The 57671-nt window shown below is 49.8% G+C and carries 55 protein-coding genes (1 of these 55 only partly in view); 35 read left to right on the top strand and 20 right to left on the bottom strand.

Annotated elements, in window-relative coordinates:
- The first annotated feature begins 221 nt into the window (after positions 1-221).
- The 9 genes from thrC (at position 222) to uvrC (ending at position 9936) form a co-directional block, all read left to right on the top strand.
- Positions 222-1712, top strand: a complete 1491-nt coding sequence (thrC, locus tag CHK_RS04405; RefSeq protein WP_046442803.1) for a threonine synthase — start codon at positions 222-224, stop codon at positions 1710-1712.
- A 3-nt stretch (positions 1713-1715) separates the two neighbouring features.
- Positions 1716-2714 carry a tryptophan--tRNA ligase gene (gene trpS / locus CHK_RS04400; protein ID WP_046442802.1) on the top strand — a complete coding sequence of 333 codons (999 nt, stop codon included), beginning with the start codon at positions 1716-1718 and terminating at the stop codon, positions 2712-2714.
- A gap of 102 nt (positions 2715-2816) precedes the next feature.
- The gene (locus CHK_RS04395; protein ID WP_046442801.1) at positions 2817-3656 is read left to right on the top strand and encodes a DUF5685 family protein; all 840 of its coding nucleotides are present in this window, start codon (positions 2817-2819) and stop codon (positions 3654-3656) included.
- A gap of 27 nt (positions 3657-3683) precedes the next feature.
- On the top strand, positions 3684-4265 hold the full coding sequence (locus CHK_RS04390) for a J domain-containing protein (RefSeq protein ID WP_052740314.1): 582 nt from the start codon (positions 3684-3686) through the stop codon (positions 4263-4265).
- 13 nt (positions 4266-4278) lie between these two features.
- On the top strand, positions 4279-4833 hold the full coding sequence (locus CHK_RS04385; RefSeq protein ID WP_046442800.1) for a hypothetical protein: 555 nt from the start codon (positions 4279-4281) through the stop codon (positions 4831-4833).
- Between the two features lie 61 nt (positions 4834-4894).
- Entirely contained in the window at positions 4895-5353 is a 459-nt protein-coding gene (locus CHK_RS04380) for an FHA domain-containing protein (protein WP_046442799.1), read from the top strand.
- On the top strand, positions 5343-6593 hold the full coding sequence (locus CHK_RS04375; protein WP_052740312.1) for an FtsW/RodA/SpoVE family cell cycle protein: 1251 nt from the start codon (positions 5343-5345) through the stop codon (positions 6591-6593). Before CHK_RS04380 ends, CHK_RS04375 begins: the two co-directional genes overlap by 11 nt.
- Positions 6590-7984 carry a peptidoglycan D,D-transpeptidase FtsI family protein gene (locus tag CHK_RS04370; RefSeq protein WP_046442798.1) on the top strand — a complete coding sequence of 465 codons (1395 nt, stop codon included), beginning with the start codon at positions 6590-6592 and terminating at the stop codon, positions 7982-7984. Before CHK_RS04375 ends, CHK_RS04370 begins: the two co-directional genes overlap by 4 nt.
- Positions 7985-8103: 119 nt before the next feature.
- Positions 8104-9936 (top strand): excinuclease ABC subunit UvrC, encoded by a 1833-nt coding sequence (gene uvrC, locus CHK_RS04365; RefSeq protein WP_046442797.1) that lies wholly within the window; start codon positions 8104-8106, stop codon positions 9934-9936.
- Positions 9937-9984: 48 nt separating this feature from the next.
- Here the strand turns inward: uvrC and CHK_RS04360 are convergent, their stop codons facing one another.
- The 7 genes from CHK_RS04360 to CHK_RS04330 form a co-directional block, all read right to left on the bottom strand.
- Positions 9985-10248: an HPr family phosphocarrier protein gene (locus CHK_RS04360; RefSeq protein ID WP_046442796.1), complete on the bottom strand. Its 264-nt coding sequence runs from the start codon at positions 10246-10248 to the stop codon at positions 9985-9987.
- Positions 10249-10382: 134 nt separating this feature from the next.
- Positions 10383-11306, bottom strand: a complete 924-nt coding sequence (gene whiA / locus CHK_RS04355; protein WP_046442795.1) for a DNA-binding protein WhiA — start codon at positions 11304-11306, stop codon at positions 10383-10385.
- A 15-nt stretch (positions 11307-11321) separates the two neighbouring features.
- Positions 11322-12185, bottom strand: a complete 864-nt coding sequence (gene rapZ / locus CHK_RS04350) for an RNase adapter RapZ (RefSeq protein WP_046442794.1) — start codon at positions 12183-12185, stop codon at positions 11322-11324.
- Positions 12186-12243: 58 nt separating this feature from the next.
- Positions 12244-12954: a PHP domain-containing protein gene (locus tag CHK_RS04345; protein WP_052740311.1), complete on the bottom strand. Its 711-nt coding sequence runs from the start codon at positions 12952-12954 to the stop codon at positions 12244-12246.
- A 2-nt stretch (positions 12955-12956) separates the two neighbouring features.
- Positions 12957-13910 (bottom strand): UDP-N-acetylmuramate dehydrogenase, encoded by a 954-nt coding sequence (gene murB / locus CHK_RS04340; RefSeq protein ID WP_235843840.1) that lies wholly within the window; start codon positions 13908-13910, stop codon positions 12957-12959.
- Positions 13868-14788, bottom strand: a complete 921-nt coding sequence (gene hprK / locus CHK_RS04335) for an HPr(Ser) kinase/phosphatase (RefSeq protein WP_046442792.1) — start codon at positions 14786-14788, stop codon at positions 13868-13870. The genes murB and hprK overlap by 43 nt, the downstream gene beginning before the upstream one ends.
- Positions 14785-15588, bottom strand: coding sequence for a Cof-type HAD-IIB family hydrolase (locus CHK_RS04330; RefSeq protein WP_046442791.1), 804 nt, complete (start codon positions 15586-15588; stop codon positions 14785-14787). The genes hprK and CHK_RS04330 overlap by 4 nt, the downstream gene beginning before the upstream one ends.
- Before the next feature lie 287 nt (positions 15589-15875).
- Between CHK_RS04330 and CHK_RS04325 the strand changes: the two genes are divergently transcribed.
- From CHK_RS04325 to CHK_RS04285, 9 genes are all read left to right on the top strand, one after another.
- On the top strand, positions 15876-19325 hold the full coding sequence (locus tag CHK_RS04325) for a DNA polymerase III subunit alpha (RefSeq protein WP_046442858.1): 3450 nt from the start codon (positions 15876-15878) through the stop codon (positions 19323-19325).
- Positions 19326-19471: 146 nt separating this feature from the next.
- Entirely contained in the window at positions 19472-20440 is a 969-nt protein-coding gene (gene pfkA / locus CHK_RS04320; protein ID WP_046442790.1) for a 6-phosphofructokinase, read from the top strand.
- 82 nt (positions 20441-20522) lie between these two features.
- Positions 20523-21566, top strand: coding sequence for an iron-containing alcohol dehydrogenase family protein (locus CHK_RS04315; protein ID WP_160295590.1), 1044 nt, complete (start codon positions 20523-20525; stop codon positions 21564-21566).
- 1 nt (position 21567) lies between these two features.
- Positions 21568-22404, top strand: a complete 837-nt coding sequence (locus CHK_RS04310) for an HAD-IIA family hydrolase (RefSeq protein ID WP_046442789.1) — start codon at positions 21568-21570, stop codon at positions 22402-22404.
- 89 nt (positions 22405-22493) lie between these two features.
- Positions 22494-24032 carry a xylulokinase gene (gene xylB / locus CHK_RS04305; RefSeq protein ID WP_046442788.1) on the top strand — a complete coding sequence of 513 codons (1539 nt, stop codon included), beginning with the start codon at positions 22494-22496 and terminating at the stop codon, positions 24030-24032.
- Positions 24033-24060: 28 nt separating this feature from the next.
- Positions 24061-24315, top strand: a complete 255-nt coding sequence (locus CHK_RS04300) for a CPF_0552 family protein (RefSeq protein ID WP_046442856.1) — start codon at positions 24061-24063, stop codon at positions 24313-24315.
- 198 nt (positions 24316-24513) lie between these two features.
- Complete coding sequence (locus CHK_RS04295) at positions 24514-25056, top strand: GNAT family N-acetyltransferase (protein ID WP_330379181.1); 543 nt, start codon at positions 24514-24516, stop codon at positions 25054-25056.
- A 36-nt stretch (positions 25057-25092) separates the two neighbouring features.
- Positions 25093-25584: a DNA-deoxyinosine glycosylase gene (locus CHK_RS04290; protein WP_046442786.1), complete on the top strand. Its 492-nt coding sequence runs from the start codon at positions 25093-25095 to the stop codon at positions 25582-25584.
- 133 nt (positions 25585-25717) lie between these two features.
- Positions 25718-26470 (top strand): TrkA C-terminal domain-containing protein, encoded by a 753-nt coding sequence (locus tag CHK_RS04285; protein WP_046442785.1) that lies wholly within the window; start codon positions 25718-25720, stop codon positions 26468-26470.
- Between the two features lie 73 nt (positions 26471-26543).
- On the opposite strand, the gene CHK_RS04280 is transcribed toward CHK_RS04285, so the two are convergent.
- The 3 genes from CHK_RS04280 to CHK_RS04270 form a co-directional block, all read right to left on the bottom strand.
- Positions 26544-28361, bottom strand: coding sequence for an outer membrane protein assembly factor BamB family protein (locus tag CHK_RS04280; protein WP_052740303.1), 1818 nt, complete (start codon positions 28359-28361; stop codon positions 26544-26546).
- Between the two features lie 516 nt (positions 28362-28877).
- A complete protein-coding gene (gene gltA / locus CHK_RS04275) occupies positions 28878-30272 on the bottom strand; it encodes an NADPH-dependent glutamate synthase (RefSeq protein ID WP_046442784.1) in 1395 nt (464 codons plus the stop codon).
- 2 nt (positions 30273-30274) lie between these two features.
- Positions 30275-31117 (bottom strand): sulfide/dihydroorotate dehydrogenase-like FAD/NAD-binding protein, encoded by an 843-nt coding sequence (locus CHK_RS04270; protein ID WP_046442783.1) that lies wholly within the window; start codon positions 31115-31117, stop codon positions 30275-30277.
- 205 nt (positions 31118-31322) lie between these two features.
- On the opposite strand from CHK_RS04270, the gene CHK_RS04265 reads away from it, so the two are divergent.
- Together CHK_RS04265 and CHK_RS04260 are read left to right on the top strand one after the other, a co-directional pair.
- Complete coding sequence (locus tag CHK_RS04265) at positions 31323-32720, top strand: MATE family efflux transporter (RefSeq protein ID WP_046442782.1); 1398 nt, start codon at positions 31323-31325, stop codon at positions 32718-32720.
- A gap of 18 nt (positions 32721-32738) precedes the next feature.
- Entirely contained in the window at positions 32739-33347 is a 609-nt protein-coding gene (locus tag CHK_RS04260) for a TetR/AcrR family transcriptional regulator (RefSeq protein ID WP_046442781.1), read from the top strand.
- A 175-nt stretch (positions 33348-33522) separates the two neighbouring features.
- Here CHK_RS04260 and CHK_RS04255 read toward each other — a convergent pair whose 3' ends face one another.
- A complete protein-coding gene (locus CHK_RS04255) occupies positions 33523-35052 on the bottom strand; it encodes a M1 family metallopeptidase (RefSeq protein ID WP_046442780.1) in 1530 nt (509 codons plus the stop codon).
- Positions 35053-35221: 169 nt separating this feature from the next.
- Entirely contained in the window at positions 35222-36115 is an 894-nt protein-coding gene (locus CHK_RS04250) for an AraC family transcriptional regulator (RefSeq protein ID WP_046442779.1), read from the bottom strand.
- Between the two features lie 106 nt (positions 36116-36221).
- Here CHK_RS04250 and CHK_RS04245 point away from each other — a divergent pair, with 106 nt between their 5' ends.
- Positions 36222-36473 carry a hypothetical protein gene (locus CHK_RS04245; protein ID WP_046442778.1) on the top strand — a complete coding sequence of 84 codons (252 nt, stop codon included), beginning with the start codon at positions 36222-36224 and terminating at the stop codon, positions 36471-36473.
- 137 nt (positions 36474-36610) lie between these two features.
- Here the strand turns inward: CHK_RS04245 and CHK_RS04240 are convergent, their stop codons facing one another.
- The 3 genes from CHK_RS04240 to CHK_RS04230 are packed head-to-tail and all read right to left on the bottom strand — an operon-like array spanning position 36611 to position 39605.
- Complete coding sequence (locus CHK_RS04240) at positions 36611-37126, bottom strand: ferritin (RefSeq protein ID WP_046442777.1); 516 nt, start codon at positions 37124-37126, stop codon at positions 36611-36613.
- Between the two features lie 48 nt (positions 37127-37174).
- Positions 37175-37411 carry a hypothetical protein gene (locus CHK_RS04235; RefSeq protein WP_046442776.1) on the bottom strand — a complete coding sequence of 79 codons (237 nt, stop codon included), beginning with the start codon at positions 37409-37411 and terminating at the stop codon, positions 37175-37177.
- Positions 37401-39605, bottom strand: a complete 2205-nt coding sequence (locus CHK_RS04230) for a bifunctional metallophosphatase/5'-nucleotidase (RefSeq protein ID WP_046442775.1) — start codon at positions 39603-39605, stop codon at positions 37401-37403. Before CHK_RS04230 ends, CHK_RS04235 begins: the two co-directional genes overlap by 11 nt.
- Positions 39606-39789: 184 nt before the next feature.
- On the opposite strand from CHK_RS04230, the gene CHK_RS04225 reads away from it, so the two are divergent.
- The 3 genes from CHK_RS04225 to CHK_RS04215 all read left to right on the top strand — a co-directional run bounded on the left by CHK_RS04225 (position 39790) and on the right by CHK_RS04215 (position 42962).
- Entirely contained in the window at positions 39790-40368 is a 579-nt protein-coding gene (locus tag CHK_RS04225) for an NUDIX domain-containing protein (protein ID WP_046442774.1), read from the top strand.
- Positions 40365-40661 carry an ArsR/SmtB family transcription factor gene (locus CHK_RS04220; protein WP_197408882.1) on the top strand — a complete coding sequence of 99 codons (297 nt, stop codon included), beginning with the start codon at positions 40365-40367 and terminating at the stop codon, positions 40659-40661. Before CHK_RS04225 ends, CHK_RS04220 begins: the two co-directional genes overlap by 4 nt.
- A gap of 282 nt (positions 40662-40943) precedes the next feature.
- Positions 40944-42962 (top strand): heavy metal translocating P-type ATPase, encoded by a 2019-nt coding sequence (locus tag CHK_RS04215; protein ID WP_082103383.1) that lies wholly within the window; start codon positions 40944-40946, stop codon positions 42960-42962.
- Between the two features lie 110 nt (positions 42963-43072).
- Here the strand turns inward: CHK_RS04215 and CHK_RS04210 are convergent, their stop codons facing one another.
- From CHK_RS04210 to CHK_RS04195, 4 genes are all read right to left on the bottom strand, one after another.
- A complete protein-coding gene (locus tag CHK_RS04210; protein WP_046442773.1) occupies positions 43073-44881 on the bottom strand; it encodes a M3 family metallopeptidase in 1809 nt (602 codons plus the stop codon).
- A gap of 12 nt (positions 44882-44893) precedes the next feature.
- Positions 44894-45382 carry a hypothetical protein gene (locus tag CHK_RS15565; protein ID WP_131924870.1) on the bottom strand — a complete coding sequence of 163 codons (489 nt, stop codon included), beginning with the start codon at positions 45380-45382 and terminating at the stop codon, positions 44894-44896.
- A 3-nt stretch (positions 45383-45385) separates the two neighbouring features.
- Complete coding sequence (gene cobT, locus CHK_RS04200; protein WP_052740298.1) at positions 45386-46450, bottom strand: nicotinate-nucleotide--dimethylbenzimidazole phosphoribosyltransferase; 1065 nt, start codon at positions 46448-46450, stop codon at positions 45386-45388.
- A gap of 191 nt (positions 46451-46641) precedes the next feature.
- Complete coding sequence (locus CHK_RS04195; RefSeq protein WP_046442772.1) at positions 46642-48024, bottom strand: glycine--tRNA ligase; 1383 nt, start codon at positions 48022-48024, stop codon at positions 46642-46644.
- Between the two features lie 327 nt (positions 48025-48351).
- Between CHK_RS04195 and CHK_RS04190 the strand changes: the two genes are divergently transcribed.
- From CHK_RS04190 to CHK_RS04180, 3 genes are all read left to right on the top strand, one after another.
- The gene (locus CHK_RS04190; RefSeq protein ID WP_046442771.1) at positions 48352-48642 is read left to right on the top strand and encodes a hypothetical protein; all 291 of its coding nucleotides are present in this window, start codon (positions 48352-48354) and stop codon (positions 48640-48642) included.
- Positions 48639-49004 carry a fluoride efflux transporter CrcB gene (gene crcB / locus CHK_RS04185; protein WP_046442770.1) on the top strand — a complete coding sequence of 122 codons (366 nt, stop codon included), beginning with the start codon at positions 48639-48641 and terminating at the stop codon, positions 49002-49004. Before CHK_RS04190 ends, crcB begins: the two co-directional genes overlap by 4 nt.
- Positions 49005-49204: 200 nt before the next feature.
- Positions 49205-49822 (top strand): recombinase family protein, encoded by a 618-nt coding sequence (locus tag CHK_RS04180; protein WP_046442769.1) that lies wholly within the window; start codon positions 49205-49207, stop codon positions 49820-49822.
- Positions 49823-49892: 70 nt separating this feature from the next.
- On the opposite strand, the gene CHK_RS04175 is transcribed toward CHK_RS04180, so the two are convergent.
- On the bottom strand, positions 49893-50393 hold the full coding sequence (locus CHK_RS04175) for a TspO/MBR family protein (RefSeq protein WP_160295589.1): 501 nt from the start codon (positions 50391-50393) through the stop codon (positions 49893-49895).
- A gap of 246 nt (positions 50394-50639) precedes the next feature.
- Here CHK_RS04175 and CHK_RS04170 point away from each other — a divergent pair, with 246 nt between their 5' ends.
- From CHK_RS04170 to CHK_RS04135, 8 genes are all read left to right on the top strand, one after another.
- Positions 50640-51266, top strand: coding sequence for an ECF transporter S component (locus CHK_RS04170; RefSeq protein ID WP_046442768.1), 627 nt, complete (start codon positions 50640-50642; stop codon positions 51264-51266).
- Positions 51267-51269: 3 nt separating this feature from the next.
- Positions 51270-52031, top strand: coding sequence for a type III pantothenate kinase (locus tag CHK_RS04165; RefSeq protein ID WP_046442767.1), 762 nt, complete (start codon positions 51270-51272; stop codon positions 52029-52031).
- Between the two features lie 22 nt (positions 52032-52053).
- Complete coding sequence (locus CHK_RS04160) at positions 52054-53328, top strand: homoserine dehydrogenase (protein WP_046442766.1); 1275 nt, start codon at positions 52054-52056, stop codon at positions 53326-53328.
- Between the two features lie 41 nt (positions 53329-53369).
- Positions 53370-53711, top strand: coding sequence for a cupin domain-containing protein (locus tag CHK_RS04155; protein ID WP_052740293.1), 342 nt, complete (start codon positions 53370-53372; stop codon positions 53709-53711).
- Between the two features lie 62 nt (positions 53712-53773).
- Positions 53774-54346 (top strand): LemA family protein, encoded by a 573-nt coding sequence (locus CHK_RS04150; RefSeq protein WP_046442765.1) that lies wholly within the window; start codon positions 53774-53776, stop codon positions 54344-54346.
- 102 nt (positions 54347-54448) lie between these two features.
- Positions 54449-56335 carry a DUF2207 domain-containing protein gene (locus CHK_RS04145; RefSeq protein ID WP_046442764.1) on the top strand — a complete coding sequence of 629 codons (1887 nt, stop codon included), beginning with the start codon at positions 54449-54451 and terminating at the stop codon, positions 56333-56335.
- Positions 56336-56507: 172 nt separating this feature from the next.
- The gene (gene ymfI, locus CHK_RS04140) at positions 56508-57239 is read left to right on the top strand and encodes an elongation factor P 5-aminopentanone reductase (RefSeq protein ID WP_046442763.1); all 732 of its coding nucleotides are present in this window, start codon (positions 56508-56510) and stop codon (positions 57237-57239) included.
- Positions 57240-57279: 40 nt separating this feature from the next.
- Positions 57280-57671, top strand: partial view of an O-acetylhomoserine aminocarboxypropyltransferase/cysteine synthase family protein gene (locus tag CHK_RS04135; RefSeq protein WP_046442762.1) — the beginning only. It continues 868 nt past the right edge of the window; the window shows 392 of its 1260 coding nt (coding positions 1-392); its start codon is at positions 57280-57282; its stop codon lies off the right edge, out of view.

The following is a 57671-nucleotide window of genomic DNA, read 5'->3' as shown; positions in this document are numbered from 1 at the left end:
GCGCCACAGGAGGCAAAAGGCCACGGGCGGGCGCGCCGCATAAGATGAAATAGAGAAATTTGCGTTAAGCCGGTCAGTGTTCCGGCTTAAGGCGGACAGCACCGGATGGGGCACGAGGGCTGCGGTTTTCTTATGGTTTTGCAGGAGAAAAAAGTGGCGAAGGTTTGTGCGGGTTTGGATCTGTCCGCTTTTCGCGTTTATTAGTGAAGGAGATAAAAGCTATGCAGGTTTTGAGCACGCGTGGAAAAATGAATGCCATTCCCGCGACACAGGCGGTACTGCAGGGAATCGCGGCGGATGGAGGGCTGTTTGTCCCGCAGGAATTCCCGCAGATCGATTTAAATGAAATGGAAGCCTACGCCGCGCATGAATACGACGTCCTTGCTGCGCGCGTATTGCAGTATTTTTTTGATATTTCAGAGGATAGCCTGAAGGAAATTACGCAGCAGGCCTACGGGACATTTGACGACAGCGTTGTCGTCCCACTGAGGGAGCTTGACGCGTCAAGCTATGTGATGGAGCTTTCGCACGGGCCTACGCTGGCGTTTAAGGATATGGCGCTGCAGGTGTTGCCAAGGCTTATCCGAAAGGCTTTGGAAATTCACCAGCAGGAAGAAAATGTGCTGATCCTGACGGCAACGTCGGGCGATACGGGAAAGGCTGCGCTCGAAGGGTTTAAGGACGTTCCACGCACGGCAATCGAAGTGTTTTATCCGGTAGACGGCGTTGCGGATATGCAGAGGCTGCAGATGGTAACGCAGGAAGGGAGCAATGTCGAGGTCTGTGGAGTCAAAGGCAATTTTGACGATGCGCAGACGGGCGTAAAGGAGCTCTTCGCGAACAGGGAACTGAAAGACATGTTAAAAAAGGCGGGTTACACCTTCTCGTCTGCAAATTCGATCAATTTCGGAAGGCTGATTCCACAGGTGGCATATTATATTTACGCTTATGCAAAGCTTGCGGCGGAAGGAAAAATAAAGAGCGGCGAGAAAATTAATTTTGTCGTGCCAACCGGCAACTTTGGGAATATCCTCGCGGGCTATTATGCAAAACGTATGGGCCTGCCGATTGGAAAGCTGGTTTGCGCGAGCAACTGCAATAACGTGCTCACAGACTTTTTCAACAACAGCGTATACGATGCGAACCGGACATTCCATAAAACAATGTCCCCATCCATGGATATCCTGATATCAAGCAACCTTGAAAGGCTTTTGTTTGAGATGACGGGAAGGGACGAAGCGCAGGTGTGCGCGTGGATGGATGCGCTTAAAACAAACGGAAAGTATGAAATTTCCCCTGAGATGCAGACGAACCTCAAGGAAACATTTTATGCGGATTTTTGCAGCGAGCAGGAAACGGCGCAGGCAATCAGGGATACGTTCCGGCAGTATGGCTATTTAATCGATCCGCATACCGCGGTTGCGCAGTGCGTATGTGGCAAATATCGCAAAATGACGGGCGACGGCACGCTTTGTGTGGTAGTATCCACGGCTAATCCATATAAATTCACGCAGGATGTGCTGGAAAGCGTTTCGGGTGAAAGCGTTGCAGACGCGTTTGAAGCGGCGGCGAGGCTTTCAGAACTTACGGGTACGCCGATTCCGCCACAGATCAGCGAGCTGTGCGAAAAACCGGTGCTTCACAACGGGTGTGTGGAGAAAACAGGGCTTTTTTCCGCAGTCAGCGAGTTTATTCATAAAATGGGGGACTGACCAATGGAAAAAAAGATTATATTCAGCGGGATACAGCCTTCAGGCGACCTGACGCTTGGCAATTACCTTGGAGCCGTTAAAAACTGGGCGGCGCTGCAGGACGAATATAACTGTTATTATTGCGTGGTAGACCTTCATGCGATCACCGTCCGCCAGGATCCGGCAATGCTCAGGAAACGCACGCTCGACGTGATGTCTATCCTGATTGCTTCCGGTATCGATCCGCAGGAGAATACACTGTATATGCAGTCCCATGTCCCCGCGCACGCGGAGCTTGCGTGGATTTTGAACTGCTTTACGTATATGGGCGAGCTTTCGCGCATGACACAGTTCAAGGAAAAGAGCGCAAAAGCAGGGGATAATATCAATGCAGGGTTGTTTACCTATCCAGCGCTGATGGCTGCGGATATTTTGCTGTACCAGGCGAACCTTGTGCCGGTGGGCGTAGACCAGAAGCAGCATCTGGAGCTCACGCGTGATGTTGCGGCGCGCTTTAATCACATTTATGGAGACGTATTTACGATTCCGGAGCCGTATATCCCCAAGGCGGGCGCAAAGATTATGAGCTTGCAGGAGCCGGAAAAGAAAATGTCCAAATCGGACGACAATGAAAATGCGTTTATCGCGCTGCTCGATGCGCCGGAGGTCATCGCGCGCAAGATGAAACGCGCCGTGACGGATTCGGACGGAGAGATTCGTTTTTCGGAGGATAAACCGGGCGTTTCCAACCTGCTCACCATCTATTCCGCGATTACAGGGAAATCGATAGCGGACTGTGAAAAAGAATTTGCAGGACAGGGTTACGGAACCTTGAAACAAACCGTTACGGACGCGGTCATTTCTGAGCTTGAGCCGCTGCAAAAGAGGTATCAGCAGATTCGTACGGATAAAGCTTTCCTCGAAAAAGTTATGACGGAGAATGCGCAGAAGGCTGCCTATGCCGCGAGGAAAACGCTTTCCAAGGTACAGAAAAAAATCGGCCTTGCGCCAAAAAAACTGTAAGATTGTGAACAAACTCTTAAAAATGCGCTTGCCTTCAAGGAAAACAGCGCATTTTTTTTATGAAAAGTGGAAACGGGCGTACTTTGATGATATAATAACTCTATGTTTGGATATATTGTGCCACAGGTGAGCGAGCTCAAAGTACGTGAATACGAGCTGTACCGTGCGTACTACTGCGGCTTGTGCAAAATGCTGAAACAGGAATATAAAAAGAACGCAGTGCTGAATTATGACAGCGTTTTTTTATATCTGCTTGCCGACGGACTGCGCGAAGAACAGGGAACGGTGGAGCCGTGTAAATGCGCGTTTCATCCGGTCAAAAAGCGCAGCGCAGTCATTACGCCCGCCGCGTCGTATGCGGCCGACGTTAATATCCTGATGGCATATTTCCAGATAGAGGACAACCTGCGGGACGGCAAAAAGGGAATGCGCCTTACGAAGGCGCTGTTTAAAAAAGCGTTTGATAAGGCTGCGTGCCGTAGACGCGGTATGGTCGATGTGGCGCGCAAAACGATTGACGAGCTTTGTGTGCTTGAAAAGGAAAGGTCTGCAAATACAGACGCGGTTGCGGATTCTTATGCGCGGCTTTTAGGGACTGTGTTTCAGGATGCAGATGTGCTGCAGTCGCATATTCTTTATGACCTTGGTTACAGCATTGGCAGATGGGTTTATCTCATTGATGCGGTGGAAGACTGTCAGAAGGATGAAAAGAGCGGCAATTACAACGTCTACCTGAACAAATATGGCAAACTGGATCGGGCTGCAAAGGAACAAATTCGTACGAGCCTTTTTTATACGCTGGCGCAGGCTGCGCAGGAGCTTGGAAGGCTTGAATTAAAGCGAAACAGGGAAATCCTGCAAAACATTATTTATCTGGGGCTTCGGACGCAAACGGAAGCCGTGCTTGAAAACGGCTGCAGGATGGTTGCGCCGGTTGAATGAAAAAATAGAACAACCAAAGGAAACAATATGAATCCATATGAGGTGCTCGGCGTTTCTGAAAACGCCACGGAAGCGGAAATCAAAGCCGCATACCGGAAACTGGTTAAAAAATATCATCCGGACAGGTTCGCAAACGATCCGGAAAAGCAGGCTGCGGCAAGCGAAAAGCTCAAGCAGATTAACGCTGCTTACGATATGGTCACAAAGATTAAGCAGGGGAATTACAGCTACAATTCCAACTCGCCTGAGTTCGCGTCTATCCGCATGTCGATCCAGAGGGGAGACCTCGTGACGGCAGAGGCAATGCTGAACCGTATGAAAGAACGCCCGGCAGAGTGGCATTTTTTGATGGGCATCGTGCTCATGCGGCGCGGTTGGTATGACGGGGCGGCGGAGCATTTTAATATTGCGTATCAAATGGAGCCGACCAACCATGAGTACGAGCAGGCGATGCGCGCGATGTCGCAGACGACTGGAATGTATATGGACTTTGGAGATAACGAGGGTTCGGACGGTTCCAGGCGCATGATGGGAATCTGCACCACGTGCCTGTGTGTGGGCTGCATTGGCAGCAGCCTTTGCTTCCGGCCGATGCTGTGCTGTATTTGATAAGGGATAGGTTATGGTAAAATATATCAAGGGACGTGCAAACAAAACCACCAGGACAAACAGGCCCGGCATGGTCGCCATGTTCGCGTCGTTGACATTGCTCTTCGTATACCTGGCAAATATCCTGCCCGTGGGGCGGATTACGCTTTATTTTGTGGCGTCTGTATTTATTATGGGCATTATGATGGAACGGATGCTTGTTCCCGCTATCGTAGTGGTCATTTCAGTTCTGATTCTCGGATTTTTGATGGTGCCGGTCAAAACGGGTATGCTGCCATACCTGTTCTTCTTTGGGCACTATGGGATTTTTAAATATTTTATCGACGGAGACCGGCGCGGAGCCAGCGCTACTGTGGCAAAACTGGTTTACTTCAATATTGGCGCGGTACTGATTTATTTCCAGACCGGCGGATGGATGACGGAGCAATTTCCGTTTCAGGTTCCGTGGTGGGCGCTGCTCATTGCGGCAGAGTTTATCTTCCTGCTTTACGACTGGATTTTTACCAAGGTGGCTGGCTGGTATTATGGCACGCTGCGTAACCGGCTGGTCAGTACCGGAAAGTTTTAGCGCCGAATACCGTGATGGACATTCAAAAGTTATAAAACCCTGAAATACAAGGAGAAATTTTATGGAAGCAGCTTATGAGGTAGTTGCGTACGCATTGCGGTATTGGTTTATTGCGGCAGTGCTTGTGATACTCATTGCCGTGATCTACATTTCGTATAAGGAATACCAGCAAAAAAAATTCGTTATGAGCGAAATCAGCCAGTTCGGCGGTTATGCCAAGATCATCGGCGGCCCTGAGGAATTTATTGGCGACAGGTTTGGCCTGCGCGCGGAAAATACAATCGGCAGCGGCGCAAGCTGCGATATTGTATTGCCCGACAGGACCGTCGCTGCAACGCACGCGGTTATTTTTCAGGATGGCGACGACTACTATTTGAAGCCGATTGACAAAGCGCCTACCAAAATCAATGGACGGCTTGCAATCAACACGCACAAGCTCAAGACCGGCGACGCAATGTCGTTTGGGGATGTGCAAATGCGCATCTATTTCAAGAGGACGAGGATAGGAAATGATAATTAGAAGATACGGCGCGGGAATTATGCTCGCGTTCATGATATTGTTTTTGTTATCAGGTATGTTCCTGCTTGCGTTTGCGGGCGGAACGTTTGATATGCAGGCGGTGATCCTTGGCTGCGTTTTTGCAGTGTTTATCATCATACAGTACAATGTCCTGCGCAAGATATTCAAGCACCTTGAGCGCTTCACCCTGTTGATCGCAGATTTTTTGTGTATTATCAGCATTGTGATTTTGTACCGGATCAACCCGGAAACGGCAAGCAAGCAGTTTATCTGGATATTGATTGGCAACGTGTGCATGATCGTGGCAATGCTGGTGATAAAAAAGGCGCGTGATTTTGGGAAAATCAATTATGTTTTCATGGCGCTCGCAGTGGGGATGCTTGGCATTACATTTATTTTTGCCACGGCTACCAACGGCGCTAAAAACTGGATCGATATCGGGACGTTCCGGTTCCAGCCCAGCGAATTTGTAAAAATACTGTTCCTGATCGTGAGCGCGTATTTCCTTGCCTCCCGTACCAGAAAACGCGATATGTGGCCCTATTTCCTGTTTACGATTGCCTGTGTCGGGTGCCTTGTGCTTTCAAGGGACCTTGGCGCGGCGCTTCTCTTTTCCGGAACCTTCCTGATTGTGTTTTACGCGGCGACTGGGAGTGTGGGCATTACGCTTGGGGCGACGGCTGCATTTGCGGGCGGCGCATTCCTCTCCTATAAAATGTTCGCGCATGTCAGGACGCGCGTTGAGGTCTGGCAGGATCCATGGGCGACCTATGATGGGAAAGGTTACCAAATTGTGCAGGGGCTTCTTGCAATCGCGAGCGGCGGACTTCTTGGAAGCGGTCTCGGGCTGGGAATGCCGGACGTCATTCCTGCGAAGACGACGGACTATATTTTCGCCTCGATTGCAGAAGAGTTCGGCATCATCGTAGCGATCAGTATTATCGCGCTTTATCTTGTGTTTATTATTCGCGGTATCCTGATTGCAATGGATGCGCGAACAAAATTCGATAAACTGCTGGTGTTTGGAGCAACGGTTATGCTTTCCCTGCAAAGCTTTATCATTATCGGCGGGGTAATTAAGCTGATACCGCTTACCGGTATTACGATGCCTTTTGTAAGCTATGGCGGAAGCTCTATGCTTGCCTGCATGATGCAGCTTGGCATCATCGAGGGCGTTGCGCTCAAAAACGGTGAGTATGAAGAAGCGGAGCTTGCCGAGATGGGAGGCGGCGTGGAATGAAAAAAAAGGTAAACATCAAAAAGAATATGCGTGCAATGCTGGCGGTGTTTTGCTGCCTGTTCGTCCTGCTCGGCTCGTATCTCCTGTATTCCACAGTCGCATATGGCGACCAGTGGTTTACCACGCCGTTCAATCCGCGGATTTCAGCAACGAAAAATATTGAGAATGCAGGCTCGATCTACGACAGGAACGGCATCCCGCTTGCATATACCCAGAACGGGGAACGTAAATACGCGGAAGGCGAAGATATGCGCCGGGCGGTCAGCCATATCGTAGGAGATATTTACGGAAAGTCACAGGGGGCGGAAACCTTCTTTGCCAAATATTTGTATGGCTACGACCAAAATGTACTGGATAAATACAAAAGTGCGCAGAGCGGCCAAAAGGGCGGAGACGTGTATCTTACAATCGACGCGGACCTGTGCGAATATATTTACGACAATATGAATTCAGATCCGGGCGCTGTGGTGCTGATGAACTATGAAACGGGAGAAATCCTTGGCAGCGTCAGCAAGCCGACGTTTGATCCGTATACCGCCAAGGATGATACGGACGAAACCGGCGCGAAATTTATCAACCGCGTTACGCAGGGGTTATACCCGCCGGGCTCCACAATGAAAATTGTGACAGCTGCTGCTGCGATCGAAAATGGCGTGACCGGCCTTGAAATAGACTGTACGGGCAGCGACATCATCGAAGGCCAGAAAATAACCTGCCCCAAAAAAGGCGGCCATGGGCACGTGGATCTTGAAAGCGCGTTTGAAAAATCCTGCAATATCTATTTTGGGAAGCTGGCTGTGGAGCTTGGGGACGATGCAATGCTTAAAACAGCGGATCAGTTTGCGTTTAACTATAACTTCAAATTCCCGGATTTCACTCTGTATAACAGCCAATTTGTCGTGTCGGGCAATAAGGGGGACCTTGCGTGGGCGGGGATTGGACAGTATAAAGACCTCATCACACCCATGCACAATATGATGATTTCTGCGGGCGTTGCGAACGGCGGCACGATCATGCAGCCCAATACGCTCAAGGACGTGAAGTACGGCGGGACAAGCTCCTTTAGCTATACGCCGACTGCATTTCGTGAGATCATGCCGCAGGATGTGTCGGCACAGCTCACGGAGTACATGCGAAACACCGTGACGAGCGGTACGGCGACGAGTGCGGATATTGGCGGCCTGACGGTTTGCGGAAAAACGGGAACTGCGGAGTACGTGGACCAGGATACGGGCGAAACCAAAAACCATTCGTGGTTCGTCGGCTTCCTCGAGGATTCCGCACATCCGCTCGCAATCGCAGTGATTGGCGAGGGCGCGGGCTTCGGTTCGTCGTACGCGACTCCCCTTGCGGGCAAGATTCTGGAAAAAGCAGTGGATATGGGATATTAAAATTGACGCGCCCGGAGTGCCGGTTCCTGCCGTAATTGACGGGGATGTTGCTCTTTGGGCGCGTTTTGGAATTTTGATCTTCTCTTCCAATGGGAAGGGAATGGAGTTATGATATAAGCATGGAATTATCGGAAAAGCTGAAAAAGAGAATAAAAAATCTGCCGCAAACGCCGGGCGTATATATCATGCGCGACAAGGACGGAAAGGTGATCTACGTCGGCAAGGCGTTGGTGCTGAAAAATCGTGTCAGCTCGTATTTTCGTAAGGAAGCGCAAAAGTATGCGAAGGTTGCGGCGATGGTTTCGCATATTGACGACTTTGAGTATATTATTACGGATACCGAGCTTGAAGCGCTCATTTTGGAGTGTAACCTGATCAAAAAATACCGCCCGTACTATAATATCATGCTGAAGGACGATAAGCATTTTCCGTATGTGCGTGTGGACCTGAACGAACCTTTTCCGCGCGTTACTGTGGTGCGCAGCGTCAAGGACGACGGAGCGAAGTATTACGGGCCGTTTATTGCAGCACACGTAATTCGCGATGTGCTTGACCAGGTTTACCGGCTTTATCCTCTTCGCAGTTGCAACAACGATATACCGCGCATGATCGCAAGGGGGGAGCGCCCCTGCCTTAATTATGAGATGGGCCGGTGCATAGGGCCTTGTACGGGAAAGGTTTCCAAAGAGGAATACGACGAGCTTGTAAAAGAGGTAATCGGCGTGGTTTCCGGCAGCAATTCCAAAATCCGCAAGGAATTGGTCCGCAAAATGAATGAAGCGTCTGAAAATATGAATTTTGAACAGGCTGCGCTCATGAGAGACAGGATTGCCCTCATCGACCGCATCCGTGAAAAGCAACGCGCCGGATTTCCAAACCTTGACGACAAAGATGTATTTGCTGTGGAGAAGGGATTGAAAACAGCGGTGGTACAGGCATTTTTGTTCCGGGACGGAAAGCTTCTCTATGCGCAGAAATACTATTTCGATTATGACGGGGAGCCGCTTTCAGAGATTATGGGCCAGTTTATACAGCAATATTACGCGGAGAAGAGTGGAATCCCAAAGCATATTTATGTGCTGCCGCGTCCTGACGGCAGCGACCTCCTGATGGAGTGGCTGTCTGAAAAGCGCGGATCCAGGGTGGAAATCAGGGAAGCTGTGCGCGGGGACAACCGCAAGCTTGTGGAGCTTGCAAGAAAGAATGCAAGTGATGCAATTAAGATCAAAGAGGGGATGCAGGCGCAGCGTGAAGCGGCGGCGGGGAACCTTGCAAAAGCCCTTGGCATCGATGCGGAGTTAAAGCGCATCGAGTGCTACGACATTTCCAATACACAGGGGACAAACAATGTCGCGTCCATGGTGGTATTTACCGATGGAAAGCCGGACAGGAAAAAATACAGGCAGTTCAAAATCAAGGGATTCGAAGGCGCGAACGACTTTGCCTCATTGAATGAAACACTCGAACGCCGGCTTGTTCGTGGGCTTCGTGGAGACGAAAGCTTTCTCCCAATGCCGGATCTCATTATTATCGATGGCGGAAAGGGACAACTTCACGCTGCAAGAGATGCGCTTTTTTCGCTGGGCTGCGAGGACATACCCATTGTGAGCCTTGCCAAAAAGCAGGAAGAAATTTTTGTGCCGGGAAAAGAGGAAAGTATTCTTCTTAAGGTGGGCAGCCCGGAATTCCGGCTTGTGACAGGGATTCGTGACGAAGCGCACCGGTTTGCGATAACCTTTCACCGCAAGCTGCGCGAGAAACGCCATCACACGGGCGAGCTTGATCAGATCGAAGGAATTGGCGATACACGCAAGCGTATGCTGCTGAAGTTTTTTGGCAGCGTGAAGCGCGTCAGGGAGGCTTCCCTGGAAGAACTCAAAACGGTGAAAGGCCTGCCGGATCACGTTGCGGAAAAGGTTTACGAGCATTTTCATGGAGACAGCGCATCATAAACAAAAAAAGCCTGCACGGCTGTGCAAGCTTTTTACTGCGATTGTGTTTTATTCGCCAAAGCCGTTTTCTACAAGCTCGGCAAGCGCCTCTACAGAGTCCTTTTCATCGCTGCCGTTTGCGAACACATAAATAGACTCGCCCTTCTTAACACCCAGGGACAAAAGCCCCATAATGCTTTTGGCATTGATCTTTTTGTTGGAAAACTCAATCAGGATTTGTGAATCAAATTGATTTGCAACCTGCACAAAACTGGCTGCCGCCTTTGCTTTCAGTCCATCGTCGTTTGTAATCACAAGTTCTTTGTAAATCATTTTAAATCCTCCCTTTATGTTCATGGCGAGTGTGTATTATTATTGGTATTTAATGCGGTTTCTCAAATGGCTGCGCGAGCAACACCTGCAAGAAACCCGCTATGCAGCAAACGTTTTCATGCGCACAACGTGCGCTACGATTTGTTCATATGCTGTAAATCCAATGCGATGGCATTGAGCTTACGCAGGCGATGATTCATGCCTGATTTGGTTGTGCCTCCAAGCTCGCACAACTCCGACAGGGTAGCCTCAGGATACTCAAGGCGAAGCTCTGCCGCCTCGCGAAGCGTATCGCTCAGGTTTTCAAGACCGATTTCTTTTTCAATCCTGCGGATGCTCTCAAGCTGTGCCATTGCTGCGTTAACGGTTTTATTGATATTCGCCGTCTCGCAATTTACAGCCCGGTTGACATTATTACGCATCTCCTTTAACACACGCACATTTTCAAAGTTTAAAACTGCGGAATATGCACCGATCAGCGCCAATAGGTTTGAAATACTGTCACCTTCATTTAAGTATACCACAAAACTCTGCTTGCGGTGAATAATTTTTGCCCTGATTTCGTTTTTCAGCAGGATGCTGTAAAGCACCTGTGCAAAGGCTTCGGAACCTGCAACAAACTCCGCATGGTAATTTTTTTTCGGATTTGAAACCGTACCGCCTCCAAGGAATGCGCCGCGCAAAATCGCTGTGGCGCAGCATTCTTTTTCTGTCATTTCCCGAGGGGGAACCGCATCTGTGAGAAGGTTTCCTTCAAGCCCCAGGATTGAAAGCAAAAGCGTCGCGTTTTTGACTACAATCGTATAGCTGTGCTTTTTTTTCAGAAGGTTTTCCTTGATCTCGATGTCTGCATCCATTTTTAAGACGCGGGTTATCGTGTCAAAAATACGTTTTGCAACCGTCATGTTTTCCGTATTGTATTTGATGCTCACGCCGCCGGAATGAATACTGAGGTTTCCGCAAATCAGGGTAAATGCACAAAGCTCAGCGATGATACAGCAATCCCTTTCCTCGGCAAGCGTGCATATTTCGTCCTTGGCGGTTGAAGAAAAAGACATACAAAGCTCCTCCGCTCAGCAGTTTTTTTCGAGCGTCAGGTCGCGGTGCTCAAGCGTCACGCGCATTCCCGCATCCTGAAAACGCCGGAAAAGCTCTTCGGCAACAGCCACGCTGCGGTGCATCCCGCCCGTGCAGCCAATGCCGATCACAAGCTGGTTTTTGTCCTCGCTCACGAAACAGGGAGCCAGAGTATCCACTATTTTGACAAGCTCAGCCAGAAAGAACTGCGTCTGGTCGAAAGAAAGCACAAAATCGCGCACATCCTCGTCGAGGCCGGAATGTTTGCGCATTCCTTCCACATAAAACGGATTTTCGATAAAACGCATATCAAATACCATGTCCGCGTCAAGCGGAATGCCGCGTTTATAGCCAAATGAGATAATCGAAATCAGCAAACGGTTGTCCGTATCGCCGGAGTACATGGTATCGATCATCTTGCGGAGCTTCATTACATTGTAGGAAGAAGTATCGATCACATGGTTTGCAATATCCTTAAGGCCCTGCAACTGTCGGCGTTCCATATGGATTCCCGAAAGGATTTCACCGCTGCCCGATACCGGATGCTTTCTGCGAACCTCCTTGAAACGCTTTACAAGGACGGCGTCCGAAGCGTCCAGAAACAGGATGTCAAGATCGAGGTCCATTGTTTTGAGCTCGTCGATGGTCGTATAGATGGAATCAAAGAAATCGCCCATACGCGCATCCACCGTCACGGCGACTTTATCACGTATATGCGTATTGCTCATACACAGCCGTGCAAAATCAGGAATCAGCTCAGGCATGAGGTTGTCTACGCAATAGTAGTTGAGATCCTCCAACCGCCGAAGAGCGGAAGACCTGCCCGCGCCCGATAAACCTGTTACGATTGTAAATTTCATATGTCTTCCTCCGCGCTGCCACGCGCCTGTCATTCTGTCGTTTGCCGCAAGACGGCTTTTATTGCTTCGCGTTGATAATCTGTTCCGCCTTCAGGCCTGCTTCTTCCGCCTTCCTGAGCGCGGGGAGAAAATCGCCCACGCGACCGGGAGAATGTGCGTCGCTGCCCACTGAGAATTTTACGCCCAGATCAGCGCATTGCCGGAGCTCTTCCGTTGTGAACTCAGGATGCTTTGCATTGATTTCCAGCACGACATTTTTTTCCGCCGCGTGCCGCGCGACCTTCAGGATATCGACTGGAAGCCCATAACCAATATGGACAATAATGTCGATATTGGTTTTATCCATCGCATTTAAATATGCCTGCGTATTGCGCTCCAGGGCACGTTCGCTCTTTGTTTTGAATAGAAGCATATGCAACCTGTCCGCAACCGTCTTATAACGCACCAGCTTGTGGTAGCCCATCAGCTTTACGTCAAACGAGTCCGCGTATTCCGGCGGCAGGTCGATATCGCCCTGTGCGGAAAGCAGGTTCAGTTCAACGCCTGCCAAAACGTCGATATCACTTTTGTATTTCTTGCGCATCGCGTCGATGTCGCGCAAATATGCGTCTACGTCTTTGATGTTGTAATACGAATGCAGCGGACCGTGGTCGCTGATCACGATCTGCTGTAGCCCCGCGGAAATCGCGGCCTTTACGTTGTCCTCCACCGTGCCCGTCCCGTGGCTGTGAACGGTGTGCGTGTGCATATCTGCAATGATTTCTATCATAGCTAAAATTTACCCAATAGCCTGACTTCCGGCTCCATGATGACTCCCGTACGTTCCTCTACAGTATGTTTCACGTACAGGATCAGCTCGTAAATATCGCGGGAAGAGGCGTCCTTTGCGTTAATAATAAACCCTGCGTGCTTTTCTGAAACCTGTGCACCGCCTATCATATAGCCCTTTAAACCGCATTTTTCGATGAGCGTCCCCGCAAAATTTCCTTTTGGGCGTTTGAAGGTGCTGCCCGCGCTTGGATATTCAAGCGGCTGCTTTTCCCGCCGGCGGGCGTTAAAACCGTTCATCTTCGAGAGGGAAGCCTCCGGATCGCCGTCAGGAAGGGTAAACGCCGCGCCGAGCACGACATGGTTTTTTTCGAAAATAACGCTGTGGCGATAACCAAACTGCATATCTGCGGCAGGAATATCGATTATTTCGAATTCCGGAGTGAGCACGCGCGCGCTGGTAAAAAAGTCCCTGATCTCGCCGTCGTACGCGCCTGCGTTCATACATACCGCCCCGCCCACGCAGCCGGGAATACCGCCTGCAAATTCAAGCCCTGCAAGTCCGGCGCGAATAGCCTCCATACAAAGGAGCTTCAGGTGCGCGCCTGATTGCGCAAAAATCCTGTTCCGCTCGATTGTAATTGCGTCAAAGCGGTCAGCAAGCTTTACCACGGCGCCTTGCAGCCCCTCGTCAGAGACGAGAAGATTGGAACCGCGGCCAATCACAACGAAGGGAATCCCTTCCTGCCGCAGGTCGTAAAGGACGCCCGCCACTTCCTCTTCCGTATGGGGAAGCAGCATGAGCTCCACAGGGCCGCCGGTTTTAAAGGTCGTATGTGCGGCCATCGGCTCATCCCGCCGCACACCCTCCCCGCCAAGGAAGGAGACAAATTTTGCAATAAGTTTATCCGAAATCATGACTGGGCAATCACATCCATTATATTTTGCGCGAGCCATTCGCCGCCGCCCTGACCAATGCTCTTCAGGCGGAAGTTCATCGCTGCGACCTCCATAACGATTGCAAGGTTGCGCCCGGGGCGTACCGGAAGCGTGATCTGCGGCACCTTGATGCCAAGCAGCGTAATGTGGTTATCCGCTGTTCCAAGGCGGTCTATGTCGCGCACATCGCCCGGTTCGAGGTGAATGGACAACGTGATCGATTTTTCGCGTACGACAGAGCCCATACCATACAGTACGGAAACGTCGATGATGCCAAGCCCCCTGATTTCCATCATATGCCGTATGATGTCAGGAGATTGCCCGATCAGCGTATCGTCGGAAAGCTTGTGGATTTCCACAACGTCGTCCGCGACGAACCTGTGCCCGCGTTTTACAAGCTCGAGCGCAGTCTCGCTTTTGCCGACGCCGCTGTCGCCGGTGATAAACATGCCGACTCCGTAAACATCCATAAGCCCCCCGTGGCGGGAAATAACCGGCGCAAGGATCGCATCGAGGTAGATCGCCGTTTTGTGGCTCAGTTTGGTGGTGGTGAGTCCGGACATCAGCACCGGAACGTCATACTTTCGTGCAAGCTCCAAAAATTCATCAGGAGGCGTGAGGTTCCTTCCAATCAGCACGCAGGGTATTGCCTGCGAAAAAAAGCGGTCCAGCCGCTGCATACGTGTCTCGTGGTCAAGGGTTTGCAAATACGTGATTTCCGCCATGCCGAAAAGCTGTACGCGGTTCACTGCAAAATATTCAAAAAAGCCGCTCATCTGCAGGCCGGGACGGTTGAGGTCGCTTGAATCGATCTCCGCTGTATCCCGCGTTCCCATATACACGATATTAAGATTGATCGCCTTTGCTAAATCTTCGATCTTAATGACACGTTTCATTTTGTGTCAACCTCCAAAATAAATTTTTGAATCGCTTTTGCAACGCCGTCATCCTCGCAGGACGCGGCGATATAATCGGCAGCTTCTTTGCAGGCCGGGGTTGCATTTTCCACCGCGACGCCGAGCCCCGCGTATTTGATCATGCTTTCATCGATTTCGCTGTCTCCAAGCGCCATCAGCTCCTCACGCTCCAGCCCCAGCTTCTTTGCGAGAAACTCGAGCGCGCTTCCCTTGGTGGCCTGCGGATTCAGCACCTCGAGAAAATAATTCTGGGATTTTTTGATCAGCATTTCAGGAAACATCGCTTCAAGCTCGACGCGGTGAAGCTCGAGGTTTTCGTTGCTGTCAATGATGAGGACCTTTGCCGCAAGGATCGGATCCATGTCCATCAGTCCGGGAGTCTCGATGCCGGTGTACTCGCAAATCCTCTCGTAATAATCGGATTGCTCGTTATGCTTCAGGTAATGGAACCCGTCATCCATATAAACCTGGAAATGAACGCCCTTGTCCGCTGCCCATTGCATTGCCTGCCGGGTAACGACAGGAGAGAGATAGGTTGAAAAAACGACCTTCCCATCCGGATCCACAACCTGTGCGCCGCCGCAGGCGATAGCATAGTCGTTGATGCCGATCTTTTTCTTGAAAGGCGCGACGCCCGGATAGGCGCGGCCTGAGGCAAGCACGATCTGCACGCCTTTTTCATGCGCCGCGGTAATCGCGTCCATATTTGCCCGCGAAATGCGTTTTTCAGAATCAAGCAGGGTGTCGTCAAGATCAAGAGCAATCAGTTTATAAGCCATAAATATAGTTTGTCCTTCCTTTTTTAAAAATTATTCAATAACTTAATTATACAGTATCAGTACATAATTTGAAAGCGTAAAATCCAGATGCGGAAGGCGCCAGATTGACGCGGAAAAAATTGTGAGCGGCGCGAAACGCCTGCATTTGCATGCAAAGGAGGAACCAGCCGGAGGGAAGGGTGGGCAGACGTGAAAAACGTTTTGCCGGCGGCACAAAAATTCACAGGATTTTTGCACAATTTTGTATGCCGTCATGCTATAATATGGAAAAGGCGGTTTTTTGTTTTATGATTGATTTTACACATTTGCATACGCATACGGAATATAGCCTTCTTGACGGCGCAGGGCGCATTGGAGACCTTGTGAACCGCGCGAAGGAGCTTGGGATGGATGCGCTTTCCATTACCGACCACGGCGTCATGTACGGCGTGATGGATTTTTATACGGCGGCCAAAAAAGCGGGGATTAAACCGATCATCGGCTGCGAAGTATACGTGGCGCCGGGCAGCAGGTTTGAGAAGAATTCCATGGCGCGGGAGTATGCGCACCTCATATTGCTTTGTAAGGATATGACGGGTTATAAAAACCTGATGAAGCTCGTTTCGGCAGGCTCCCTGGAAGGCTTTTACTATAAGCCGCGTATCGATTACGATCTTTTGAAGGCGCATACCCAGGGGCTTGTCTGCCTTTCCGCATGCCTTGCGGGAGATGTGCAGCGCCTGCTTGTTCAGAATGATTATAACGGCGCGAAGCAAATGGCGGAAAAGCTCCACGCTATGTTTGGCGAAGATTTTTATCTCGAGCTGCAGGATCACGGTATTCCGGAACAGCAGCGCATCAACCCGCTTTTGCTCAAGCTTGCCGACGAGACGGGGATTAAGGTTGTGGCAACCAACGACGTGCACTATGTCAATCAAGAGGACGCTTACGCGCAGGAAGTATTGATGTGCATCCAGACGGTTACGACCATAGACCAGCCCAGTAAAATGGCCTTCGCAACCGAAGAATTTTACCTCAAATCGCCAAAGGAAATGCAAAAGCTGTTTTCCTATATCCCGGAGGCGCTCTCCAATACGCGTGAAGTTGTCGATAAATGTAATCTGGAGTTTGAGTTTGGAAGCAACCACCTGCCTGAGTTTCAGGTGCCGGAGGGCTATACCAATTTTGAATATTTAAAGCATCTTGCGCAGGAAGGGCTTAAAAAGCACTACCCGGATGCGGACGGGGATACGGTTCAGCGCTTTGATTACGAGCTTAATACGATCAATGATATGGGCTTTACGGATTATTTCCTGATCGTATGGGATTTTGTGAATTTTGCCAAGGAAAGCGGTATTATGGTAGGGCCGGGCCGTGGCAGCGCGGCGGGCAGTATAGTCGCCTACTGCCTTGGCATTACCAATATCGATCCGATTGAGTTTAACCTGCTCTTTGAGAGGTTTCTCAACCCGGAGCGCATCAGTATGCCGGATATCGATATTGACTTCTGCTATGAACGCAGGCAGGAGGTTATCGACTACGTGACGGAAAAATACGGCGAGGAGCGTGTCGCGCAAATCATCACCTTCGGTACAATGGGCGCACGTCTTGTGATCAGAGATGTTGCGCGCGTGATGAACATCAGCATCGCGGATGCGGACAAATGGGCCAAGATGGTGCCGTTTGAACTGAAAATGACGATCGATAAGGCGCTTGACCAGAATGCGCGCCTCAAGGCGGAATACGAAAATAATCCCGACGCCAAAAAGGTGATCGACATCGCCCGTAAGCTGGAGGGAATGCCGCGCCATGCGTCCACGCACGCCGCAGGCGTGGTGATTGCCGACGCGCCCATAACGGATTATGTGCCGCTGCAAAAGAACCCCAAAGATGAAAATGTGATGACGCAGTACACCATGAAAAAGCTGGAGAGCATGGGGCTTTTGAAAATGGATTTTCTTGGGCTGCGTACCCTCACAGTGCTTCGCGACGCGGTGCAGATGATCAGTGAGAACCATGGAATCGATATTGAAATCGACCGTATCGATTTTCATGACAAAGAGGTGTATGACCTGATTTCATCAGGGGAAACGCTGGGTATGTTCCAGCTTGAAAGCGGCGGGATGCGCCGGCTGATGCAGGATTTGAAGCCGGAGAACCTCAATGACATCATGGTGGGAATATCCCTCTTCCGTCCGGGGCCGATGGAGAGCATACCGGAATACATCCGCAGCAAGCGCGATGCGAAGAATGTGCACTATATGCACCCGATGCTCGAACCGATTTTGAACGATACCTACGGCTGTATGGTCTATCAGGAGCAGATCATGCGGATCGTAAGGGATGTGGCGGGATACTCTATGGCAAGAAGCGATCTTGTGCGCCGCGCCATGAGTAAGAAGCAGCACGATGTACTGGAAGAAGAACGCCGTATCTTTATCCATGGCGAGGAAAAGGATGGAAAAGTAGTCGTTGACGGCGCCATCCGCCGCGGTATGGACGAAAAAACCGCGACTGCATTGTTTGACCAGATGATGGCGTTTGCCAATTACGCGTTCAATAAATCGCACGCGTGCGCTTACGCGGTGGTGGCCTACCAGACGGCCTACCTCAAGTGCCATTATCCGGTGGAGTTTATGACAGCCCTGCTCAACAGCTTTATCGCCAGTAAGCAGAAGCTCGCGGAATATATCCAGAATTTAAAAACGGCGGGAGTTAAAATACTGCCGCCCGATGTGAACCAGTCGCAGATGCGCTTCACGACGGAGGACGGAGGCATCCGGTTTGGCCTGTCGGCGATCTCCTACGTAGGCGAGGCGATTGACGAGGTAATTACCCGCAGGGGGAACGGCTATCAGGATTTCACGGATTTTGTGGACAAAAACGTGGATGTGCTCAATAAAAAGCGGCTGGAAAGCCTGATACTTTCAGGCTGCTTTGATTGCTTTGGATACAGGCGTTCCCAGCTTGCCGCAGTGTATGAGCAGGTGCTTTCGGATGCTGCACAGCTCAGGAAGCGCCAGGCGAGCGGGCAGGTCTCCCTGTTTGACAGCATGGAAGGGGAGTTTGCGCCGCTATCGGTGCAGCTGCCGGATATTCCAGAATTTGAGGAGTCCCAAAAGCTTTCGTACGAAAAGGAAATGACAGGCCTTTACATCAGCGGACATCCACTCGACGGACTTGCGGGGGTACTGGGCGCGCGTCCGCTTTCGATTGGCGATATCATGCAGACGGCGGACGATGAAATGACCATGTATGAATACGACGGCAAGCAGGTAGAGCTTCTTGGCATTGTCACGAGTCTTCGCGTGCGGCCTACCAGGCAGAAAAAGATGATGGCAAACCTCGTGCTGGAAGACCTGACGGCGCAGATTAATGTGATCGCCTTTCCGAATGCCTTTTCGGCTGCGGAAGCGTTTTTGGAGACAGACGCGATTGTAACGGTCAGCGGAAAGATTACGGTAAGCACGCAAAGCGGGATCGAGCTGCTTGCGGAGCGTATTGCGAAATATGTACCGGACGATCTGTTTTTCACAGGCAAGCAGATGTATGTAAAACTCGCTTTGGATAAGGACTGCGACGTGGACGGGATGATGCGCATCATGGGCAGGTATCCCGGCGGAAGCAGCGTGGTCGTTTATGTGGAAAAGACAGGGCAGAAATATAAGCTGTGCGGTACGCGCAGCGTATCCTACCAGGCAAAACTTGTGGAAGAACTGCAAAATTATCTCGGCAAGGAAAACGTGGTGGTAAAATAGCGGCCGTATCCGTGAATCTTTGTGATTTATATTGTGTTTTCGCAAAAGGTTTGTTAAAATAAATACTGATATGTATTTTGGGGGAATCGCAGTAAATGCGGTCTTATGATCAATAATAGAAAGTTTAAATAAATGGTGGTTGTGCTATGAAAAAGAGAATAGGTATTTTAACAAGCGGCGGTGATACGCCGGGCATGAATGCTGGAATCCGCTCTGTTGTAATGGCTGCGGATGCGGCAGGTTTTTCCGTAATGGGAATTACAAAGGGATACGCAGGCCTGATTGAAGGGCGTGTAGACCGTATCAAGACCGAGGATGTGGACGGTATCGTCGAAAAGGGCGGTACGATCCTCAAAACCGCGCGTTGCGAGGAGTTCAAAACGCCGGAAGGGCAGCAGAAAGCCCTGCAGGTCATCAAGGCGTTTGATATCTCGGGCGTGGTAGTGATTGGCGGGGACGGTTCGTTTGCGGGCGCTAAAGTGCTTTCGCATTTGGGCGTGCCGACCATCGGTATTCCCGGAACGATCGATAACGACCTTGCGTATACGGATTTTACGATTGGCTTTGACACGACGGTAAACGGCGTGATCGGCGAGATGTCGAGGATTCGCGATACAATGAAATCGCACGAGCGCGTGGGCGTTATCGAGGTCATGGGAAACAAGTGCGGTGATATTGCGCTCTATGCGGGTATTGCAGGCGGTGCGGAGCATATTATTATACCTGAAGTGGAATTTGATATCGATTATATTTGTGAAGAGATTCTTGCCAGCAGGATTAAGGGCAAAATGACGAGTATTGTGTTGATTGCCGAGGGCGCGGGCAAGGGCGAAGCCGTTGCAAATTATATGCGCGCGAAGGCAAAGCTTGACGCAAAGGCAATCGTGCTTGGTTACATCCAGCGCGGCGGTGCGCCGACGGCTGCGGACAGGCTGCGCGCGACCAGCATGGGCGTACGTGCCGTACGCCTGCTTGAAAAGGGCATTGGCAACAGAGTCGTGGGAATCCGCGACAATAAAATTATCGACGAGGATATCGATGAAGCCTTGTCAAAGGAAATGGTGTTCCGGAAGGATCTCTATGAAGAATTCAACATTATGTCGGAAAACCATTAATTGCAAATCAGGAAGAATTACGGCAAAAAAGGCTTTTTGAAAGCTTTTTTTGCCTCTTTCATACTACCCCAAAAAGAAAGGCGTGAGTGCTATTAACACGTTTGCGGTACCGGAAAGCGTAAAAATCGGAAGCGGAATCCTCTATCCGAAATTAACTGAATTTATCAAACCAACCCACAGGGTAATGCTGATCGTAGACAAGGTTGTGGACGGGCTGTATGGTAAGGAGGTCTATGCCTGCCTGGAAGGGCATTGCAGGGAGGTCAAACGGGAGTTCGTGCACGCGGGTTCGCTGCGCGAGGCGCTTCTGATGGCGTATTATATTGTTAACCGCGATTTTGACGCGGTGATCGCGATGGGCGGCGGCAAGGTGCTCGATGTTGGCAAATACGCGTCGTCCATGTCAAAAAAACCGTTTATCAGTATCCCGACGTCGATTTCCCACGATGGGGTCGCGTCGCCGATCGCCGTTTTGAAATGCGATCATGGCACTGTGAGGAGTCTTGACTGCAAGATACCCACGCATATCATCATGGACATTGACATCATCAAAAAAGCGCCGAGGAACCTTATCGTTGCCGGGCTTGGGGATCTTGTTTCCAATATCACGGCGCTGAAGGACTGGAATAAGGCGGTGGAGGCCGGAAAAGCAAAGATGGATGATTTTGCTTACATCATTTCCGGTACCGCGGTACGGGCAGTGGTGCAGTATACGGATCCGGATCTTGAAAATGAAGCCTTTTTGACGCAGCTTGCGGAATCGATCGTGCTTTCCGGGCTTGCGATGAATATTACGGGAAATACGCGTCCGTCAAGCGGCGCGGAGCATCTGATCAGCCACGCGATCGACGCGATTGGCAAGGGCACGTTCCACGGCCTGCAGGCCGCAATGGCAAGCATATTGGTGGAATACCTTTACGGCGGCGATTATGAATTTATCAGGAATTATTTGAAGGGCTTCGGCATACCCACGAGCTTTGAAGAGCTGGGGCTTTCTTACGACGAATACGTGCAGGTCATGCGTATGGCGCGCACCACGCGCAAAAACAGGTATACGATTCTGGACGAGATTTCTTATGACGATGAAAATTTAAAGCGGATTTACGACGCGGTTTATGGAGGATAGAATGCAAAATCAGGAACAGCGGGGCAAGGTGAACCCACAGGCCGCGGATTTAAAGGACATCGAGTGCTTTGTGCTCGATATGGACGGGACGATCAACCTGGGGGAACGGCTGATTGACGGGGCGAAGGAATATATCGAGTTCATGCAGGAAAAAGGCGTGCCGTTTTATTTCTTTACCAACAATTCTTCAAAGGCGCCGTTGGATTATGTCAAAAAACTGGAGAGGCTTGGCTTTTCCGGAATGACGCGCGAAAACATCATGACCTCCGGCGACGTAATGATACATTACCTGAAAACACACGCCAGCGATCCCAGGGTATACCTTGCGGGCACGCCGGAGCTTAACCGCCAATTCCGCGACGCGGGAATAACGCTGCTGCCTGCGGACACTAAAACGGCGGATTTTGCGGTGCTTGGTTTTGATACGTCCTTTGACTTTGCCAAGGCGGATGCGCTGTGCAGGCTGGTAGCGGATGGAGTGCCGTTTGTCGCTACGAACATAGACCGGGTATGCCCGCTTGACGGCGGCAGGTTCCTGCCTGACTGCGCCTCTATGGCGTGTCTTGTTACGCACGCGACGGGTGTGGAGCCAAAGTTTGTCGGCAAACCGTTTCGTGAAACGGTGGACTATATCCTTGCAAAAACCGGTGCCAAAAAGGAAAGAACCGCAATGGTGGGAGACCGCCTGTATACGGATATCAAAACTGCCGTGAATGGCGGAATCGTCGGGATTGCAGTGCTTTCCGGCGAGATCAGCTATCAGGACATCGTAGAGGGCGACGTTGCGCCTGACTACATTCTGGACAGCGTATACGATATCTACAGCGCAATACGCTGAAAAGTAATTTTCTGACTTTAGTATCCATTGATATAAATACCCGTAAAAAGCTCTATGGCGCAAAGCGCCTGTTATGAAAGGGTGACACGATGAAATATTTGATGGGAATCGACGTTGGGACGAGCGGGGTAAAATGCCTGGTTGCGGATGAGACGGGAAAAGTCCTGAAGTCCGTCACAAAAACGTATCCGCTGCATACGCCAAAGCCGGCATGGTCTGAGCAGGATCCGGCGGATTGGTGGCGCGGGACAAAGGATGCGATTCGTGAAGTGCTCAGCGGTGTGGACAAAGAAAAAATTGTCGCGGTTGGGCTTTCCGGGCAGATGCACGGGCTGGTGGCGCTGGACAAAGACCACCGTGTTGTACGCAATGCGATCCTGTGGAACGACCAGCGTACGGATGAGGAATGCCGGGATATCATAAAAGCGGCGGGCGGCCTTGACGTGCTTGTGGCCTACACCAACAATACAATGGTAACCGGGTTTACGGGTAGTAAGCTTTTGTGGGTAAGGAAGAACGAGCCGGACAACTATGCGCGCATTGCAAAATTTGTGATGCCAAAGGATTATATCCGTTATTGCCTGACGGGAGAGCTCGTTACGGATGCCTCGGAAGCGTCGGGGACGGGGCTTTTTGACGTGCAAAGGCGTGAATGGTCCAAAGAACTGATTGAGAAAATCGGTCTCGATGAAGCGATTTTTCCAAAGGTTGTGGAATCCGACGAGAGGACTGGGCGCGTAACAGAAAAGGCCTTTGAAGAAACAGGTTTGCCGGAAGGCTTGCCCGTATATGGCGGCGGCGGGGACGCAGTCATCCAGAACACCGGCATGGGGATTGTGAAGGAAGGGACGCTGGGCGTTGTGATGGGGACGTCAGGCGTCGTTGCGACTGCAATGGACAGCTTTGGAGAAAACAAGGGCGGAAGACTCCAGTTTTTCTGCAATAACGCGGATGGCAAGTATATGGCGTTTGGCTGCCAGCTTTCGTGCGCGGGTTCCATGGAATGGTATAAAAATACCTTCTACAGCGAGAGCACACAGCCCTTTGTGGAGATCAACGAAGGAGCGGAAGCATCGAGCGTGGGTGCAAACGGCGTGATATTCCTGCCTTACCTGACGGGAGAGCGGTGCCCTTATCCTGATCCGGACGCGCGCGGCGTGTTTTACGGTCTGTCTCTGCTTACAAATAAAGGCGATATGGCAAGGGCCGTCATGGAGGGCGTGACCTTCGGTTTATACCAGATGTACGAGCTGATCCTGAAAACAAATGAATCGCTCAAAATAAAGGAAGTAATCCTTTCAGGCGGCGGTGCAAATTCAAAGCTGTGGAAACAAATCGTTGCGGATATTTTCAACCTCCCGGTCAAGATACTTGCCGGGGCGGCCGAGGGCGGAGCCTATGGCGGGGCGCTCGTTGCCGGCGTGGGCGAGGGGATTTACGAAAGCCTTGAGGATGCGGAAAAGGTGCACAGCGTAAAGGAAGTCATAGAACCAATCGCCGGGAACCACGTAAAATACCAGAAGGTCAAAAAGATATACGATAAGCTGTACTATGACCTGAAGGATACGTTCCGGATGGCTGCGGAANAAAATATACGGTTTGCGCGGCGCTGCCGTGTTTATCGATAATAAAATGAATGGTAAGGAGTTTGTAAAAATGAATTGTTATTACATTATCGGATTGAGGTTAAACCACCGCACCAGCAATGCCATTAAACTGCAACAGGCTCTGACAGAATATGGGTGCAACATCAAAATGCGCGTCGGCCTGCATGAGACGAGCGAGGAGTTTTGCGCAGATGACGGGGTGATTATGCTGCAGGCATGCGGTGACAAAGAAACCGTTGAAAAGATGGTTGCCGCGTTCAATGACGTGGAAGGCGTAACCGCAAAAATGCTCGACCTGAACTAAAAAGCATTCAAACAAAAAATCCCGCCCTGAAATAAGGCGGGATTTTTTTGATTGTCCTGCCCTGTACAGACGGGTATTTCAGCGCTTCCGGCCATCCCCACCAACAACCACAGGTGTACAAAATTTTGTGCGGCTTACAAAGAAAACAGGAGTTCGTTTCCTGGTTACAGGCGATATTCTTGCTTTCTTTAACACAGGATGATACCATGTAAAAAACAGGAGGCTGCGATGGTATTCGAGCTTGAAAGATGGGATGAAAAATATATAGACGATGTGGCGGAATACGCGAACAACCCCAATATTGCGCGTAACCTGAGAAATGCGTTTCCTTATCCATACACATGGGAAGACGCAAAGGAATTTGTTTTCTCGTGCATGCAAAATGATGAACGGCGGCAGTGTGCCCGTGCAATCGTAGTCGAAGGCCGGGCGGTGGGAAGTATTGGCGTCTTTCTGGGAAGCGACGTTTATGAAAAGAGCGCGGAACTTGGCTACTGGCTGGCGGAGCCTTTTTGGGGAAAGGGAATCATGGCGGAAGCGGTTCGCAGGATATGCGGGATCGTTTTTGACCGCTATGGCATAGTCCGCATTTTTGCAGAACCATTCGCTTCCAATACAGGTTCGCGCAGGGTGCTTGAAAAAGCGGGCTTCAGGCTGGAAGGCATTTTGGAAAAAAGTGTATTTAAGTGTGGAAAAATTCTGGATTCGTGCATATATGCCCTCCTGAAGGAAGCGCGATAGCTGAAAATTATGATATAATACGGGAGGGGCAACTACGTGACGCAAAGGGTGATTCATACATTTGAGCCGGTTTGTGACTGCCATTCGAAAATATTGATACTGGGCACCATACCGTCGGTAAAATCACGTGAGGTTCAATTTTATTATGGAAACCCACGCAACCGGTTTTACAAAGTTTTGGGGACGCTTCTTCATTGCGAATTTCCCAATGATATCGCAGGGAAAAAGAAAATGCTTCTCAAAAATGGGATTGCGTTGTTTGATGTGCTGCGTTCATGCGATATCCATGCAAGCGCTGATGCGTCGATCAGGAATCCGCAGGCAAATGATTTTTCAAAGATATTTGACGCGGCGCAAATACATATGGTGTTTGCAAACGGAAAAAAGGCTTATGAATTATATCAAAGGCATTGCCTTCCCGTCACAAGGAGGGAGTGTATTTGCCTGCCGTCCACAAGCCCGGCAAACGCGGCAGCAGATATGGACAAGCTGCTTGCGTCATGGGCGCAAATATTGGATTATTTATAGAAAGAGACAGGAGTTTGGCGTAATGGGAAAAGATATTTTGCCGGCGGGACACAAAAAGTGGCCGGATCATCGCACGATAGATAAATGGCGGCTTACCCATTGTGCAAACGATACGGTCATGGAGGAATAACAGATGAGTCTTTCGGTTTCAATTTCCCTTTTTTTTGCCGTCGCGGTGGCGTATATCCTGATTATCGACATATTTACGATTTTATTCAGGATGTCCGGCATGACGGAAGAAAAAGCAAAATTCCAGGTGATTTCATTGCTCACAAACAGCGGCTACACCACCAAGGAAAGCGAGCTTGTGGTGTCAAAGCTACTGCGCAGGAAGCTTGCGCGGACGGTGATGCTGTTTGGGTATATTTTTTCGGTTACGATCATCACAGTTTTTGTTAATGTGGTAATGAACCTGCCCCGCGCGGTGCAGGCAGACCTCTGGACGCTCACTGTGATTCTGGCGATCATCTTCGTTGTATTTATGGTGGTAAAGCGTGTGCCAAAGGTGAAAACGAAGTTTAATAATATCATCGAAAAAATGGGACAGCGGTTTATGTTCCGTGGGAATGTCAATGTGATCAGCGTGATAGAACAATATGCAAAGGGCGTCATCGCGGGAATCCATGTGCAAAAGGTACCGAGCGTCATCGATGGGAAAACACTTGGCGAGTTTGATATGATAGGGAAATACGGCATCCATTTGATTATTATCAAACGGAAGGAAGAGGTGCTTGATTATATCACAAAGGATACTAAAATCGAGGCGGATGACCAACTGGTGTTATTCGGGCGGTTACAAAAGATTATGGATTTATTTTTTGTTACGCAGGACGGACGGGCCTCGTTGGAGGCTGTAAAAAAAGAGGAAGAAAAAGAACTGGAATAGCGATTCCGGATCAGAAAAAGCCGGTATATTAAAAGCCCCGTGCCTTTTGGCACGGGGCTTTGCTGTTGAAGCTTTATTTGATACGGATGCCATTGATGCTGCCGTTGCTCGATCCAACAACAAGCATATCATTCATTACCGCGGGTGTGCTGACGGTTGTTCCACCAAGGGAAACGCGGTCAAGAGCCTCGCCGGTTTTTCCATCCAGAAGCGTCATGATGCCGTTGTTGTTCCCCTGGAGCAGATAGCCGGTATTGTCCTGCGTATAGACTGCGACAGGCGAAGAAAGGCCATAATGGTCCATTTCGTGCTCCCAGATCGTTTCGCCCGTATCCGTATTCAGTGCGACAAGCTTTCCGCTTTCCTGCGAAGCGTCCGTTTGGGCGACCGTAAAGAACACCATATTTGAAAGCGTACCGGTACCAAGTACCGGCGAGGCGGATGCGCCGCCTCCTGACAAACAGTCGTAGGGCGTCTGCCAAACGATTTCGCCGGTCAGCGCATTTATCTTACGAAGGTACGCCGTTCCTTTCTGTCCTTCCTGCGGTTGCAGCGACGCCTTGGAGGCAACGTACAGGAAAAGGCCATCCTGTGTCTGTTCCAACAGCGGAGAAGCGTCCGTTGCTGTGATCAGGTCCTGCACATAAACGGGCGTCATTGTATTCAGGTCGATACATTGCAGCCAGCCGCCGCTGTCTGTCAGGAACAAATAGTTTTTCCATGCGGCTGCGGAGGCAATGGTGCCGTATTTGCGGGGAGTATCGGCGGAGAGCTGCGTGTCGTCCGCATTTTTGGGCGTTGTATAACGGTATTTGACGGGCGTATCCGGATTGATGGACACCGTGCCAGCCGCACGGTCAAATTCCGAATTTAAGACGGCGGTATATAAAATACCGTTTTCTCCCGCCCACACAAGCGTATCCGCATCGGCGGCAACCAACGGGGAACCGCTGTATGCCTGCCAGGATTCGCGGTAAGCAAACGGATCCTTTTGCTCCGCACCATATTTGTAAAGAAGCTGACCGTCAATCAGGCTGTATACGTACAGATAAACATTGTCGTGCTGGTCCGTGCCGGAGAGACCGGTTCCCTGTCCAACATAAAGCAGCGGATATCCCCGTGGATCGAGTGCAGCCGTTCCCGTTACGGCAAAACCGGTATTAATTGGATCGCGCGTATAGCTGCCGTCGCTCAGGTCCATAAAATATATTTTTCCGTCCATAGCCGGATAGATGACCTCAATCAGTCCATCGTCGGACTTCTTATCGGAATATAAGTTCATCATCTGCCGGATATCGGTATCCCATTGTGCAATAAGCGGCTGCGCGGAGGAATTGATTCCTGCCGGTTCCACGGCAGTACCGTTTTGCGACCACAGCTTCTCAAGCTTTTTATCAGTGATATCTGCGGAACCGAAGGCTCCCTGGTCACGGTAATTATTGCTGCGGAAGGTCGTAATTCCCTTCATGCCCGTATAGTCGCTTGCAGCGGGGAAGCTGATAGGCCGCGTGCGTGTATATTCGGCGACGGACGCGCCGTCCTGCTCGATTTCTGTCTGAAATCCGAATGCTGAGGGAAGGGTGGAATCAACGGCGGCGACCGTAAAGTTACCCGGATCGATTGTGGGAGCCGCACTGGGCGTTGGAGTAGAAGAGGGCGCGGCAGCCGCTGTTTCTTCCGCTGATGGTGTCGCGGAAGGCTCAGGAGTAGACGCTCCGGAAGCGAATGGCCCCTGTTTGGTCAAAAACAGGACTCCGAATATAATGCCGGCAATAATAGCCGCAAAAATTAAGATCACAATAATCAAACGGCCGACGCGCAGGCGCTTGCGCGGGCGATAATTATGGCCACGCGGGTAGCGCGGCTCGCGATAACTAAAATGGCGAGACATGGTATGCTCCTTCACATTTTTTCGAATGATATCTATTATACCTTAAATTTAACTTTTTTTAAAATGGTAGTGGAAAATTTTAGAAAAAACATGTTGCGCGGCAAAAAGAAACAAATTAATTATACATTAAAAAGAAAAAATATTCATGTAAAAAACTGGCAAAGAACCTGAAAAAACGAAGTAAAAGCCGCGTGAAGCAAAAACAGGTTATCCGCAACCGTAAAACCCGCATTATTATGCTAAAAAGGAGAGTTATCCACAGAAAAATGTGGATAACTTTTGACTGGAAAAATGGCTTTGTGAAGCGGTTTTTGCTGTATGGGTGCGTGGAAATAAAATTGAGTTATCCACAAAAGGAAAAAGGCGTGGTTGAGCGGTTCCAAAAATGTCAATAGGAAAATAAAAAAATGTAATATTTTTTTGGGGAAGGTATAAAAATAACAAATTTTATACATAAAAATGTATAAAAAAACTGTGGCGAAAAGCCACAGTTTTTTTTGTGGAACAACGTTCCGGTTATTTGCTCAAATATTCGTCGATGCTCTTTGCTGCCGTTTTTCCGGCGCCCATTGCCAGGATAACGGTAGCTGCTCCGGTCACCGCGTCACCGCCTGCATATACGCCGGGGATCGATGTTTCGCCGGTTTCTTCGTTTGTAATAATTCCACCCCACGATTCCGTTTTCAATTCGGGTGTGGAGTTTTTGATCATCGGGTTGGGAGACTGGCCGATTGCGACAATAACAGCATCAACAGGAATCACATATTCGCTCCCTTTGATCTCAACAGGCCTGCGCCTGCCGGAAGCGTCGGGTTCGCCAAGCTCCATACGGATATTTTTCATTCCTGTTACATTGCCTTGTTCGTCTCCAATGATTTCGATTGGGGCTTCCAGAAGCCGGAAATCGATTCCTTCCTCTTTTGCATGATGCACTTCTTCCAGACGCGCCGGCATTTCTGCTTCGCTGCGGCGGTATACGATATATACATGGCCCGCTCCAAGGCGTTTGGCGCAACGTGCCGCATCCATCGCAACGTTACCGCCGCCGATTACAGCTACGCTCGAATAAGGCTTGATGGGCGTATCGTAGGATGGATATTCATATGCGTGCATGAGGTTGATCCGTGTCAGGAATTCATTTGCGGAGTAAACGTCGTTGAGGTTTTCTCCCGGGATATTCATAAAGGAAGGAAGTCCTGCGCCGCTGCCGATGAAGATTGCCTCGTAGCCCATTTCTTTTAGTTCGTCAATGGTCAGTATCTTACCAATTACCATATCGAGCTTGATTTCAACGCCCATTTCCCGTAGTACGTTGATTTCAAGGTCTACGATCTCCTTGGGAAGACGGAACTGCGGGATACCGTATTTCAATACTCCGCCCGCTGTATGGAAGGCTTCAAACAGGGTTACGTCATAGCCTGCTTTGGCAAGATCGGAGGCACATGTAAGCCCGGACGGGCCGCTGCCGATAACGGCGACCTTTTTTCCCTTTTTGGGGGCGACGTTTTTATCGCCAAGCGCGCCCTGGGACATCGCATAATCCGCAGCAAAACGCTCGAGCCGCCCGATACCGACCGGTTCGCCCTTTTTACCGCGCACGCACAGCTGCTCGCACTGGCTTTCCTGCGGGCAAACCCTGCCGCATACGGCGGGAAGGCCGTTGGTCTCAATGATCTTTTTATAAGCGGCCATGAAGTTGCCTTCTTTGATTTCGTGGATAAACTCAGGGATATTGACCTGTACCGGGCATCCCGCGACGCACGGGCGGTTTTTACATTCGAGGCAGCGCAGGCTTTCCTCCTGCGCCATTTCCGCCGTATAGCCGAGGGCGACCTCCTCAAAGTTTTTTGAGCGGACGTCGGCGTCAAGCTCCGGCATTTTTACTTTTTCAAGAGACATATTTCTTTCCATCGTTATTTTTCCTCCGCCATTTTGATCAGCCTGCAGTCCTCTTCGCGTTCCTTCAGCCCGTCGTACATCGAAAGGCGGCGCATTGCGCCGTCAAAATCGACCTCGTGTCCGTCGAAATCCGGGCCGTCGATACATGCAAATTTTGTCTTTCCGCCAACGGTAAGGCGACAGCCGCCGCACATTCCGGTGCCGTCGATCATGACGGGATTCATGCTAACGATGGTTTTGATTCCATATTCCTTTGTGAGTTTGGATACGAATTTCATCATCGGGATCGGACCAATCGCAACTACGACGTCATATTTTACGCCGTCCTCGATCTGCTTTTTGAGCGCGTCGGTTACAAATCCGGAAAAACCGAAAGAGCCGTCGTCCGTTGTGATGATGAGGTTATCGCTCGCATTTGTCATCTCTTCTTCCAGGATAATAATATCTTTTGTTTTGAATCCGGCGATCATATCAACAGATACGCCCATTTGTTTCAGGTGTTTCGCCTGCGGAAGCGCGATGGCGCAGCCGAGCCCGCCGCCGATCACCGCCGCTTTTTTAATGGACGGATCAAAATGGGATGCAACGCCAAGCGGCCCAACCACATCCAGTATCTCGCCGCCCTCGGGCAGCGTACCCAAATACTGCGTCGATTTGCCGATCTGTGCAAAAATGATCGTGACGGTGCCGGCTTCGCGGTCGAAGTCTGCAATCGTCAGAGGGAAACGCTCGCCCTTTTCATGCGTGCGTAAAACAAGAAACTGTCCGCTTTGTGCTTTTTTTGCAATCAACGGAGCATCGATTACCATCTTGGTAATATTGTTTGCAAGTTCCTCTTTTTTTAAAATTTTGTACATGATAATCTCCCCATTACAATTTTTTTGTCCTATTAGTGGCACTTCTACCATTATAAACTACTAAAACAGCAATACACAAGAGCAAAAGGAACTTATGAAAGTAGAAAACGATTTTCACAAACTGATTGACATTAGGCTCAACTCATAATAAGATTATATTTGTAAATGAACGGGCGTTCAGTTAAAAATCCGGGGGAGACTAGATATGGATGAAGCGATTGATAAACGCGCGGAGATGATGGGGACTGCCAGGGTTCCCAGCGCGATCATAAAGTTGGCGATTCCCGCCATTATCAGCATGGCTGTTATGGCGATTTACAATATGGCAGATACGTACTTTGTCAGCATTTCGCCGGAAGGCTATCTTGGTACGGCGGCGGTATCGGTCTATATGCCGGTTATGCTGATTACGCAGGCGCTTTCCATCCTGTTTGCGGCGGGCGGCGCGGCCTATCTTTCAAGGCTGCTTGGCGCGAAAGAAAAAGAGAAGGCGGGCAGGACTGCAACCACAACGATTACCCTTTCTTTTCTGTCCGGCGTTTTGGTGGCCGTTTTGGGCTGTATTTTTGCAAAGCCGCTGCTCCTTGCGCTTGGGGCGTCGGAGGGGACGATTGGCCTGGCGCTCGACTATGCGCTTGTGATGTTTATCGCCGCGCCGGTGCAGCTTACCAATATGGCGTTTAATAATCTGCTGCGTTCGGAAGGAAGTGCAGTGCAGTCCATGACCGGCATGGTGATCGGCGCTGTTTTGAATATCGTTCTCGATCCGATCTTTATCTTTACATTCCAAATGGGCGTACTGGGCGCCGCGGTTGCGACTGCGCTTTCCCAGGTAGTCGCATTTGTGATACTTTCCTCCAACTACTGGAGAAAAAAAACGATTGCGCCTTTTCGGCTGAAGGGCTTCCGGTTTGACAGGGAAATTATTTCCTATATTACGAGGATCGGTTCGTCTACGTTTTTAACACAGCTTTTGGCTGCGGTTGGGTTTGCGGTAATTAACGTATGTGCAAAGCCTTACGGGGATGCGGCGATTGCGGCTTTTGGCATTGTAAACCGTATTCAGTTCCTGGGATTTGCACTTGTGTTTGGGTTTGCGCAGGGCTATCAGCCTGTGGCGGGCTATAACTTCGGCGCGCATAAATTTGACCGTTTGAAATCCGCCATGGGTTTTGGTATTGCCGTGGCATTGCTGATTGGCCTTGCAGTTACGCTCTTATGCAACTTTTTTGCGGTGCCAATGATGACGCTTTTCACAACGGACGCTTATGTGATGGAAATTGGCGTCCCCGCGCTGCAATGGTTTACGGCGGGCTTTACCATTACGGCGTTTACGCTGATCATGATGATGACGCATCAGGCGTTCGGAAAAGCTGCGGGGGCGATGATCCTGTCCATCTCGAGGCAGGGGGTGTGCCTGATTCCGACGGTAATTGTGCTTGCGACTACGCAGGGGCTGTGGGGAATCATGATATCGCCGCTCGTTGCGGATATTATTTCAGGAATCATTGCCGTGGTACTTGCGGTTCGAATATTCAAATATATCAAAATAACAAAAGAGGAATACGCCCTTGGGCTTCTTAACCCAAATGAAGAACAATAAGCAGGGAGAATAATAATTATGCCAAAGAAAATTGAAGACGTTACGCAAAAGATTATCAGTGCCGCCCTTGAAATTTATCATCAGGAGGGCTACGACAGCCTGTCCATGCGCCGGATTGCGGAGGTAAGCGGGCTTTCCGTAGGTACGGTATACACGCATTTTGATGATAAGGAAGCCCTGCTTGCGCAGGTGCTTGCAGGAGAGATCGAGCAGATAATGGTTGAATTTATGGGGACGGTTTTCGGTAAGGAGCCGAAAGAAGCCTTCTATGGTGCGATCTATTGCTTCATCGCACGGATGACAGAAACGCCGCAGGATGTGATCAACCAGGTCGTTAATTTTGAATCGGATAAAGAATACATCGAACGTACGTTGTTTGGAATACGCAAGCAGGTACAGCAGCTGTTTATTGAACTGATTACCCGCGTGTTTTCCGAATGCGGCAGGGAGCTTGCAGAAGGGGAGGCAGAGGTTTTATCCGAGCTGTTGTTCGGGATGCTCAATGCAATCTCCCTTTATGGCAAGGGGGATGTGGAGGAGCGCTCCAATCTCGTGTACCGTATGCTGATCGCTTATGCTGAGAAGGAATGCGAGCTTCCCAAAAAGAAAACGGATGTTAAAAAGTAAAGGAAAAAGAGAATAAAAAAATTCGGCGTATGGCAGGCTGGCGGAACATTGTATGCCGATTGCCATACGCCTGTTTTTTACACAATCTATTGGAATCAACTCAAATTTGAACGGGCGCTTCCCGCACGTTGCGGCAATCGCTTTAAACATCAGTTGTATTATTTCAAGCATGAAGTTACTGAAAATACAGTGTGAACAGCTCTGAAAAATCATCCTTACCATTCCAGAATTGCTGAAAGCCTTCGGGCGTTACGAAACCGTAAGCAAACGTATCCACATACTCTTTTATGGCTTTTGAGAACGCAGTTTCGCCCATCTGCACGCGCATCTGGTACAGCAGGCTGGCGGTGCGGTTATAAATTCCGCTGTAGTCTGCGGCTTCCTGCTTTTGCCAGTCGTACAGCGAAAGACTTAAGTCCACCGCGCCAAATTCATTGTCCTCCATGACAAACTGGTGTTCAAAGGTCAGCGACTGCTCGAGCGAGTAGCCGTCGTCCAAATTCTCGACCGGATAAGCGTCAAGATATAAATATTCTGCAAACCGGCACAGTCCTTCATCGAGCCAGGGATATCTGATCTGGTCGTTACCTACTACGCCATAAAACCACTGGTGTGCGATTTCGTGCGCCACGGCCCTGTCAATATCAGCTGTGCAGTAGGCCAGATCTTCAGGGATTGCCGGATCGATACCCAGCTCCTCCATATTGTCGAGTGTCACGAAAGTACCGACCATAATAAGCGTGGGGTATTCCATGCCGTTGACGCCGCCGGTAAGGCCGCTTGAGACGACGGATAGCGTATCATATGGATATGCGCCGAACATACCACTGTACAGGGATATCGCCTTTTTGGCCGTTTCCATCATGCGCGCCGCTGTTTTTGCCATATTGTCGCCGTAATAAACCGTAACGGAAATACCGTCCACCGTATCTTCGAGCGTATCATATCCGTCGCTTGCACAAAATGCAAAATCGCGCACCTTTTCAGCATGGAAACTCCCGTTCGCCTGCCGGTCTCCTGTTGCCGCAACGGTATATCCCTCCGGTGCATGGATGGCAACGTCGTAATTGGCGATATCCGTATAAAACGCGTCGCCCAGCGTTGCGTACGGCTCGATAGCCCAGCCGTTTTCGTCATATACGGCGGGGGTGATGATGAAGTTGCCGACATTGTATACATTTTCCTGATATCCGAAACGGTTCTGGATATCGGGGATACGCACAGTGTATTCCATCTGGATGGACAGCGTTTCGCCTGTACCGAGCGGGGTGGAGAGAGGCATGCTGAACACAGTCTGTTCCCCGCGCTGCAAAAGGGCGTCGCTCCCCCCGGCGGTGACGGCAGACAGGTCGATCCCGCCGCCGTTCTCTTCAAACGCGTCCGGGATGAGATTGAAATAGATTTCTGAAAGCTGCGTATCCGTGCTGTTATGATAATCGAGCAGCTGCGACACCTCGAGCGTATGATTCTCCGGATCGAGCGTAACATCAAGATTGAAGGCGTTCAGGGCTTTTCCAGCAAGCTTGTCCGCAATGGGCAAAGCGGAAGGTTCGGCCGCGGTTTGCTGCGGAAGGGCTGTGCCTGCCACCGCAGAGGCAACAGGCGGAGCGGAGGAAACGGGGGTGACCTGCGCTCCGCCTGCAGCGCAGCCTGTAAGGGAAAATAACAATAGGGTGGAAATAATGATAGAGATACACTTTTTCATGATGGTTCCTTTCCTTTGTGTCAAAACTGTAAGGAAAGTATACCCGGCGGCAGTATACAAACCGTATCATAAAAGCATCCAAATTGTATCAATATCAAAAAAAGCAGTTTTCATGTAAACAGGAAGGCAATAAAAGCATTCCGGGATGGCGTGGGATAAATTCTGTTTATTATAAGCCTGATTTGTTCCTGCGGAATGACATGGGCGTATATCCGGTTAATTCACGGAAGGTTTTTGTAAAATAGCTCGCATCGTGAAAGCCGGTTTCAAAGCAAATTTCAGTGACGGGTTTGTCGGTATTCAGGAGAAGCTCTGCCGCTATTTTGATCCGGTATTCCAAAAGATATGCAAAAGGCGTCATACCGAGTTGTTTCTGGAAGTACCGGCAGCAGCTTCGTGCACTCATATTGGCGCTTTGTGCGATATCCTTGAGCGAAACAGGCTGCATATAATTTTTGTGGATAAACGTGAGCGCTTTTTTCATATGGATGTTATGCGCCCTGCGGTCAGCTAAGGCGGGGTGCCCGGATTTTTCAAAGAGGAGGAGCCATGCCGAAGACAGGTGGTTTCTTGTGAGCAGCTCATAACCACAGCCTGCGCCTGTATAGTCCAGAAAAGCTTTTTTAAGCAGGGACAGCAAAGACTTTTGCCACGCTTCCGTTTGGAATAACGGGACGACAGCTACCTCACGGTTTGCCATCAGCGGCAGAACATATTTGTTTTCATAAATGCTGTGCGGGGCGCCCGCAATTACCTCGGCAGAAAAAACAATATTTACAGTTTCACACGGGCCGTCATTAAGCGGCCGCATCGCATGAAGCTCGTTGCTGTTGATAAAAAAACCGTCGCCCGGTGATAAATTTACTTTGTGTCCGGTGTATTCGATTACCATATTTCCATTCAGGACATAACCGAATTCAATTTCCGTATGCCAATGCCAGGGCACGTAATGCGTGATAAATTCCGAGATGTCATTACAATACATCTCCAATGGGAAAGCAGGTGTGCCACGCGGCGTTAATTCACGCAAAGCCTGATCGATAACAATTTCCTGTAGCTGCATAGGAAAACCTCGCAAAATGACTGTATAATTATATTATATGGCTTTATTGTAATGGAATCAATCATATGTTTTCCATATAATTATAAATATAAAGGAGGTTATGGCTATGATGATCTATAATGTATCAAATTTTCAGCATTTTTTTCAATCCCTGGACAAGTGCGGCGATAACCTGACGCTTGTAACGCCGGATGGAAAAGCCTACGACTGGAAAGCAAACAGGTCTTTTCTCCTGTCGTTCCTGAAAACATTGGATGTCAGCCGGTGTAACAAGCTGGAGATAAGACCGGTTGGCACAGAAGCTGCGTCGCGCATTCTTTGCTATATGCTCGAAGGGGAAAAATCTGCAGCGCATTAACGAAGCGCAGGTTGTGTGCACGAAAGTATGTTTCAGGCTGTGGTTAAAAACTGCGGAAACAGAAAAAACAGGCTGATGCTCACGCACCCGCCTGTTTTTTTCTGCTATCTTATATTCGTACTGGAACGATCCTCAGATTAGTTCGCAGCCTGAGTTGCGGGCGTATAAACGCGCGCCGCGGCCTCGTTATCCATATATAGAATACCGCCCTCGCTGTTGTTTGATATCTTGAGCTTTTCGATCAGGCCGTTTGCATTTTCCTCTTCTTCGACCTGCTCGTTTACAAACCATTGGAGGAAGTGCTGTGTTTTAAAATCGCGTTCATCCATCGCGGCGCCCATCAGCTCGTTGATCATGCCGGTTACTTTTTGTTCGTGCGCGAGTGTTTTTTCAAAAATATCCATGGGTGATTTAAAATCAGTATCCGGCGCTTCAATCGCGCGGAATTCAGCATTGCCGCCTACCCTCAGGATATAGTTCATCAGCATAGTCGCATGGTCGCGCTCCTCCTGTGCCTGCACAGTGTACCAGTTTGCAAACCCATTTAAATTTTTGGATGTAAACCAGGCAGCCATCGAGAGATAAAAATAAGCGGAGTAAAATTCGTTTTTCACCTGCTCGTTCAACATGTTTTCCAATTTTTCACTAAGCATTTTGATTGCCTCCATTAAAAATTTTTCATACCTTTATCCTATCATAGCCTAAGCCGGATTGGAACTGCTTTTTTTGTCACTTTTTGCCTGCACGTCGAGCTCGCGGAGCATATCGTTATTGAGATAAGTTCTTTTTGACACCACAAGGCTGTTCTTTTTCTGGAGCTCTTTATTGTAAAGGGCATAAACAGAACCAGGGGTTACCGCGCCGCCTACGGCGTGTGATTTTGGAACGCCCGTACCGTCGAGAAGCACCTCGGGAAGCAGGCGATTGTCATTTTTCATTTTTTTGGCTGCCTTTCTTTGTGATCAGGAAAAATACCACCCATGCACTGAAAATAACCAGTACAACGGCAATGCCGGGCAGGAAAGGATTGCTTGGCGTAGGCGCTTCAAACAAAGTGGAAGCATTCAGCAACTTTGAATTCACAAGATATGTGGTTCCGCCTACTACGGGGAAGGAGATGTTGCCTGAGGAATCGACTTTTATGCCGTCCGTATTAAGCGGAAGGATATCCCTGTTAAGATCATAGTAATAAAGGTAGACAAGCGAACCGGGCTGATACACGTCGCCGACATAAACGTTAAGCAAGGTATCGGGCGGAAGAGCCTGGTTTTTTGAAAGATCTACAAAGATTGCCTCGCGATCCGCAGAAGAAGCGGTACGTTTTCCTTCCGGAACCTCCTGCGAAACACTGGCGACAAGGCTGGCGTTCATAGCGGAAGGAATACGTTCCCCGTCAAACACAAAGGAATAAGGCCTTTCATTTTGCAGGAAAAAAACGAGGTCCCTGTTCTGGCCGACAAGGTTATACAGCACGCTTTCAGGAACCGTGGAAGGCTGGTTCAAAAAGATATTAATATTGGAGGGCACAGAAAGCTTCAACTTGGAAATAATACTGTCCGCGTCGATCGTTTCCTCCCAGATCATGATATTTGTCATATTGGAAAAAGATTCGATTTTTTTCTGTGGCGTATCATTCAGGTAAGAGACGACCGTATTGAACAGGGTATCGTACTCCTTGAGCAAAGGAGCGGAAAAAGAATAGTCATCCCCGCCGTGATACATATAATCGAGAACCGCGACCGTAAGCGTATCATCATCCCGGACAGGCTCGCCATTTCTTGTCAGGGATGTTACTGCCGCAGCCTGGGCGCCGCTTTCAGTCAGGTACTGTTCCGCTTCAATCGTAAATCCCGCAATTTGCGGGAACCCGCTTTTTTGGTAGATAAGCTGGCTGTTCAGGAGCTCCTTCAGTTCTGCGCCGGTGACCGTAGTGGTCACAATATAATCATCAAAATCAAGCGCGTTATACATTGCTCCGAAGGTAATATCTCCCTGTGGAACAGAAGAAAGAATACTCCCGCTGTTTAAAATAGCAATATCCGCGCCGGTACTTTCCATCATGGCGGTTGTGGCAAGGATGCCAAAGTTACTGCTGCCGGTCCGCACATACTCTGATTCTCCATTCAGAAGAACCGGGGTGGAAGCAATCCGTTTTTCAAGGATCGGCTGCTGCGCTTGTGTGAAATCGGTAATGATAGCGGCCGTTTTTTTATCCGGTGCGGATTTTGCCGCCGTTTCATAATCGATAAGCTTATCAGAAATTGAAAGCAGATTGTTCTCGTCGTCAAAATTCAATGTGGCAACGCCAAAACTTTCAAAATATTTGCCGGCCTGCGCAATCGGAGGTGTTACGCCCGCAATGTAGCCCGTATAGCTATTGAAGCCGTTTTCGTATTCGTCATGGGATTTCCCGTCAATAATAAGGTCGATACCGCTTACGCTTGTCGCAATATCGATGCTGCTCAGCGTTGACGTATCGGAGGTGCCAAGATGGGTAAGCGCCACGATTGCGTTCACATTCTCGGCCTGGAGTGCGGCAACGGCTTCCTGCGCTGCAAATATGGTGTCATTTTTATCGAGGAAGGTAAGGCCGGAAAGCTGGTTCGGATCGTTGACGGCAGGCACATCCGGGGATACAATGCCAATCACACCTATTTTAACGCCGTTTTTCTGGAAAATACGATAGGCAGGGAACAGCGGCTGCCCGTCCTTTAAGAGATTCAATGCAAGACCGTCCGTACCGGACGCTTCAACAAGCTCAAGGAGACGGTCGGTACCGTATTCAAAATCATGGCTGCCGGGGACATATGCGTTGTAGCCGACTGAATTCATGATCTGGGAAATGCTTTCGCCCTCGCTCAGATTCGTAAAAGCGCTGCCGGAAAATGCGTCGCCGGCGTCCACAATCAGCTTGCCGTCGGCGGTGTCCTCCTTGACATAGGTTTTAAAACGGGCATATCCGATGGAAGATTCGTTTCCAAGCGCGTGGCCGTGAACGTCATTGGTATGATAGATATTGATGACAGTTTCAATTTCAGGACTGGCTTCCGGCGCAGCAATGGCGTAAGCCGGAAACAACGAAACCAATATAAGAATGGCCAGCAAAAGAGCCGGCGCTTTTAAATACCGCATAAAAATGCCTCCAATAGCTGCCGGTTACCACCGGCGAAAGACTCCGCGCAAAGCGTATTTTGTCCTTTTTGCATTATATCAAAAATAAAGCGCCTGTGCAATTTTGAATTGTACTGGGCTGGATTTTGCCGCAGCGGCGTGGTAAGATAAATGATAAATAAAACTGCAATGTTAGGAGAGTCTTATGGAGTTAAAGGAGACAACGATTTCTTCGGAGAAAATATACGACGGCATTATTATATCGGTAGAAAAAGACACGGTGCGCCTGCCAAACGGCAATACCTCAGTCCGCGAGGTGGTGCGGCATCCGGGCGGTGTGTGCGTATGTGCGGTGGATGCGGACCTCAATTTGTTTTTTGTGAGGCAGTTCCGCTACCCCTACCAGATGGAAATTCTCGAGCTTCCCGCGGGAAAGCTGGATAAAGAAGGGGAAGATCCTTATGAAGGCGCGTTGCGCGAGCTAAAAGAGGAAACGGGGATTATTGCCGCGGATATGATGCCGCTTGGTGAAATATATCCCAGCGTGGGATTTACGGACGAAGTCATCCACCTGTACCTGGCGGTGAATATAGAGCAGAAGGAGCAGTGCCTTGACGAGGACGAATTCATCAATGTAGAGAAGATTCCGCTTGGAAAAGCGGTGGAGATGTCGTTGAAGGGAGAATTGCGCGACGCGAAAACAGTGGCGTGCGTGCTGAAGGCTTATATTATATTGGAGCAGCTTCAGCGGGAAGCGGAGCAAAGCCAGGGGAAAGAACAATGACAACGCGAAGGATTTTGCCGGATGAGATTGAAAAAATGGGCACGATTTTCAAAATGCTCAGCGATGAAACGCGCCTGCGCATCATCTTTGCACTGAAAGGCGAGGAGCTTTGCGTTGCTCATTTGTGCGAGGCGGTGGGAATGGAACAGTCGGCGGTTTCCCACCAGCTGCGAAATTTGAAGGCAGCGCGCCTGATCAAAAGCAGGAAGGATGGGAAAAACGTTTATTACAGCCTTGACGACGAGCATGTGCTTCATGTGATCGACCAGGTGCTCGAGCATATCCGCCATTAATAGGTAATACAAAGCAGGCGTGTAACAGCGTCTGTTTTTTTGTCTGCGAAAAAATAAAATCATCTTTTTTACAGCAATTCAAAAAGAACATTACAGCACAGCGTATTAATTTATGGCGCCTCATGGTTGCGCCGCCGTTAAGGTTTGCTGCATAGCAAATGCCTGCTGCGCAACTATTTGGCAAATTACATTAAAATTTTTGCAAAAAGGGTTTACAAGGAAATGATATATGTTATAATACATATGAACGAATGAACATATATTCATGTGAAGGAGGAAAGTATGATGGCACAAAAACACACGCATGAACACGATCACTGCCACGACGGGAGCTGTGGAAGCGGTCACGAAAAAAGCCATGAGCATATGCACGTCAGCGGAAACGGCGAATGCACCTGCGAGCTTGGCGCGCATGACCATGATCATGAGGGAGGTTGTTCCTGCGGGCATGAGCACGCTCACGCGCTGGAGGGAACAAAGACATATTTTGCAAGGCTTATTACAGGCATTGTTATTTTTGCGCTGGGGTATATCCTGAAGAGTGTGTTTGAGCTTAATATATGGGTTGAATTTTCAATCTTTTTTGCAGCCTATCTTGTGCTTGGGTTTAACGTACTTGTTACGGCAGGAAAAAACATAGCGAAGGGCAAAGTATTCGACGAGAATTTTTTGATGACCATCGCGACCATAGGCGCATTTATTCTGGGAGACTTTGCGGAAGGTACGGCGGTGATGCTGTTTTACATGATTGGTGAAACGCTCTCTGATATGGCGGTTAATAAAAGCAGGAAATCCATTACAAAACTGATGGACATCAGGCCTGATTACGCGAATATCAAAATTGGAGACGAAGTAAAGCGCGTAGATCCGGCTGACGTCGCGGTAGGCGACGTGATCGTTGTAAAACCATTTGAGAAGGTACCGCTGGATGGAACGGTACTTTCGGGGACTTCGGCGCTTAACACAAGCGCGCTTACAGGGGAAAGCCTTCCCCGCGACATTGCCCAGGGCGATGAGGCGCTTGCCGGCAGCGTGAACGGCGGCGGACTTTTAGAGCTGCGTGTGGAGAAAACGTTTGGTGAATCCACTGCGGCAAAAATACTCGACCTGGTGGAGCATGCAGGAAGTAAAAAGGCGCATGCAGAGAAATTCATTACGAAATTCGCGCGTTATTATACGCCTGTCGTTTGTGCGGCGGCCCTTATTGTGGCAATCGTGCCTTCGCTTATAACGGGCGATTGGGCGACCTGGGTTTACCGCGCGCTCCTTTTCCTTGTAATATCCTGTCCGTGCGCGCTTGTGGTTTCGGTCCCGCTGACCTATTTCAGCGGTATTGGCGGCGCGTCGAAAAAAGGGATCCTGGTGAAGGGAGCCAATTACCTTGAAGCGCTCACTGAGGTGCGCGAGGTGGTGTTTGACAAAACGGGAACGCTCACAAAAGGTCAATTCGCAGTAAAGGCGGTATACCCGGCTGATGGCATCAAAAAGGATGACGTGCTTGAGGCGGCAGCGGGCGCAGAGGCGGATTCATCCCATCCAATCGCAAAATCAGTGCTTGCGGCATTTGGCAGGCAGCCCGGGCAGCGCAGCGGATATGAGGAAATACCGGGCCATGGCGTAGAAGCCACCCTGATGGATGGAAGAAAGATTATTGCGGGAAACGCAAAGCTGATGGAGCGTGAGGGCGTTGTTTTCAAAACGCTGGACGAGCCGGGAACCGTACTTTATGTGGCACAGGACGGCAATTTCCTTGGAAGCATACTGATCGCGGACCAGATAAAGCCGGATGCAAAACAGGCCACGCAGGAGCTTCGGGGCATGGGCATTTCTACGGCAATGCTGACGGGCGACGCAAAGAGTATCGGGCAGGCTGTCGCCTCACAGGTTGGGATCGACGAAGCATATTACGAGCTTCTGCCGCAGGATAAGGTGGAGGTGCTTGAGCAGATACAGCACGAAAAAGGACGCGTAGCGTTTGCAGGCGATGGCATCAACGATGCCCCGGTGCTTGCGCGGGCGGATGTTGGAATTGCAATGGGCGGCGTTGGAAGCGACGCGGCAATCGAAGCCGCGGATATTGTCCTTATGACGGACGAGCCGACAGGCGTACCGGATGCGGTACGGATATCGAAGAAAACGCGGCGTATCGTGTGGCAGAACATCATCTTTGCGCTTGCGGTGAAGGCTGTGTTTATGGTGCTGGGCGTAACGGGTATCATAGATATGTGGCTGGCGGTATTTGCGGATGTCGGCGTTACGTTAATTGCGGTATTGAACGCATTGCGGGCGTTGAAATCGTAAGGAAGCAGTTGGGAATAAGGAGTTCAAAAAACGGCACAGCCAAGGGTTGTGCCGTTTTTTATTGTGAGGGTATAAAATTGCAGCAGACAGGAAAGGGCAAACGCCGGGTGTCAGGCTGCTTCCTGGCGGGGCTCCCAGTCCTCGTCTATCAGGTAGGTTTGCGCGATCCCTGCAACGCGCTGGATTTCTGCGGAGTCAAAGGGACTGTTCAGCCCCGCGCTTGCGATATTCCCCAGAAATTCCGCGCTTTCTTCCCGGGCCAGAAGTTTGTTGTAGAGCGCAATGGCGGCCGGTTCATCCGTGAGGGAAAGCTCCCACAACTGGAGCGCGATGTCCGCAGAAGTCCCGTAAGAGATCGTATAAAGGGGATGGTTGTAAATATGGGGAATAGATACCCAGCCGTCGGCAAATGGATTGAAACCTTCCGCATCCAGTAGCCCAAACCGCTCGGACTGCTCTGTTGCAATTTCATTGATCCGGTCGACCGTGATCTCTTCCGGCGAAAGGGAATAGATTTCAAATTCCATTGCGACAAAAAAAGGCTGCTCTACCATGGCCTGAAAAATGCTTGAAAGCGTATCGTATCTTAATTCATAGCCGTCGTCTTCCCCAAAATACCCGGTATAATGATTGGAGACAAGAAGGTCGAGGGCCTGTGAAAAAATTTCAGCGGTATCCGTTGTTTCCGCCAGTTCGTCGCGGATCGAAAGATAGCTGTTGAAATGCCCGAATTCATGGTTCAGTGTAGAGATGCTCCACTCGTCGTCTGAAAAAGTGAGGAAGACAAAAGGAGTGGAATAATCGAAAAGATAGACGGTGTAGGCGTACGGGTATTTGGAGGGCCTGATTTCGTAATCGCACAAACCATTGTCCAGCATTGCCTGAAAATTTTCCGCAAGCGCAGGATCCATTCCTGCAAGCGTTTCGTTCAGGAAACCGGAATAATCCGCGAAACCGATATCGATCTCAGGCAGATATTTTGCTCCATTCCCGGTGAGCCGGCGGTAGACCGGAGTCAGGTATTCTGCGACGTCGTCAAGAAAAGACTGCGCCATTTCCGGCGTATAGTCTAGATCGTTCCATTCGAACTGCATATCGATATAGCTGTCAAAACCCAAAACTTCGGCAAGCTGCTGTCGCGTTTTGACAAGCTCGACATACAATTCGCCAAGCTTGGGATTATAAATGCCGTACCATAGATTGACCGCCTCCAGGTAAGCATCATAATCGGGGAAGGCTTCAATATCCGTGAGTGAGAGCTCCTGCCCGTCATAAAGGATTGTACTGGTGGAAAGCATTTCCGTATAATCGCTTATTAGCTGCGCTTCCTTTGCGTAAAGCGGTATCGATTCCTCCGTATACCATATGGTGTCGCCAAGATATTCAAAATAGTCTGCGTCCCATTCCTCCTCGATCTGTTCCTTGTAGGGGGAGGCATAGAGCGTGGAACAATAATTATCATAGGCCATACTTACGTCCGCGAAATGCGTGGAGGTATAGCCCTGTTCCTCCCGCCAGAATTCGTCCGACAGGTCCATATCGCTGTGGATGCTCGAAAGGGTATCCATCGTTTCAAAGTGATCGAACAATGCGTCGGCCTCGTTCGTAAGCTCTTTAAGCTCCTGCACGTCCACACCGTTTTCGATCAGCTCCGCGATTTCATCGAGCCGCGAGACCGTGCCGTCGGCGTCCGGACGAGTATATTCCATTTCGGAAAACGGAACAATATGGTATTCCTTTTCCGGGTTTGGCGGAAGGGTTTCCATGGCGGACGGCTCTGCAGTGGCGGATGCGCCGTATTCGACTGCCGTACTTTCCATAGCAGTGACGAGCCGCCTGTAAATGTCTGCACAGCCGGAAAGAGATGTGGCGCACAACATGAGCGCCGCCAAAAAAACAGCGGTCAGTTTCTTTTTCATAGTAGGGCCTCCTTAACGGTAATGCCTTGCGGTAAAGAAGTAAACGAGATATACAATACAGCCGGCAATCAGAGACCGCAGAAGCATTTGCCAGAAATCACCGGATTGGGTTGTGATATTCTGGTGGTAAACGCGCACCATCAGGATGCACGTTACCACGACCGTTATCAACTGTCCGATACAGAGGGCAATTTTAGCGATATGATATTGGATTTCCACATTGGTGCCGGATATTTTGACCGGGTAACGGTACAGCCGCGGAAAGCGCGATAACAAAAACAGGAGCCCGCACAGCCCTCCGCCAAGGCCAAACAAAATAAACAGCACAACACGCATTCCGTATTTTGCCACCAGGCCTTCCGAATCCGAAGGGGGAGGGGGCATGGGAAGGATGCTTGCCGTCATCGCGAAGGTGACGATCATGCAGACAATGCTGATAAAAGTGGCCCACTCCAAAAAGAAACGCCAGTTCCGGAGTGCGCGCAGGCTGCTTTCTTTCATACTTTAACCACGCAAATCGATAAAGCCGGAAGCGTCGATACTGCCATCTTCAAAGGTGCCCATATCCTCCAGGATACGCAGGGAAGCATCCAGCACATAAAACATGAGGGGACATCCGCTGCCTTCCCCCAGCCGCATATCGAGCGAAAGAGCGGGAGAGAGGCCGAGCGCACGCGCAATGGCCGTATAACCCTGCTCGTAGCTTTTATGCGAAGCAAACATATATAATACGCTTTGGGGCGCGATGCGCTTTGCGCACAATGCGGCGCATGCCGAAATAAAGCCGTCGATTACAACAGGTATTTTGAAATGCGCACACGCGAGATAAGCCCCTGTCATAGCGGCGATGTCAAGCCCGCCAACCTTTGCGATCACGTCTACGGGATCCTTGGGATCAGGATCGTTTTTTTGGATCGCCGTTTCGATTGCAGATATCTTCTTTCGGTATTGCTCCTCAGAAATTCCCGCACCCCTGCCGGTCATTTTTTCCACCGGCTTTTTGAGGAGCACGGATGCAACGGCAGACGTAGAAGAAGTGTTGCAGATGCCCATTTCCCCCAGGCCAATGATATCGTAATCCGTACGCCCGGCAACGGCCCTGTAGCCAATCTCCATTGCTTTTTCGCACTGCTCGCGCGTCATGGCGGGCTCTTTTACCATGTTGTTGGTGCCGTACATCACTACGCTGTCGATCACGTTTTTGTGCTTCAGGCGTTTTGCAATACCGACGTTATAGACAAACACCTGGGCGTTTGCCTGAGCGGCAAGCACGCTCACCCCTGCGATGCCGTTTGCAATATTGAGCGTTTGCATGGGAGTGACTTCCTGTGGCACGGGCGTAATTCCCTCATCGTAAATACCGTTATCCGCCGCGAAAACAAGCACGGCGCGTTTGGCGAGCGTTCCGCCCATAAACCCGCGGATCCCTGCAAGGCGTACGGCGTAATCCTCCAACTTTCCCAAACTGCCAAGCGGCTTGGAAAGGGAATCCACACGGCGGCGGGCCTCGTCCATTACACTTTGGAGGGGAGGCGTTATCTTTTTGTAATCAATCGTATCGGCTGGCAAATGATTTTCCTCCGTTTTTCTTTTTTGTTACGTCTAGTATGGCACAAACGGAAAGCAGATTTCAAGATGTATCTTTTCTATTTCATAAGCGAATCAGGTTAAGATAAAAAAGACGGCGTACCGGAAAACCGGTAAGCCGTCTTTAAACGCAAAACTGCCCTTTCAGGACATTGTTGATTGGGAGCGCATGGTCAGAAGACCAGCTTGTCCTCCAGGAACTTTTGCACCTGATCCATTGCGATACGCTCCTGCTGCATGGTGTCGCGGTCGCGCACTGTGACGCACTTGTCGTCAAGCGTTTCGAAATCGACGGTGATGCAGTAGGGCGTTCCGATCTCATCCTCACGGCGGTAGCGTTTGCCAATCGAGCCTGCAAGGTCGTAATCCACATTAAAATGCCTGGAAAGATCGGCAAACAGCTTATCGGACGTTTCCGAAAGCTTCTTTTGCAGCGGAAGAACCGCGGCCTTAAACGGCGCAAGCGCCGGATGCAGGTGCATCACGATACGCGTATCGCCGTTTTCGAGCGTTTCCTCATCATATGCCTCGCACAGGAAGGCAAGGGCAACGCGGTCTGCGCCCAGCGAGGGTTCGATGCAGTAGGGAACGTATTTTTCGTTGGTAACCGGATCGAGGTATTCAAGGCTCTCTCCTGAGTGCGCCATATGTGCTTTCAGGTCAAAATCGGTTCTGTCTGCAATCCCCCAAAGCTCTCCCCAGCCAAATGGGAAGCGGTATTCGATATCCGTAGTCGCATTGGAATAATGGGAAAGCTCCTCTGGCGCATGGTCGCGCAGCTTGAGGTTTTCATCGTCTATTCCAAGGGAAAGCAGCCAGTTGTGGCAATAGTCCTTCCAATATTTGAACCATTCAAATTCTTCTTTCGGATCGCAGAAAAATTCAAGCTCCATCTGCTCAAATTCACGAATGCGGAAAATAAAGTTTCCGGGCGTGATTTCGTTCCGGAAGGATTTACCAACCTGTCCGATCCCCATCGGCATTTTACGGCGTGTGGTACGCAGTACGTTTTTAAAGTTTACAAAGATGCCCTGCGCCGTTTCCGGACGGAGGTAAATCTGCGCCGCGGTATCTTCGTTAACGCCCTGGAAGGTCTTGAACATCAGGTTAAACTGGCGTATGGGCGTAAAATCTTTTTTGCCGCAGGACGGACAAACGATGTTTTCGGCAATAAACGCCTCCATTTCTTCCTTGCTCATCGCTTCGACACTGCCGATGTCAAGGTCGTTTTCCGCAGCATAGTCCTCGATCAGCTTATCCGCGCGGAAACGTTCCTTGCAGCTTTTGCAGTCCATGAGCGGATCATTAAAGCCGCCCACATGTCCGGAAGCCACCCATGTTTCCGGGTTCATGAGAATCGCGCTGTCAAGGCCCACGTTGTACGGGCATTCCTGCACGAATTTTTGCCACCATGCGCGCTTGACGTTGTTTTTAAATTCAACGCCCAGCGGGCCGTAATCCCACGAGTTTGCAAGGCCGCCGTAAATTTCCGAGCCCGGGAATACAAAGCCGCGGCCTTTGGCAAGCGCCACAATTTTTTCCATTGTTTTTTCCATCTGAAAAACCTCCATTTTATAACAGAGCGCGAGCATGCGTGCTGGTATTTTATACACGGTACGGGAAAATAAAAAAATCCTTCATCCCATGCAAGGGACGAAAGATTACTTCCGCGGTTCCACCCTAGTTGACTCCCAAAACGGGAATCCGCTTTCAAACCATGCGCTTTTGTCGAGCGGGACGCCACTCCCGCAAAACGCTCCTTGATTCACTTTTTCTATCAAATATCATAACAATTTTTAAAGAGGAATTCAACATTTATTTTTATTGTGGTATACTATTAAAATATTCAAAAAAAGTCATTATTCGGGAAATGGGGAATTACTATGAGCGGTTTGCAGCTTTTTGGACTGATTACCGTGTGCGTAACAGCCGGGATTTTCATTGTCTGCATGATTCTATACTGCATCATACAGCAAAAAAGGCATTTTTTATGTCCGCATTGCAAAACGAGGTTCAAGGTATCCGGTTTGCGTAGTTTTTTCGTTTCACGGCAGGGAACGGACAGGCTGCTGACCTGCCCGCATTGCGGGATGAGCTCCTATATGGAAAATATTCCGGATGAAGAATATCATAAACAGCAGGAAGATACAAAGCGGGAGGAACAGGAAAAATGATGGCTTTGCTCATTGGCCTCGGCGGCTTCGCGGGAGCGGTCAGCCGCTATGGAATGAACCTTCTCACCAAAAACATTTCGGGATCGTTCCCTTGGGGGACAATGCTTGTCAACATCGCCGGATCGTTTTTGATCGGCATTATTTTTCAGCTGTCGTTGCAGTCGCGCATCGATGAACGCATAACCAAAACGCTCATGGTGGGCGTCATGGGGGGCTTCACTACATTTTCGAGTTTTTCCCTCGAAACGCTGGGATTGCTTGAGGACGGCAGGATACTGTTTGCAGTGATCAACGCCGTCATAAGCGTTGCAGCGTGCATATTTGCCGCATGGCTGGGAAAAACGCTTGTAAGGGGTATATAAGCAAGATAAATTCATGTTCACGAAACTGACTTCCAATCGGAAGCCGGGTATATTTGATATACAAACGATCTTTTTATCCAGATGCCTGAATGACGGCTGAAAAAACAAAAGCCGCCACTTTCATACACGGTATCCGGTATTTCTGTATTGTCAGGAGACCGGATTTTATTTCAGTATCGATACAAAAAGGAGTTTACAGCATGAGTCAGAACATTTGGGGATATGTCCGTGTATCCACGAGGGATCAGAACGAAGACCGTCAGATGATTGCAATGAGTGAATTTGACGTGCCGGAAAAAAACATTTATCTGGACAAACTGAGTGGAAAAGATTTTAACCGTCCTGCATACCGCCGCCTGCTGCGAAAAATGAAGGAAGCAGATTTGCTGGTTATCAAAAGCATCGACCGGCTGGGGCGTAACTATGACGAGATTCTCGAGCAGTGGCGTATTATCACGAAAGAAAAAAAAGTGGAGGTCGTGGTGCTCGATATGCCGCTGCTCGACACGAGGAAGGGCAGGGACCTTACCGGCACGCTGATTGCGGATATCGTACTGCAGCTTTTGTCCTATGTCGCGCAGACAGAGCGTGAAAATATCCGCCAGCGGCAGGCGGAAGGGATTGCGGCTGCAAAACAGCGCGGGGTAAAGTTCGGCAGGCCGCCAAAGCCTGTACCGGACGAGTTTTTTGAGCTGAAGGAGCAATGGTTCCGCAGGGAAATTTCATCGCGGCAGGCGGCTGCAGCCATCGGCGTCGCGCAGGATACTTTTTTGCGGTGGACAAGGGAAAAACAGAAAAATACAGCTGTTGCAAAATGAAGAAAACATCAAAAAAGGCGGGATGAACCCGCCGTTTTAAAGTCTCGAAATAATTTTTACGAGGTACTATTCAGTTCAGGACGATCACCGATACGTTCAGTATCGTCGCGATCGCGAGCCATATCAAATAAGGAATCAGCAAATAGAAGCTGGGCGTTACCTGCCTTACGTTCCGCATCAGAATGATCAGGTTTACGACAAGCGCAATCATGATAACGAGCGCCGATACCGGATTGTAAAGCATGAAAAAAACCGGCGACCAGAGCGCGTTGATAATGATGTTCAGGATATACCCTGCGGCTGCGCCCTTTGGCGCGTGGGGCCTTGTGATTGCGTACGCAAAGGAAATAGCGAGCAAAACATAGAGGATCGTCCAGATCAGGCCGAACGCCCACGGCGGCGGCTGGAGGGGAGACAGCGTAAGCCCCTGGTACCAGGCGGTTGACGTATCGGTTGCAAGCGAAGCGATCACCGCGCCCGCTGCTGTTATGATGACGGCTATAACGGCCCTGACGCTCCTCATCTTTTTTTCGTGTTTTCGTTCTTCCATTTGATACGTCATTACAAACATTGTTTTATTTCCTTTAAACACTATATTCATCCATGCAACGATTGATTTGTGCTGCATGCCCTGTGGAATCTGCGATAATTCCTTGCAAAACCGCCTTCATTATTGCTATAATATAACGTAATTGTGAAAACAGCTTTCGGCGACATTATGATACACCATAAGCCGCACGGATAAACGCTGATGTCACGAAATATTTTATCTAATGTAGGGTATTTGCCATGCGGCGAAACCTGAGCGGAGGAAACTATGAAAACAAAAACGAGATCTCTTACACTGATGGCTATCCTGATTGCGGTGATGCTCCTGATGGGATACGTGCCCAACCTCGGATTTATTATGATCGGGCCGATTTCAATCACGCTGATGTGCATTCCGGTGATCATCGCAACGCTGGTGCTTGGGCTGAAAACCGGGCTTATGATGGGGCTGCTGTTTGCAGTCATCAGCATATCAAAGATTTTTGTAATGCCGGACGCCTTTTCTGCGATCGTGGTGGATGATTTTGGCAAATATGGCGTATTATATATGCTTTGCCTGCTGATTCCGCGGGTACTGATTCCTGTCACTACATGGGGAATGGGCAAGGCAATGAAAACAAAAAAAGAGTACGTGAATCTGGCAGTCGCCTCCCTTACGGGCTCTCTTACGAATACAGCGGTATATCTGATCCTCGTAAGCCTTACGCTTACGCCCCTTATCTGCACGTTTTACTCGGTGGATGCGGCAGGGGCCGTGGCGGTGATATGGGGGATCGTGCTTACAAACGGGCTTCCGGAGGCGGTATTTGCGACGCTGATCTGCCCGGCAATCGCGCGGGCGCTGAAAAAATCAGTACCGCCGATCATGACCGCAAGACAAAAGGAGATTGCATAGCAGATGATTTTTGTAATGGACGTTGGTAATACGAATATCAAGTGCGGGATGTTTCAGGGCGACGATCTCGTGCATTCTTTCCGCATCACGACTGATATCGATGCTACGTCGGACCAGTTCGGCATCCAGATGATCGACTTTTTCAACTACCTTGACCAGGTTCCGGAGGACATCGAGGGAATACTGATTTCGTCGGTTATTCCGTCGATCAACTATACGCTTGACCATATGGTGCGTGAGTATTTCAAAAAAAAGCCAATGTTTGTCGGCCCGGGGATCAAAACGGGTATCAATATAAAATACGATAACCCCAAAGAGCTCGGCACGGACCGGATCCTTACAGCGGTGGGGGCTTTCGAGCTTTACGGCGGGCCTGTAATCACCATTGATTTTGGCACGGCGACAAGCTTTGGAGCGATTTCGGAAAAAGGTGATTTTTTAGGCGGGGCGATCTGCCCGGGCCTTAAAATAACCTCGGAGGCGCTTACGAATTACACGGCGAATCTTCCAAGGATAGAGCTCAAACGTCCGCGCAAGGTGATTGGGCGAACTACCGTCACCTCGATGCAGTCAGGTATCATCCACGGCTATGTCGGACAGGTGCAATATATTATCGAGCGGATGAAGGAAGAGATGGGCGAAGCGAAGGTCGTTGCGACCGGAGGCTTTGCAGAGCTCATCGCGCAGGAAACGAATTGTATTGATGAAATCAGCCCGACACTTACATTGATCGGACTGAATAAGATTTACAGGAAGAACTCTTAAACAGAAGAGAAGGAGCAAGGCAATGAAAGATATCAAAGTAGCGATACTCGGTATGGGAACGGTTGGCGGAGGAATTTACCAGCTGATCGAAAAGGAACAGAAAAACATCGAGCATAAGGAAAACATACATTTGGAGGTCAAAAAAACGCTGGCCCTCAATTATGCGGTGGATGTGCCGGACAGCAAGAAAGCAAAGGACATCGATGAAATTATTAACGATCCGGAAATCACAATCGTTGCGGAGGTGATGGGCGGGCTGAAGCCGTCCAAGGAATTTATCATCAAGGCACTCGAAGCGGGGAAAACGGTCGTGTCCGCAAATAAGGACATGATCTCGCAAAACTGGCCGGATCTTGAGGCGGCGGCAAAGCGCGGAAACGCAGGTTTCTACTTTGAAGCGGCGGTCGGCGGCGGAATACCCATCCTGCGCGCCCTCAATGATTCCATGCAGGCCAACAGCATCGACAGGATATACGGAATCGTGAACGGTACGACCAACTATATCCTTACGAAAATGGACGACGAAGGCAGGGATTTTGACGATGTATTGAAAGAAGCGCAGGAGCTTGGATACGCGGAGGCGAATCCCACGAGCGATGTGGAGGGATACGACGCGCGCTATAAGCTGTCCATCCTTGCTTCCATGGCGTTCCATGCACGCGTGCCGGTGGATAAAATTTACTGCGAGGGAATTACGAAGATCACGAAGCTTGATATCGAGATCGGCCGCGAGCTTGGTTATGTGGTGAAGCTGCTGGCAATCGGCAAAAAAGACGAAAACGGTGAAATCGAGGTGCGTGTGCATCCCACGATGATCCCCAAAGACCATGCGCTTGCAAGCATCAAAGGATCGTTCAACGCGATCTTTATTAACGGCAGCGCGGTTGGCGAGATGATGTGGTATGGCAAGGGCGCGGGAGATTTCCCGACGGCAAGCGCACTTGTGTCGGACATGATCTATTCGGTCGGTGCGCCAAACCCCAGGTATGTGACGTTTGAAAATTCATACGATGCCAATCAGGTGAAATTCAACGACAACTGGCTCACAGAGTATTTCGTCCGCACGAATGTGCTCGATAAGCCGGGCGTGCTCGCAAAAATTGCGGGAATCCTTGGAAAACATGATGTGAGCATCGAAAGCGTCATCCAAAAAGGCGCAAAGAAGGGCGAGCAGTCGGCGCCGCTCATTCTGGTAACGCACAAAGCGCATGAGAAGGACCTGCAGAAGGCCATCGAGGAAATTAAGGAGCTTGACGCGGTGGTGAATGTTCCAAGCTGTATCCGCGTAGAGAAATAAAGGGGTTTATACAATCTGTTTCGGTAAAGGGAGTGGAAACAATGATTATTGGGAAGCATGAGGCAATCAAGGAAGAAAAACTGGGTGGCGAAGGAATCGGAAGCGCGCAGATGTACCACTGGCTCGGAGGAGAAAACTGCCCGAATCTTGGTTTGCTGGCAACAATAACGCTGGAGCCGGGCACAACGGTAAGCGACCATACGCATACCGGCGAAGCGGAAATCTATTATATCACACAGGGAGCAGGGGAATATAACGATAATGGAAAGACTGTTCCCGTAAAGGCAGGCGATGTGACAGTCTGCTATGACGGACAGACGCACGGACTCAAAAATACGGGCGATGGCGAGCTTTTGTTCCATGCTGTGATCGTAAAAGGATAACAAAGGCGGGGAAGGCATTCTCTCTGGGCGTTTTGCCCATATAATCAATAGGAGGGTTACTCATGGATTTAACATGGCTGTGGATTTTAATCGGCGTTGTAGCAGCGATCATTGTGATCATCGTGATCTGGTATATCGTCGCATACAACAATTTTATCAAAATGAAAAACAGCATCGAAGAGGCGTTTGCCACCATCGATGTTTATCTCAAAAAACGGTTTGACCTGATTCCGAACCTCGTGGAGACGGTAAAGGGCTACGCCGCCCACGAGCGCGGAACGCTTGACGAGGTGACCGCCGCAAGGAACAGCGTCGCAAACTCTTCGACAACGGAAGAACGGCTGCAAAACGAAAACATCCTTTCGGGAACGCTCAGGAGCCTGTTTGCCGTTGCGGAGGCGTATCCGGACCTTAAGGCGAATACAAACTTCCTCGACCTGCAAAACCAGCTCAACATGGTGGAGACAGACCTTGCAAACGCGCGTAAATATTATAACGCGAATGTGCGGATGTTTAACACCAAGCTGGAGACCTTCCCTACAAGGCTGATCGCAAAGAAGTTCAACTTTACAAAACAGCCGATGTACGAAGTGCCGAATGCGGCGGAGCGTGAGAACGTAAAGGTACAGTTCTAAAACAGGATATTGGCGGGGACGCGTCCCCGCAGGCTTTCGCAACCGCATCTTGCGGTTGCGAAACTGTTTTTGAGGGTAACAATTAAAAGTCTGGAGAGTAAAATGAAAAAACTGTTTTTGGTTTTGACAGTACTTCTTGTGCTGCTCATCCCGTCCTTCGCGTTTGCCGCGTCGGATTATACGATCTCGCAGGAAGATATCAAAATCAACGTAAATGAAAACAATACCTATGACATCACGGAAAACGTGACGGCGGAATTTCCGGAATTCTCGGCAAAGCATGGTATTACAAGGACAATCCCAACAGACGTTGAGCTGTCGCGCAGGATTGACGGGAATGTAGTGAAAAGCAGATACCGCGCGATTATTTCCAATATCGAATCAGACGGCCCATACCATACGGAAAGCGGCAACGCGGGCCTTACAATTTATTTTGGGGACGCTGACCTGACGGTGAGCGGCACACAGAATTACAATTACAGCTACCGTTACGACATGGGCGACGACGGGCTTTCCTCGATGGATGAATTTTATTTCAATCTGATCGGCAGCGATAATCCGATACCGATTGAGGGAATGACCTTTGAAATCACCATGCCAAAGGAGTTCGATGCGTCAAAGGTCGGTTTTACGACCGGCGCGGCGGGCAACTCCGGATACAACGAAAACGCATTGAAATATACGGTTGACGGCAATACCATAAGGGGATCGATCAACCAGACGATTGCGCCTTATGAGGCTGTCACAATTCGTATTGAGCTTCCTGACGGCTATTTTGTCGGCGCGCGCAGCGCGCAAAGCCTTTTGATGCCCTGCATCCTGATTGGCCTCGTTGTATTTGTGATCGTCGTACTTCTGTTTGTCACTGCGGGGAAAAAGAACCGCGAGGTACAGACCGTTGAATTTTATCCGCCGGAGGGTATGAACCCCGCGGATGTGGGATATATTATTGACGGTATCGTGGAGAACAAGGATGCCGTATCCCTTCTTATCTATTGGGCGGACCAGGGAAACCTTGAAATCCATCAGGAGGACAAGAAAAACGTTTCTTTTAAAAAGGTCAAAGACCTGCCGGATACGGCGAACGACTACGAACGGATTTTGTTCGATAAGATGTTCAGCGGCAGGGAGAGCATCAGCGTAAAGGATATGCAATATACGTTTTCAGATACGATTGCCGCTGTAAAATCGCGTATCAAGGATAAATATGAAATGGAGCAAAACCGCGTATTTACCAAAAAATCATTGCGGCGGCAAAGCTTTGCGGGCGCTTTTGCCGCATTCCCCATGGCATTGATGCTTGCGTTCAGCATTTACCTCGATTCCTACGAATTGTTTGCCGCAATCATACCGTGTGCGATTGCCTGGGTGTTTGGATGGGTGCTGACCTCAGGCCTGATTTCAAATGTCAACAAGTGGAAATCCGAAAAGCTTTCTACGAGAACAGGCTCTATGGTTTTGTTCACGGTGCTGGCAGTGGCATACCTTGCGATTGTCTCCCTGATGAGCGTTGATTTGTTTGGTATGATGGTAATTGTGCCGATGGCTATGACGATTGTTATGATGATCCTCGCGACGCAAATGAGAAGGCGTACCGAACGCGGCGCGCAGTGGGCGGGCCGTATTCTGGGGCTGAAACACTTTATCGAGACGGTGGAGGCGGACAAGCTGAAAATGCTGGTGAATGACGATCCGAAGTATTTTTACAATGTCCTGCCTTACGCATATGTGCTGGGCGTTTCGGACAAATGGGCGAAGCAGTTTGAAAGCATCGCAGTGGAACCGCCAAGCTGGTATTACGGCTATAACGGTTCGGTATTCACTACGATCTGGTTTGCGAGTATGCTCTCCAATACCATGTACTATACACAGCAGACGATGTCTGCGACCAAAGAAAGCTCCGGCGGTGGAATCGGCGGAGGCGGCGGCTTTGGCGGGGGCGGTTTCTCCGGTGGCGGAGGTGGCGGCGGAAGCTTCGGCAGCTGGTAACAGAAAAAAAGGACGGTCCGGGGCGGGAGCTCCGGACTTTTCATTATGTGATATCGTTCGAGACTCGAAGGCATGCGCACATATTGATCGATATCAGATAATTTCCTGTTTTATTTTAGAATGCGATACAGTATAATAAATCTAATACGATTTATTGCGAAAAGGGGAAACAATGGGTACCGTTCTCATCACAGGCGCATCGCGCGGAATCGGCAGGGCAGTGGCTCTTGCGTTTGCCCGCCAGGGCTTTTGCGTTGCGGCAAATTACCATACGCATGAGCAACAGGCAAAAGAGCTTGGGGAAGAACTGCGTGCGCTTGGAGCCTGTGCAAGGCTTTTTCGGGCGGACGTATCGGATAAGGCGCAGGTAGACGCAATGTTTTTGAAAATCAGGCAGGATTTTGGCAGCGTTGATGTTCTGGTGAACAACGCCGGTATGGCGCAGCAAAAGCTGTTTACGGATATCACGGAAGAGGAATGGGACCGGATGTTCGATGTGAATATCAAAGGAATGTTCCACTGTGCAAAGGGCGTGCTGCCGGACATGATCAGCAGGAAAAAAGGAAAGATTATCAACGTATCGTCAATCTGGGGAATTGCGGGCGCATCCTGCGAGGTACATTATTCCGCTTCAAAGGCGGCGGTAATCGGCTTTACAAAGGCACTTGCAAAGGAGGTCGGCCCATCCGGCATCCAGGTAAACTGCGTTGCGCCCGGCGTGGTAGAGACCGATATGAACGCAGCGCTAAGTGAGGATATAAAAGAGGAATTAAGGGAAGAGACGCCGCTTGGGTGTATTGGCGAGCCGGACGACATCGCACAGGCGATTTTGTTTTTGGCAGAGGACCGCAGCCGGTTTATCACCGGGCAGGTCATAAGCCCCAACGGCGGTATCGTGATCTGAACCATAATGATATGACATCAATTTACAGGAGGATATAGAAATGAGAATCGAATCAAAATGCCTTCACGAAGGCTGGAAGCCTAAGAACGGCGAGCCGCACGCGCTGCCGATCTATCAGAGTACGACATACAATTACGATTCCACGGAACACATCGGGGACTTGTTCGACCTGAAGGCGGAAGGATATTTTTACACTCGCCTTGCCAATCCTACGGTTGGCTATGTGGAAGAAAAGCTTGCCGCTCTTGAAGGCGGCGTGGGCGCGATGTGCACATCCTCCGGCCAGTCGGCGAATATGATTGCGCTGCTCAATATTATGGGAGCGGGAGACCACATGGTCTGTGCCTCAGAGATTTATGGCGGTACGATAAACCTGTTTTCCGTGACGCTTAAAAAGCTTGGAATCGAGTGTACCTTTGTCGATCAGGATGC

The organism is Christensenella hongkongensis, assembly GCF_000981035.1.
Lineage (GTDB): Bacteria > Bacillota > Clostridia > Christensenellales > Christensenellaceae > Christensenella > Christensenella hongkongensis.
This window is presented reverse-complemented; position numbering and strand designations above follow the sequence as displayed.

Excerpts from the sequence above, each read along its gene's own strand:
- thrC (WP_046442803.1), top strand. The coding sequence starts at position 222 with ATGCAGGTTTTGAGCACGCGTGGAAAAATGAATGCCATTCCCGCGACA.
- trpS (WP_046442802.1), top strand. The coding sequence starts at position 1,716 with ATGGAAAAAAAGATTATATTCAGCGGGATACAGCCTTCAGGCGACCTG.
- CHK_RS04395 (WP_046442801.1), top strand. The coding sequence starts at position 2,817 with ATGTTTGGATATATTGTGCCACAGGTGAGCGAGCTCAAAGTACGTGAA.
- CHK_RS04390 (WP_052740314.1), top strand. The coding sequence starts at position 3,684 with ATGAATCCATATGAGGTGCTCGGCGTTTCTGAAAACGCCACGGAAGCG.
- CHK_RS04385 (WP_046442800.1), top strand. The coding sequence starts at position 4,279 with ATGGTAAAATATATCAAGGGACGTGCAAACAAAACCACCAGGACAAAC.
- CHK_RS04380 (WP_046442799.1), top strand. The coding sequence starts at position 4,895 with ATGGAAGCAGCTTATGAGGTAGTTGCGTACGCATTGCGGTATTGGTTT.
- CHK_RS04375 (WP_052740312.1), top strand. The coding sequence starts at position 5,343 with ATGATAATTAGAAGATACGGCGCGGGAATTATGCTCGCGTTCATGATA.
- CHK_RS04370 (WP_046442798.1), top strand. The coding sequence starts at position 6,590 with ATGAAAAAAAAGGTAAACATCAAAAAGAATATGCGTGCAATGCTGGCG.
- uvrC (WP_046442797.1), top strand. The coding sequence starts at position 8,104 with ATGGAATTATCGGAAAAGCTGAAAAAGAGAATAAAAAATCTGCCGCAA.
- CHK_RS04360 (WP_046442796.1), bottom strand. The coding sequence starts at position 10,248 with ATGATTTACAAAGAACTTGTGATTACAAACGACGATGGACTGAAAGCA.
- whiA (WP_046442795.1), bottom strand. The coding sequence starts at position 11,306 with ATGTCTTTTTCTTCAACCGCCAAGGACGAAATATGCACGCTTGCCGAG.
- rapZ (WP_046442794.1), bottom strand. The coding sequence starts at position 12,185 with ATGAAATTTACAATCGTAACAGGTTTATCGGGCGCGGGCAGGTCTTCC.
- CHK_RS04345 (WP_052740311.1), bottom strand. The coding sequence starts at position 12,954 with ATGATAGAAATCATTGCAGATATGCACACGCACACCGTTCACAGCCAC.
- murB (WP_235843840.1), bottom strand. The coding sequence starts at position 13,910 with ATGGCTCGCGCAAAATATAATGGATGTGATTGCCCAGTCATGATTTCG.
- hprK (WP_046442792.1), bottom strand. The coding sequence starts at position 14,788 with ATGAAACGTGTCATTAAGATCGAAGATTTAGCAAAGGCGATCAATCTT.
- CHK_RS04330 (WP_046442791.1), bottom strand. The coding sequence starts at position 15,588 with ATGGCTTATAAACTGATTGCTCTTGATCTTGACGACACCCTGCTTGAT.
- CHK_RS04325 (WP_046442858.1), top strand. The coding sequence starts at position 15,876 with ATGATTGATTTTACACATTTGCATACGCATACGGAATATAGCCTTCTT.
- pfkA (WP_046442790.1), top strand. The coding sequence starts at position 19,472 with ATGAAAAAGAGAATAGGTATTTTAACAAGCGGCGGTGATACGCCGGGC.
- CHK_RS04310 (WP_046442789.1), top strand. The coding sequence starts at position 21,568 with ATGCAAAATCAGGAACAGCGGGGCAAGGTGAACCCACAGGCCGCGGAT.
- CHK_RS04300 (WP_046442856.1), top strand. The coding sequence starts at position 24,061 with ATGAATTGTTATTACATTATCGGATTGAGGTTAAACCACCGCACCAGC.
- CHK_RS04295 (WP_330379181.1), top strand. The coding sequence starts at position 24,514 with ATGATACCATGTAAAAAACAGGAGGCTGCGATGGTATTCGAGCTTGAA.
- CHK_RS04285 (WP_046442785.1), top strand. The coding sequence starts at position 25,718 with ATGAGTCTTTCGGTTTCAATTTCCCTTTTTTTTGCCGTCGCGGTGGCG.
- CHK_RS04280 (WP_052740303.1), bottom strand. The coding sequence starts at position 28,361 with ATGTCTCGCCATTTTAGTTATCGCGAGCCGCGCTACCCGCGTGGCCAT.
- gltA (WP_046442784.1), bottom strand. The coding sequence starts at position 30,272 with ATGGAAAGAAATATGTCTCTTGAAAAAGTAAAAATGCCGGAGCTTGAC.
- CHK_RS04270 (WP_046442783.1), bottom strand. The coding sequence starts at position 31,117 with ATGTACAAAATTTTAAAAAAAGAGGAACTTGCAAACAATATTACCAAG.
- CHK_RS04265 (WP_046442782.1), top strand. The coding sequence starts at position 31,323 with ATGGATGAAGCGATTGATAAACGCGCGGAGATGATGGGGACTGCCAGG.
- CHK_RS04260 (WP_046442781.1), top strand. The coding sequence starts at position 32,739 with ATGCCAAAGAAAATTGAAGACGTTACGCAAAAGATTATCAGTGCCGCC.
- CHK_RS04255 (WP_046442780.1), bottom strand. The coding sequence starts at position 35,052 with ATGAAAAAGTGTATCTCTATCATTATTTCCACCCTATTGTTATTTTCC.
- CHK_RS04250 (WP_046442779.1), bottom strand. The coding sequence starts at position 36,115 with ATGCAGCTACAGGAAATTGTTATCGATCAGGCTTTGCGTGAATTAACG.
- CHK_RS04245 (WP_046442778.1), top strand. The coding sequence starts at position 36,222 with ATGATGATCTATAATGTATCAAATTTTCAGCATTTTTTTCAATCCCTG.
- CHK_RS04240 (WP_046442777.1), bottom strand. The coding sequence starts at position 37,126 with ATGCTTAGTGAAAAATTGGAAAACATGTTGAACGAGCAGGTGAAAAAC.
- CHK_RS04235 (WP_046442776.1), bottom strand. The coding sequence starts at position 37,411 with ATGAAAAATGACAATCGCCTGCTTCCCGAGGTGCTTCTCGACGGTACG.
- CHK_RS04230 (WP_046442775.1), bottom strand. The coding sequence starts at position 39,605 with ATGCGGTATTTAAAAGCGCCGGCTCTTTTGCTGGCCATTCTTATATTG.
- CHK_RS04225 (WP_046442774.1), top strand. The coding sequence starts at position 39,790 with ATGGAGTTAAAGGAGACAACGATTTCTTCGGAGAAAATATACGACGGC.
- CHK_RS04220 (WP_197408882.1), top strand. The coding sequence starts at position 40,365 with ATGACAACGCGAAGGATTTTGCCGGATGAGATTGAAAAAATGGGCACG.
- CHK_RS04215 (WP_082103383.1), top strand. The coding sequence starts at position 40,944 with ATGATGGCACAAAAACACACGCATGAACACGATCACTGCCACGACGGG.
- CHK_RS04210 (WP_046442773.1), bottom strand. The coding sequence starts at position 44,881 with ATGAAAAAGAAACTGACCGCTGTTTTTTTGGCGGCGCTCATGTTGTGC.
- CHK_RS15565 (WP_131924870.1), bottom strand. The coding sequence starts at position 45,382 with ATGAAAGAAAGCAGCCTGCGCGCACTCCGGAACTGGCGTTTCTTTTTG.
- CHK_RS04195 (WP_046442772.1), bottom strand. The coding sequence starts at position 48,024 with ATGGAAAAAACAATGGAAAAAATTGTGGCGCTTGCCAAAGGCCGCGGC.
- CHK_RS04190 (WP_046442771.1), top strand. The coding sequence starts at position 48,352 with ATGAGCGGTTTGCAGCTTTTTGGACTGATTACCGTGTGCGTAACAGCC.
- crcB (WP_046442770.1), top strand. The coding sequence starts at position 48,639 with ATGATGGCTTTGCTCATTGGCCTCGGCGGCTTCGCGGGAGCGGTCAGC.
- CHK_RS04180 (WP_046442769.1), top strand. The coding sequence starts at position 49,205 with ATGAGTCAGAACATTTGGGGATATGTCCGTGTATCCACGAGGGATCAG.
- CHK_RS04175 (WP_160295589.1), bottom strand. The coding sequence starts at position 50,393 with ATGTTTGTAATGACGTATCAAATGGAAGAACGAAAACACGAAAAAAAG.
- CHK_RS04170 (WP_046442768.1), top strand. The coding sequence starts at position 50,640 with ATGAAAACAAAAACGAGATCTCTTACACTGATGGCTATCCTGATTGCG.
- CHK_RS04165 (WP_046442767.1), top strand. The coding sequence starts at position 51,270 with ATGATTTTTGTAATGGACGTTGGTAATACGAATATCAAGTGCGGGATG.
- CHK_RS04160 (WP_046442766.1), top strand. The coding sequence starts at position 52,054 with ATGAAAGATATCAAAGTAGCGATACTCGGTATGGGAACGGTTGGCGGA.
- CHK_RS04155 (WP_052740293.1), top strand. The coding sequence starts at position 53,370 with ATGATTATTGGGAAGCATGAGGCAATCAAGGAAGAAAAACTGGGTGGC.
- CHK_RS04150 (WP_046442765.1), top strand. The coding sequence starts at position 53,774 with ATGGATTTAACATGGCTGTGGATTTTAATCGGCGTTGTAGCAGCGATC.
- CHK_RS04145 (WP_046442764.1), top strand. The coding sequence starts at position 54,449 with ATGAAAAAACTGTTTTTGGTTTTGACAGTACTTCTTGTGCTGCTCATC.
- ymfI (WP_046442763.1), top strand. The coding sequence starts at position 56,508 with ATGGGTACCGTTCTCATCACAGGCGCATCGCGCGGAATCGGCAGGGCA.